At 71.7% G+C, this 55,832-nt stretch carries 52 protein-coding genes and 2 pseudogenes (2 of these 54 cut by a window edge); 28 read left to right on the top strand and 26 right to left on the bottom strand.

What is annotated here, in order from left to right; all coding sequences use genetic code 11:
• The 4 genes in view from DK419_RS09345 to DK419_RS09360 are tightly spaced (at most 51 nt apart) and all read right to left on the bottom strand, a layout consistent with a single transcriptional unit that may run on beyond the window.
• Positions 1-419: the start of a glycosyltransferase family 61 protein gene (locus DK419_RS09345; RefSeq protein ID WP_109958839.1), read on the bottom strand. It extends 748 nt beyond the left edge of the window; only the first 419 of its 1,167 coding nucleotides appear in the window; its start codon is at positions 417-419; its stop codon lies off the left edge, out of view.
• 34 nt (positions 420-453) lie between these two features.
• A complete protein-coding gene (locus tag DK419_RS09350; protein WP_109958840.1) occupies positions 454-1,968 on the bottom strand; it encodes a sensor histidine kinase in 1,515 nt (504 codons plus the stop codon).
• Entirely contained in the window at positions 1,965-2,642 is a 678-nt protein-coding gene (locus DK419_RS09355) for a response regulator transcription factor (RefSeq protein WP_109958841.1), read from the bottom strand. The genes DK419_RS09350 and DK419_RS09355 overlap by 4 nt, the downstream gene beginning before the upstream one ends.
• A 51-nt stretch (positions 2,643-2,693) precedes the next feature.
• Positions 2,694-3,071 (bottom strand): PepSY domain-containing protein, encoded by a 378-nt coding sequence (locus tag DK419_RS09360; RefSeq protein WP_109958842.1) that lies wholly within the window; start codon positions 3,069-3,071, stop codon positions 2,694-2,696.
• 225 nt (positions 3,072-3,296) lie between these two features.
• Here DK419_RS09360 and DK419_RS29395 point away from each other — a divergent pair, with 225 nt between their 5' ends.
• The 8 genes from DK419_RS29395 to DK419_RS09400 all read left to right on the top strand — a co-directional run bounded on the left by DK419_RS29395 (position 3,297) and on the right by DK419_RS09400 (position 10,596).
• Entirely contained in the window at positions 3,297-3,725 is a 429-nt protein-coding gene (locus DK419_RS29395) for a hypothetical protein (RefSeq protein WP_245442887.1), read from the top strand.
• A 103-nt stretch (positions 3,726-3,828) separates the two neighbouring features.
• The gene (locus DK419_RS09370) at positions 3,829-4,446 is read left to right on the top strand and encodes an HAD family hydrolase (RefSeq protein WP_109958843.1); all 618 of its coding nucleotides are present in this window, start codon (positions 3,829-3,831) and stop codon (positions 4,444-4,446) included.
• A gap of 91 nt (positions 4,447-4,537) precedes the next feature.
• Positions 4,538-5,281, top strand: a complete 744-nt coding sequence (locus DK419_RS09375) for a S1 family peptidase (RefSeq protein ID WP_109958844.1) — start codon at positions 4,538-4,540, stop codon at positions 5,279-5,281.
• Positions 5,282-5,403: 122 nt separating this feature from the next.
• Complete coding sequence (locus DK419_RS09380) at positions 5,404-6,273, top strand: S1 family peptidase (RefSeq protein ID WP_109958845.1); 870 nt, start codon at positions 5,404-5,406, stop codon at positions 6,271-6,273.
• Positions 6,274-6,351: 78 nt separating this feature from the next.
• Positions 6,352-6,741 carry a DoxX family protein gene (locus tag DK419_RS09385; RefSeq protein WP_109958846.1) on the top strand — a complete coding sequence of 130 codons (390 nt, stop codon included), beginning with the start codon at positions 6,352-6,354 and terminating at the stop codon, positions 6,739-6,741.
• A 106-nt stretch (positions 6,742-6,847) separates the two neighbouring features.
• Positions 6,848-7,846 (top strand): sensor histidine kinase, encoded by a 999-nt coding sequence (locus tag DK419_RS09390; RefSeq protein ID WP_109958847.1) that lies wholly within the window; start codon positions 6,848-6,850, stop codon positions 7,844-7,846.
• A gap of 102 nt (positions 7,847-7,948) precedes the next feature.
• Positions 7,949-8,377, top strand: coding sequence for a SufE family protein (locus DK419_RS09395; protein ID WP_109962215.1), 429 nt, complete (start codon positions 7,949-7,951; stop codon positions 8,375-8,377).
• An 86-nt stretch (positions 8,378-8,463) separates the two neighbouring features.
• Positions 8,464-10,596 (top strand): S9 family peptidase, encoded by a 2,133-nt coding sequence (locus DK419_RS09400; RefSeq protein ID WP_109958848.1) that lies wholly within the window; start codon positions 8,464-8,466, stop codon positions 10,594-10,596.
• A gap of 65 nt (positions 10,597-10,661) precedes the next feature.
• Here the strand turns inward: DK419_RS09400 and DK419_RS09405 are convergent, their stop codons facing one another.
• On the bottom strand, positions 10,662-11,324 hold the full coding sequence (locus DK419_RS09405; RefSeq protein WP_109958849.1) for an HdeD family acid-resistance protein: 663 nt from the start codon (positions 11,322-11,324) through the stop codon (positions 10,662-10,664).
• A gap of 300 nt (positions 11,325-11,624) precedes the next feature.
• On the opposite strand from DK419_RS09405, the gene DK419_RS09410 reads away from it, so the two are divergent.
• From DK419_RS09410 to DK419_RS09420, 3 genes are all read left to right on the top strand, one after another.
• Positions 11,625-12,875, top strand: coding sequence for an HlyD family secretion protein (locus DK419_RS09410; RefSeq protein ID WP_109958850.1), 1,251 nt, complete (start codon positions 11,625-11,627; stop codon positions 12,873-12,875).
• A 16-nt stretch (positions 12,876-12,891) separates the two neighbouring features.
• Positions 12,892-14,487 carry a DHA2 family efflux MFS transporter permease subunit gene (locus tag DK419_RS09415; protein ID WP_425352643.1) on the top strand — a complete coding sequence of 532 codons (1,596 nt, stop codon included), beginning with the start codon at positions 12,892-12,894 and terminating at the stop codon, positions 14,485-14,487.
• Between the two features lie 328 nt (positions 14,488-14,815).
• Positions 14,816-16,246: a phosphohexomutase domain-containing protein gene (locus tag DK419_RS09420; RefSeq protein WP_109958851.1), complete on the top strand. Its 1,431-nt coding sequence runs from the start codon at positions 14,816-14,818 to the stop codon at positions 16,244-16,246.
• A 119-nt stretch (positions 16,247-16,365) separates the two neighbouring features.
• On the opposite strand, the gene DK419_RS09425 is transcribed toward DK419_RS09420, so the two are convergent.
• The 4 genes from DK419_RS09425 to DK419_RS09440 are packed head-to-tail and all read right to left on the bottom strand — an operon-like array spanning position 16,366 to position 19,598.
• On the bottom strand, positions 16,366-17,247 hold the full coding sequence (locus tag DK419_RS09425; RefSeq protein ID WP_109958852.1) for a methyltransferase: 882 nt from the start codon (positions 17,245-17,247) through the stop codon (positions 16,366-16,368).
• Positions 17,244-18,284: a glycosyltransferase family 4 protein gene (locus tag DK419_RS09430; RefSeq protein ID WP_109958853.1), complete on the bottom strand. Its 1,041-nt coding sequence runs from the start codon at positions 18,282-18,284 to the stop codon at positions 17,244-17,246. Before DK419_RS09430 ends, DK419_RS09425 begins: the two co-directional genes overlap by 4 nt.
• Positions 18,284-18,685 (bottom strand): 6-pyruvoyl trahydropterin synthase family protein, encoded by a 402-nt coding sequence (locus DK419_RS09435; RefSeq protein WP_109958854.1) that lies wholly within the window; start codon positions 18,683-18,685, stop codon positions 18,284-18,286. Before DK419_RS09435 ends, DK419_RS09430 begins: the two co-directional genes overlap by 1 nt.
• Positions 18,686-18,695: 10 nt before the next feature.
• On the bottom strand, positions 18,696-19,598 hold the full coding sequence (locus DK419_RS09440) for a zinc-dependent alcohol dehydrogenase (protein ID WP_425352664.1): 903 nt from the start codon (positions 19,596-19,598) through the stop codon (positions 18,696-18,698).
• 72 nt (positions 19,599-19,670) lie between these two features.
• Here DK419_RS09440 and mdoH point away from each other — a divergent pair, with 72 nt between their 5' ends.
• Positions 19,671-21,503, top strand: a complete 1,833-nt coding sequence (mdoH, locus tag DK419_RS09445; RefSeq protein WP_109958855.1) for a glucans biosynthesis glucosyltransferase MdoH — start codon at positions 19,671-19,673, stop codon at positions 21,501-21,503.
• A gap of 250 nt (positions 21,504-21,753) precedes the next feature.
• Here mdoH and DK419_RS09450 read toward each other — a convergent pair whose 3' ends face one another.
• The 3 genes from DK419_RS09450 to DK419_RS09460 all read right to left on the bottom strand — a co-directional run bounded on the left by DK419_RS09450 (position 21,754) and on the right by DK419_RS09460 (position 24,525).
• Positions 21,754-22,029, bottom strand: coding sequence for a hypothetical protein (locus tag DK419_RS09450; protein WP_162561181.1), 276 nt, complete (start codon positions 22,027-22,029; stop codon positions 21,754-21,756).
• Between the two features lie 363 nt (positions 22,030-22,392).
• Positions 22,393-23,508 carry a D-alanine--D-alanine ligase family protein gene (locus DK419_RS09455; RefSeq protein WP_109958857.1) on the bottom strand — a complete coding sequence of 372 codons (1,116 nt, stop codon included), beginning with the start codon at positions 23,506-23,508 and terminating at the stop codon, positions 22,393-22,395.
• Positions 23,509-23,607: 99 nt separating this feature from the next.
• Positions 23,608-24,525, bottom strand: coding sequence for a LysR family transcriptional regulator (locus tag DK419_RS09460; protein WP_109958858.1), 918 nt, complete (start codon positions 24,523-24,525; stop codon positions 23,608-23,610).
• 183 nt (positions 24,526-24,708) lie between these two features.
• Between DK419_RS09460 and DK419_RS09465 the strand changes: the two genes are divergently transcribed.
• From DK419_RS09465 to DK419_RS09480, 4 genes are all read left to right on the top strand, one after another.
• Positions 24,709-26,043: a dicarboxylate/amino acid:cation symporter gene (locus DK419_RS09465; RefSeq protein ID WP_109958859.1), complete on the top strand. Its 1,335-nt coding sequence runs from the start codon at positions 24,709-24,711 to the stop codon at positions 26,041-26,043.
• Between the two features lie 19 nt (positions 26,044-26,062).
• On the top strand, positions 26,063-27,322 hold the full coding sequence (locus DK419_RS09470) for an allantoate amidohydrolase (protein WP_208642300.1): 1,260 nt from the start codon (positions 26,063-26,065) through the stop codon (positions 27,320-27,322).
• Positions 27,323-27,361: 39 nt separating this feature from the next.
• Complete coding sequence (locus tag DK419_RS09475; RefSeq protein WP_048450618.1) at positions 27,362-27,775, top strand: DUF3830 family protein; 414 nt, start codon at positions 27,362-27,364, stop codon at positions 27,773-27,775.
• 170 nt (positions 27,776-27,945) lie between these two features.
• Entirely contained in the window at positions 27,946-30,780 is a 2,835-nt protein-coding gene (locus tag DK419_RS09480; protein ID WP_109958861.1) for an ATP-binding protein, read from the top strand.
• A gap of 104 nt (positions 30,781-30,884) precedes the next feature.
• Here DK419_RS09480 and DK419_RS09485 read toward each other — a convergent pair whose 3' ends face one another.
• The gene (locus tag DK419_RS09485) at positions 30,885-31,766 is read right to left on the bottom strand and encodes a beta-keto acid cleavage family enzyme (protein ID WP_109958862.1); all 882 of its coding nucleotides are present in this window, start codon (positions 31,764-31,766) and stop codon (positions 30,885-30,887) included.
• A gap of 126 nt (positions 31,767-31,892) precedes the next feature.
• On the opposite strand from DK419_RS09485, the pseudogene DK419_RS29400 reads away from it, so the two are divergent.
• A pseudogene (locus tag DK419_RS29400) lies at positions 31,893-32,027 on the top strand (acetamidase/formamidase family protein); the annotation flags it as partial.
• A gap of 209 nt (positions 32,028-32,236) precedes the next feature.
• Here DK419_RS29400 and DK419_RS09495 read toward each other — a convergent pair.
• Positions 32,237-33,265, bottom strand: coding sequence for a BAR domain-containing protein (locus tag DK419_RS09495; RefSeq protein ID WP_162561182.1), 1,029 nt, complete (start codon positions 33,263-33,265; stop codon positions 32,237-32,239).
• Between the two features lie 378 nt (positions 33,266-33,643).
• Here DK419_RS09495 and DK419_RS09500 point away from each other — a divergent pair, with 378 nt between their 5' ends.
• The gene (locus DK419_RS09500) at positions 33,644-34,270 is read left to right on the top strand and encodes a flavin reductase family protein (RefSeq protein ID WP_109958864.1); all 627 of its coding nucleotides are present in this window, start codon (positions 33,644-33,646) and stop codon (positions 34,268-34,270) included.
• A 98-nt stretch (positions 34,271-34,368) separates the two neighbouring features.
• On the opposite strand, the gene DK419_RS09505 is transcribed toward DK419_RS09500, so the two are convergent.
• Positions 34,369-35,040: an RraA family protein gene (locus DK419_RS09505; protein WP_109958865.1), complete on the bottom strand. Its 672-nt coding sequence runs from the start codon at positions 35,038-35,040 to the stop codon at positions 34,369-34,371.
• Positions 35,041-35,178: 138 nt separating this feature from the next.
• On the opposite strand from DK419_RS09505, the gene DK419_RS09510 reads away from it, so the two are divergent.
• Both DK419_RS09510 and DK419_RS09515 read left to right on the top strand, forming a co-directional pair.
• Positions 35,179-35,997: an SDR family NAD(P)-dependent oxidoreductase gene (locus tag DK419_RS09510; protein ID WP_109958866.1), complete on the top strand. Its 819-nt coding sequence runs from the start codon at positions 35,179-35,181 to the stop codon at positions 35,995-35,997.
• Positions 35,994-36,773, top strand: a complete 780-nt coding sequence (locus DK419_RS09515; protein ID WP_109958867.1) for a 2-keto-4-pentenoate hydratase — start codon at positions 35,994-35,996, stop codon at positions 36,771-36,773. The genes DK419_RS09510 and DK419_RS09515 overlap by 4 nt, the downstream gene beginning before the upstream one ends.
• A gap of 133 nt (positions 36,774-36,906) precedes the next feature.
• Here the strand turns inward: DK419_RS09515 and DK419_RS09520 are convergent, their stop codons facing one another.
• Positions 36,907-39,288: a methyl-accepting chemotaxis protein gene (locus DK419_RS09520; RefSeq protein ID WP_162561183.1), complete on the bottom strand. Its 2,382-nt coding sequence runs from the start codon at positions 39,286-39,288 to the stop codon at positions 36,907-36,909.
• A gap of 133 nt (positions 39,289-39,421) precedes the next feature.
• A complete protein-coding gene (locus DK419_RS09525) occupies positions 39,422-40,483 on the bottom strand; it encodes an SDR family oxidoreductase (RefSeq protein ID WP_109958869.1) in 1,062 nt (353 codons plus the stop codon).
• A 182-nt stretch (positions 40,484-40,665) separates the two neighbouring features.
• Between DK419_RS09525 and DK419_RS09530 the strand changes: the two genes are divergently transcribed.
• From DK419_RS09530 to DK419_RS09540, 3 genes are all read left to right on the top strand, one after another.
• A complete protein-coding gene (locus tag DK419_RS09530) occupies positions 40,666-40,929 on the top strand; it encodes a hypothetical protein (RefSeq protein ID WP_109958870.1) in 264 nt (87 codons plus the stop codon).
• Between the two features lie 10 nt (positions 40,930-40,939).
• Positions 40,940-41,605 (top strand): nucleotidyl transferase AbiEii/AbiGii toxin family protein, encoded by a 666-nt coding sequence (locus tag DK419_RS09535; RefSeq protein ID WP_109958871.1) that lies wholly within the window; start codon positions 40,940-40,942, stop codon positions 41,603-41,605.
• A gap of 167 nt (positions 41,606-41,772) precedes the next feature.
• Positions 41,773-43,704 (top strand): potassium transporter Kup, encoded by a 1,932-nt coding sequence (locus DK419_RS09540; protein WP_425352644.1) that lies wholly within the window; start codon positions 41,773-41,775, stop codon positions 43,702-43,704.
• 138 nt (positions 43,705-43,842) lie between these two features.
• Here DK419_RS09540 and DK419_RS09545 read toward each other — a convergent pair whose 3' ends face one another.
• Together DK419_RS09545 and DK419_RS09550 are read right to left on the bottom strand one after the other, a co-directional pair.
• Positions 43,843-44,283, bottom strand: a complete 441-nt coding sequence (locus DK419_RS09545) for a bleomycin resistance protein (RefSeq protein WP_109958872.1) — start codon at positions 44,281-44,283, stop codon at positions 43,843-43,845.
• Between the two features lie 22 nt (positions 44,284-44,305).
• On the bottom strand, positions 44,306-44,746 hold the full coding sequence (locus DK419_RS09550) for a bleomycin resistance protein (RefSeq protein WP_109958873.1): 441 nt from the start codon (positions 44,744-44,746) through the stop codon (positions 44,306-44,308).
• 116 nt (positions 44,747-44,862) lie between these two features.
• Between DK419_RS09550 and DK419_RS09555 the strand changes: the two genes are divergently transcribed.
• Both DK419_RS09555 and DK419_RS09560 read left to right on the top strand, forming a co-directional pair.
• Entirely contained in the window at positions 44,863-46,218 is a 1,356-nt protein-coding gene (locus tag DK419_RS09555; protein WP_109958874.1) for an NAD(P)H-dependent oxidoreductase, read from the top strand.
• A 196-nt stretch (positions 46,219-46,414) separates the two neighbouring features.
• Positions 46,415-47,737, top strand: a complete 1,323-nt coding sequence (locus DK419_RS09560; protein WP_109958875.1) for an MFS transporter — start codon at positions 46,415-46,417, stop codon at positions 47,735-47,737.
• Positions 47,738-48,064: 327 nt separating this feature from the next.
• On the opposite strand, the gene DK419_RS09565 is transcribed toward DK419_RS09560, so the two are convergent.
• The 4 genes from DK419_RS09565 to hydA form a co-directional block, all read right to left on the bottom strand.
• Positions 48,065-48,454, bottom strand: coding sequence for a helix-turn-helix domain-containing protein (locus tag DK419_RS09565; RefSeq protein ID WP_109958876.1), 390 nt, complete (start codon positions 48,452-48,454; stop codon positions 48,065-48,067).
• Between the two features lie 78 nt (positions 48,455-48,532).
• Entirely contained in the window at positions 48,533-48,934 is a 402-nt protein-coding gene (locus DK419_RS09570) for a type II toxin-antitoxin system RelE/ParE family toxin (protein ID WP_109958877.1), read from the bottom strand.
• 408 nt (positions 48,935-49,342) lie between these two features.
• Positions 49,343-49,753 (bottom strand): carboxymuconolactone decarboxylase family protein, encoded by a 411-nt coding sequence (locus DK419_RS09575; protein WP_109958878.1) that lies wholly within the window; start codon positions 49,751-49,753, stop codon positions 49,343-49,345.
• A gap of 58 nt (positions 49,754-49,811) precedes the next feature.
• A complete protein-coding gene (hydA, locus tag DK419_RS09580; protein WP_109958879.1) occupies positions 49,812-51,308 on the bottom strand; it encodes a dihydropyrimidinase in 1,497 nt (498 codons plus the stop codon).
• Positions 51,309-51,604: 296 nt separating this feature from the next.
• Here hydA and DK419_RS09585 point away from each other — a divergent pair, with 296 nt between their 5' ends.
• The 3 genes and pseudogenes from DK419_RS09585 (at position 51,605) to DK419_RS09595 (ending at position 53,488) form a co-directional block, all read left to right on the top strand.
• Complete coding sequence (locus DK419_RS09585) at positions 51,605-52,588, top strand: MBL fold metallo-hydrolase (RefSeq protein WP_109958880.1); 984 nt, start codon at positions 51,605-51,607, stop codon at positions 52,586-52,588.
• A 356-nt stretch (positions 52,589-52,944) separates the two neighbouring features.
• Positions 52,945-53,040: pseudogene (locus DK419_RS29980) on the top strand (hypothetical protein); the annotation flags it as partial.
• Between the two features lie 223 nt (positions 53,041-53,263).
• Positions 53,264-53,488: a ketohydroxyglutarate aldolase gene (locus DK419_RS09595; RefSeq protein WP_109958881.1), complete on the top strand. Its 225-nt coding sequence runs from the start codon at positions 53,264-53,266 to the stop codon at positions 53,486-53,488.
• Between the two features lie 107 nt (positions 53,489-53,595).
• Here the strand turns inward: DK419_RS09595 and DK419_RS09600 are convergent, their stop codons facing one another.
• The 3 genes from DK419_RS09600 to DK419_RS09610 all read right to left on the bottom strand — a co-directional run.
• The gene (locus tag DK419_RS09600) at positions 53,596-54,249 is read right to left on the bottom strand and encodes a class II aldolase/adducin family protein (protein ID WP_109958882.1); all 654 of its coding nucleotides are present in this window, start codon (positions 54,247-54,249) and stop codon (positions 53,596-53,598) included.
• On the bottom strand, positions 54,242-55,597 hold the full coding sequence (locus tag DK419_RS09605; RefSeq protein ID WP_109958883.1) for an NTP/NDP exchange transporter: 1,356 nt from the start codon (positions 55,595-55,597) through the stop codon (positions 54,242-54,244). Before DK419_RS09605 ends, DK419_RS09600 begins: the two co-directional genes overlap by 8 nt.
• Positions 55,598-55,700: 103 nt before the next feature.
• Positions 55,701-55,832, bottom strand: the 3' end of a protein-coding gene (locus DK419_RS09610; RefSeq protein ID WP_109958884.1) for a tripartite tricarboxylate transporter permease. It continues 1,416 nt past the right edge of the window; the window shows 132 of its 1,548 coding nt (coding positions 1,417-1,548); the start codon falls outside the window, past its right edge; it ends in the stop codon at positions 55,701-55,703.

A 55,832-nucleotide genomic window follows, 5' to 3' on the forward strand; every position in this document is an offset into this window, starting at 1 on the left:
ATGAACGGGGTGGCCTGCCAGTTCGCGCCGAGCCCCGGCCCGTGGCAGAGCAGGGTCGGGCGCAGGGCCCCCTCGTCGAAATCGAGGAGCGGCCAGAACCGCGCCAGGGTGTTGATGACGAAGTGGCCGTAATGCGGGTGGATCGCCCCGAGATAGAGGTAGGTCCCCTCCGGCGCCTCCTCGGTCACCGGGCCCTGGCCCTCCGGCCAGGCGGTCGTCTGCCAGGTCGGGGTGCGGTCGCCGCTGTGGTGGTCGAGGGATTCGGGCACCATCCGGCGCGCGGCGTCGAAGATCACCGGCACCTTGTCGAGGTGGGGCAGGTGCGTGAGGTAGTGGGCGTCCTCGACCAGGCGCAGGGCCGGCCGGCCCGCCCGCACCTCGGCACGGCCGTAGAACGCTTCGCTCCGCTGCAGGATCATGCCCGGCTTTGCTTCCCGTCGCCCCGGCGCCGCCTCACGCCTGCGCCGCCGGGCTCGCGTCTCCCGGCACCTCGATCACTGCCCTTAAGCCGCCGAGTGCGGCCGCGTCGAGGCGCAGGCGCCCGCGATACAGGGCGGCGAGGTCGGAGACGATGGAGAGGCCGAGCCCTGAGCCGGGCTTGGTCTCGTCGAGGCGCCGGCCGCGCTCGAGCACAGCGACCCGGGCTTCGGGCGGCAGGCCCGGCCCGTCATCCTCCACCGTGACGATGAGGTGCGGGTACTCGCCCTGCCCGATCACCTCGGCGCGGATCGAGACGCGGGAATGAGCCCACTTGGCGGCGTTGTCGACGAGGTTGCCGATCATCTCCTCGAAGTCCTGGCGCTCGCCGCGGAAGCGCAGGCCCGGGGTGACGCTGGTCTCGAAGGTCAGGTCCTTGTCGTAGAAGATCTTGCCGAAGGTGCGGACCAGCGCCGCCACCACCGGCTCGACGTCCGTGAAGGTGCCGAGCGCACCCGCGAGCGCGGCGGCCCGGGCGCGGTCGAGGTGGTAGTTCACCTGGTCTCGCATCACCGCGGCCTGCTCGCGCACCTTGACGGCGAGTTCGCTGTTGGCGTCCCCCGCCGAGGCCTCGTTGACGATGATGCTCAAGGGGGTCTTCAGCGCGTGGGCGAGGTTGCCGACCTGGGTGCGGGCCCGCTCCAGGATCTCGCGGTTGGTCTCGAGGAGCAGGTTCACCTCGCCGGCGAGCGGCGCGATGTCCCGGGGGTACTCGCCCGAGATGCGGTCGGCCTCGCCGCGGCGGATCGCGCCGAGCGCCGCCCTGAGCTTGATCAGCGGCGCGAGGCCGAAGCGGATCTGCAGGAGCGTGGTGAGGCCGAGCGACAGGCCGAGCAGCGCGAAGGTGGTGGTGAGCGCGAGGGTGAACCGCCGCATGTCGGCGTCGATCTCGTCGGAGGGGCCGGCGACCCGCACGACGTAGCGGCCCTCCTCGCCGAGATCGACGGTGCGTTCGATGATGCGCAGCGGCCGGTCGTCCTGCGCCTTGCCGTAGCCCTTGCGCAACTGCCCGGCCCCGGCCTCGCCGACCGCGTCGTCGGGGGGCTGGAGCGGCACGCCGACGAGGGAGCGCGAGGTGCGCAGGTCCCGCGGCCGGGCGTTCGGACGGCCGACCTGCCAGTACCAGCCCGACAGGGGCAGGTCGAAGCGCGGGTCGCCGAGCGCCCCGAAGCCCCGCGCCTCGGAATCGGAGGGCGAGACGAGGTTGGTGGCGAGATCGTTGGCGTAGACGAGGAGCCGGCTGTCGAAGGCCCGCTCGGTGGTCTCGCGGTAGAGGGTGGACAGGATCAGCCCGGCGATCAGCAGGATCAGGGCGCTGGCGATCAGCGCCGAGACCGCGAGGCGCACCGCGATCGAGCGCTTGCGCCACGGCCGCCAGCCGAGCGGCCAGGCGCGCGCCGGAGCCGCGGGGGTGCCGGTGCCGACGAGGCCCGTATCGGCCGGTCCGGTCGGCCTCGGCGTCTCGGCCGCGGCCCGGCCGGGGCCGGTCACGGCTGCGATCCGCCGGCGCCCGCGTCGATCAGGTAGCCGAGGCCGCGCACGGTCTGGATCAGGTCGACCGCGAGCTTCTTGCGCAGGCGCCCGACGAAGACCTCGATGGTGTTCGAGTCACGGTCGAAATCCTGGTCGTAGAGGTGCTCGGTCAGTTCCGCGCGGGAGACCACCCGGCCGGTATGGTGCATCAGGTAGGAGAGCAGCCGGTACTCGTGCGAGGTGAGCTTGACCGGGCTGCCGTCGACGAAGACGCGGCCGGAGCGGGTGTCGAGGACGACGGGGCCGACGCTGATCTGGCTGGTGGCGTGGCCGGCGGCGCGGCGCAGGAGCGCCCGCACCCGGGCCAGGAGCTCCTCCATGTGGAAGGGCTTCGTCACGTAGTCGTCCGCGCCGGCGTCGAAGCCGTTGACCTTGTCGCTCCAGCGGTCGCGGGCGGTGAGGATGATGACCGGCGTCTTTACCTGCGCCCGGCGCCAGCCCGACAGCACCGACACGCCGTCGGCCTTCGGCAGGCCCATGTCGAGGATGATGCAGTCGTAGGGCTCGGTCTCGCCCAGGAAGGCGCCCTCCTCGCCGTCGAACGCCTTATCGACGGCGTAGCCCGCCTCCTCCAGGGCGCTCACGACCTGGCGGTTGAGATCCCGGTCATCCTCGACCACGAGCAGACGCACGACCCGAACCCCTTCACTGTCAGCCGCGGACCCGTTCCCCGGATCCTCGTATCACCATTGACCGGCGACCTGTCCCGACCGGGCATCCACCATCACGTGCACGAACTGGCCGTCCTTGCGCAAGGCCGTCAGCATGTAGACCAGCGCCTCGTCCCGGCGGCACAGGTTGGCCCGCACGATGTCGGCCCGCGGCACGGCGGCGCGCGCCGCACGGATCGCCGCCACCGGCTCGACCACCCGCTTCTCCGCCACCGCCTCGCGCAGGTCGCCGGAGGAGAGGCAGGTCTGGGTCGTCTCGGCGGCCTTGATCGGCCGGGCCGTCACCGCCCCGGTGGCGGTCTCGTCCCGCTCCTCCGCGGCCGCGAGCCAGCCCGTCGCGCCGGCGAGGCCGACGAGGGCGGGAAGCAGGAGGAGAACGAGCTGGCGCATGCCGGGGACCATCGTCGCCGGGCACTGAATGCACCCTGAATGCGAAAAGTGCCGGGATTTCAGGCGGGGGCCCGGTCACATCCTCGTGTGCCGCACGGGACCGGCTCGCGGGCCGGCTGTGGCGCGGCCGGCGCGGGCGAACCGATCCGGCGGCTTGGCCGTTATGGTTAAGGCCGCGCTAACCGTGCCGGCCGACCTTGTCGGGCGCCAGCCAGGGAGAGGCACGTGAGGGAGAGACTGTTGCGCCCCGGCGCGTTCCCGTTCCTCGCCGCCGCATGGTGCGTCGCCGGCGCGGCCTTCGCCCAGGATGCCGCCCCCGCGGCGACGCAGGCGGCCGCCCTCGCCGAGATGGGGAGCGCCCCCCTGCTGCTGCGCATCCGCCCGCGGGACGAGGCGCCGGAGGACGGTTCGGGCGGCGATGCCGGCGAGGCCGCCCGGGAGGCGGAGGCGAGCCGCCTCGCCGCCGTCGCCCGCGCCGCTGCGGCCCGGGAGGCGTTCGAGGCGCGGATCACCGCGCGGGCGAACCGGGCGATCGCCTCGGTCTGCACCGGGTGCCTCGGGCCGGTGCCGCCCTCGGCGGCGCTGGCGCCGCCGGATGTCGGGATAGCGCCGCCGCGGCCGGTTCCGGCTTCGGTCGCCATGAGGGAGCCGTGATCGGCGAGGTTGGCCGGCGGTTCGAACCTGTCCTCGATTGTCGCCGACGTCCGGGCGGACCTGCCCCGTTCCGGTCGGCTCGGAGCAGGGGGCATCGGCGCGCATGGCCGCTGACATCGAACTCGTGTTGTTCGACCTCGACAACGTCCTGTACCACTACGACCGCCGCCGGCGCGTCGCATATCTGTCGGGGATCTCCGGCATCCCGGCCGACGCCATCCACGCCGCGATCTGGAACAGCGGCCTGGAGTTTCAGGGGGATAGCGGGGCCCTCTCGCCGCAGGCCTATCTCCAGGCGTTCGGCGAGCGGATCGGCTATCCGGTCAGCCTGACGGAATGGCTGGAAGCGCGCCGCGCCGCGATGGCGCCCGACACGGAGGTCCTCGCCCTGGTCGAGCGGTTGCGGGCCACGACGGCCGTTGCCATCCTGACGAACAACTCGGAATTGCTGACCGGGCATATCGATGTGTTATGCCCGGAGCTTCGGCCACTGTTCGGGGATCGGATCTACGCATCCGCCTCGTTCCACACGGCGAACCCCGATGCCGCCTGCTACCAGCACTGCCTCGCAGGTCTCGGGGTAAGGCCGTCGGCGGTGCTGTTCACCGACGATCTGCCCGAGAACGTCTCAGGCGCGCGGGAGGCGGGGCTCCACGCCCACCACTTCACGTCGGTCGACGCCTTGCGTCGGGATCTCGCGGGGCGGGGCCTGGACGTGTAGGGTGCGGGTGGCATCGCAGCTCTCAACCCTGGACCTCGCACGTCCGATCGGGCAGTGCAGGGCCATTCAGCCCCGCTGCCTCGAGAGCGACGTGATCCGCCCGACCATCCCGTTCCTCGCCGCTCTCCTGACCCTCGCCACCCCCGCCCGGGCCGTCGTCGGCGGGAGCGAGGCACCCGACGCCGCGCTCGCCCGCTCCAGCGTGATGGTTCTGTCCTCCCGCGGCGGGGTCTGCACCGGCATCGTGCTCGCCCGCGACGTGGTGCTCACCGCGGCGCACTGCGCCGCCCCCGGGGCCGAGCACCGGGTGCATTACCGCGACGAGTCCGGCGCGCCTGTGATGCTCGGGCTCGCCGCCCGGGCGGTGCATCCGGGCTACGATGCGGGAGCCATCAAGGGGCGCCGCCGCTCGATCGACCTCGCGCTCCTGCGCACCGAGACGGCGCTCCCGGCCCGCTTCGTCCCGGCCGCCCTGACCGAGGCCCCGGTCGCCGCCGGGACGCCCCTGACGCTCGGCGGCTACGGCGTGGCGCGGCCCGGCGACCATCGCAGCACCGGCACCTTCCGTACCGCGAGCCTGCCGCTGGTCGAGCCCTACGGCCCGAGCCGCATCCTGGTCTGGCTCAAGGGAGCGGCGGGCTCCGGCGCCTGCGAGGGCGATTCGGGCGGGCCGGTCGCCGGGGCGGGCGGGAGCGTCCTGGCGGTGACCACCTGGGCGAGCGGATCGGGCAAGGCGGCCTGCGGGGGAATCTCGCAGGGCGTGCTCGTCGGGCCGCAGCGGGCCTGGATCGCCCGCACGACCGCGGAATGGGGCGCCCCGGCCCGCTGGGAGTGAGACCCCTCCGGTCCCTGGGCTCACGGCTTCGTTCCCGGCGCGACCCTGTGCCGGTGCGGAACCACACCCGCGGCGCGAGACTTCACTTGTCGAGCGTGGCCGCACGCTTCTAGGGTGGTCTCATGCGCGTCTCTCCGTCCCGCCTCCGTTCCGCCCTGGCCGCCCTCGCGGTGGCCGCGCCTCTCGGCCTGTGGAGCGAGGCCGCCGGCGCCGTGGTGCGCGGCGAGGTCACCCGCGATCCCGACGGCCTGCGCAGCTCGGTGGTGCGGATCGAGAGCACCACCGGCGAGATGTGCTCCGGCTCGCTCATCGCCCCCGACCTGGTGCTGACCGCGGCCCATTGCGTGATGCGCAAGGCCGGCTACTGGGTCGTGGTCGTCGATCGCAGCTTCCGCCAGCGCCGCCTGCGGGCGATCGCGGCGTCGATGCACCCGGATTTCGTGCCCGGCACCACGCCCGAGACCCAGCCCGGCACCGACCTCGCGATCCTGAAGCTCGACGCGCGCCTCGGGCCCGATTTCCGCCCCCTCGATCTCCGCTACGGCGGCGAGATCCCGCAGGGCGACAACGTCGCCATCGCCGGCTACGGCGTGGTGGCGGAGAACCGGCGCGGCACCGCCCGGGTGCTGCGCCAGGCCCGCCTCGTCTCGCTCGGCGAGCTCCAGGTCGCCAACACCGTCACGGTGGTGGCCGACCGCAACACGCTGGCCGAGACGGCCGGTGCCGGTGCGTGCCTCGGGGATTCCGGCGGACCGATCCTGCGCGGCGGTCCCGGCGGCTACCAGCTCGTCGGCGTGGTGAGCTGGTCGAGCGGCGCCGCCCAGCAGGGCCGGGTCCGCACCGCCTGCGGCGGCTTCACCGCCGTGACGCCGATCGGCCTGCACAGCAGCTGGATCAACGCCCGCGCCGCCGAGCTCGCCCGCTTCGAGCCCGGCGAGGCGATGCCGGCGGGCGCCCGTCCCCATCCGGCGGACTGGACCGGGGGACGGTGACGGCCGGGGCCGCCGGCAGAGCTTGACTGTTTCGCGGCCAGGCCGTCCAACCGGGCTCCGTCCAACCCGGAGACCCCGATGAGCCAAGCCGTCTTCAGCCTCGCCCGCATCCTCGTCGTGGTGCTGTTCTGCGTCTCCGGCGCCCAGAAGCTGATGAACCCGGCCGGCGTCGTCGGCGCGATCTCGGCCAAGGGGCTGCCCTACCCGCAGGTGCTGGCCTACCTCACCATCGCGGCGGAGCTCGGCCTCGGCCTCCTCATCGCGTTCGGCTTCTACGCCCGGGCGGCCTCCGTGCTGCTCGCCGCCTTCACCCTCGCGACGATCGTGGTCTTCCACAATTTCTGGTCGATGACCGGCGACGCCGTCCGGACGAACCAGATCCAGGCCATGAAGAACCTCTCGATCATCGGCGGCCTGCTGATGATCGCCGCTGCCGGCCCCGGCCGCTTCGCCCTCAACCGGCGCTGAACGCGGGACTTTTTCGTCCGGCGGCCGCCGGAACGGCGCCCCTCCCGGCACGTTGACCGGCTCCTGAGGGAGCGCCATCGGCGACGGGCGGGAGCGGGTGAGGGTCATGGCCGCGGACACAGCATCGCCGGACGCGGCCTTCCGCAGCTTCGCCGAGGGCGCCGGGCTGATGATCTGGCGCGCCGACCGCCAGGCCCGCCTCGTCTACGTCAATCCGGCCTGGACGGCGTTCCGCGGCCGCGCGGCGAACGACGAGCTGGGTCACGGCTGGAAGGACGGGCTGCACCCGGAGGACCGGCCCGGGCACGAGGCCGCCCTGGCGGCGGCCTATGCCCGGCGGGCGCCGCACAGCGCCGAGTACCGCCTGCGGCGCCACGACGGCGTGTTCCGGTGGGTTCACGGCCACGCCTACCCGCTGCACGAGGGCGAGGATTTCGCGGGCTTTGCCGGCTCCTGCTTCGACATCACCGAGCGCAAGGAGGCCGAGGACCGGGCCGCCCGGGCGCTGGCCGAGCAGGAGGCCCTGCTCGCCGAGGTCTACCACCGGGTGCGCAACAACCTGCAGGTCACGGTCAGCCTGATCGGCCTCTACGGGCGGGCCGCGGCGGCGCCCTGCCGCCCGGCCTTCGACGCGCTCGGCCAGCGGGTGCGGGCGATCGCCCTGGTGCAGCAGCACCTGCACGAGGCGCCGCAGATCGCCAGCGTCGACCTCGCCGACTATCTGACGCGCCTCGCCGAGGGCCTGAGCCAGCTGCGCCGCGCCGGGCGGATCGCCGTCGCGGTCGAGGCCGGGCGCACGGTGCTGCTCGAGCCGCGCATCGTCAACGCGCTCGGCATGATCCTGGCCGAGATCGTCGCCGAGTGCCTCGACAGCACCGGGGAGGGCACCTCCTGCGTCACCCGGGTCGAGGTGCCGGCGGGCGGGCCCGACGAGCCGGTGCGGGTGCGGATCACCTCCGGCGGCGTCGCCGGCGAGCCGGCGGCCGGGGTGCCCCGGCTCGGACCCCGCCTGATCGCCGCCTATGCGGGCCAGGCCGAGATCGCGGTGTCGGGCACCGGCACCCCCGACGCGCCGCTCGACCTGACGCTGCCGGCGAGGGGCTGAGGGCGAGGGGCTGAGAACGAGGGCGAGCCCCGCGCGGTGGCGGGCGGCGCCCGGCCCGCCTATATGCCGGGTCCCACCTCCCTTCAGTCCTCCTCGGGTCCCATGCTGCCGCCCATCGACGAGATCGTCTCCAACTTCGAGTTCCTGGACGATTGGGACGATCGCCACCAGTACCTGATGGAGCTCGGCCGCAAGCTGCCGCCCCTGCCCGCGGAGGCCCACAGCGAGGCCAACCGGGTGCGCGGCTGCGTCAGCCAGGTCTGGCTCGAGACAAAGGTCGACCGCTCCGGGCCCGAGCCGCGGCTGCATTTCCTCGGCGACAGCGACGCCCACATCACCAAGGGCGTGGTGGCGGTGCTGATCGCGTTCTTCGACGGCCGCACCGCCTCGGACGCCGCCCGGGCCGACGCCCTCGGGCTGTTCCAGGCGCTCGGCCTCTCCGAGCACCTGACGGCGCAGCGCTCGAACGGCGCCCGCGCGATGATGGACCGCATCCGGGCCGATGCCGAGGGGGTCGCGAAGGCGGCGTAACATCGTCCTCACCCTCGCGCCCGCCCTTGCGGCGGCCGCCCCGGGACGGCACATCCCCTGCCTGACGCCACATCCCGGGGAGCCGCATGACCCTTCGCCTGAGCCCGCCCGCCGCCGCGCCGACGGCGCAGAGCCGGCCCGTCACCGTCACGGTCCACGGCCGCGCGGTGACCGACCCCTATGCCTGGCTCAAGGCGGAGAACTGGAAGGACGTGCTGAAGGACCCCTCCGCCCTGCCGGCGGAGATCCGCACCCTTCTGGACGCCGAGAACGCCTACGCGGACGCCGCGCTCGCCGGCACCACGGCCCTGCGCGAGACGCTGGTGGCCGAGATGCGCGGGCGCATCCGCGAGGATGACGGCAGCGTGCCGGACCTCGACGGGCCCTTCGCCTACTACACCCGCTACCGCGAGGGCGGGCAGCACCCGCTGGTCTGCCGCCGCCCGGCCGACAGGATCGCCCCCGGCCTCGTCGGGGACCTCGCCGGGGATGGCGAGCAGATCCTCGTCGACGGCGACCGGGAAGGGGAGGGGCATGCCTTCTTCAGCCTGGAGGACGCCTCCCACTCCGACGACCACGCGCTGATCGCCTGGAGCGCCGACACCAAGGGCTCCGAGCTCTACACCATCCGGGTCCGCGACCTCGCCACGGGCCGGGATCTCGAGGACCAGGTGCTCGCCACCACCGGCGACGTCGTGTGGAGCGCCGACGGCCGTGCGTTCTGGTACGTCGCGGTCGACGAGAACCACCGCCCCGCGACCGTGATGCTGCACCGCCTCGGCACGCCGCAGAGCGACGACGTGACGGTCTACGAGGAGAGCGACGCGGGCTTCTTCGTCGGCATCGGCGAGACCCAGTCCGGCGCCTACCTGGTGGTGACGGCGAACGACCACGAGACCTCCGAGGTCCATCTCGCCGACCGCGCCAAGCCCAACGGGCCCCTGCGCGTCGTGGCGCCGCGCGAGCCGAAGCTGATCTACTCGGTCGAGCATCGCGGCGACGAATTGTTCGTGCTCACCAACGCCGACGGCGCCGAGGACTTCAAGATCGCGGTGGCGCCGGTCTCGGACCCGGCCCGGGCGAACTGGCGCGACCTGATCCCGCACCGCTCAGGGGTGATGATCCGCTTCCAGCACGTGCTCGCCCGCCACCTCGTGCGGCTGGAACTCGAGAATGCCCGCCCGCGCCTGATCGTGCGCGACGCCGAGAGCGGCGCCGAGCACAGCGTCGCCTTCGCCGAGGAGGCCTACTCGCTCGGCCTGTCGCCGGGCCACGCCTTCGACACCGATCTCGTCCGCTTCACCTACTCGTCGATGACGACGCCGGCGGAGACCTACGACTACCACGCCGAGACCCGCGAGCGGACCCTGCGCAAGCGCCAGGACGTGCCGAGCGGCCACGACCCGGCGGCCTACGTCACGCGGCGCCTGTTCGCGACCGCACCGGACGGGGAAGAGGTCCCGGTCTCGCTGCTGCACCGGCGCGATACGCCGCTGGACGGCACCGCGCCGCTCCTCCTCTACGGCTACGGCTCCTACGGCTCCCTGATGTCGGCGGCCTTCCGCACCAACCCGCTGTCGCTGGTCGATCGCGGCTTCGTCTACGCCATCGCGCATGTCCGCGGCGGCACCGAGAAGGGATGGCGCTGGTACCTCGACGGCAAGCGCGAGAAGAAGCCCAACACCTTCTCGGACTTCGTCGCCTGCGCCCGCGCGCTGATCGAGGCCCGCTACACCGGGGCGGGCCGCATCGTGGCCCACGGCGGCAGCGCCGGCGGCATGCTGATGGGGGCGGTGGCGAACCTCGCGCCGGAGCTGTTCGCCGGCATCGTCGCCGACGTGCCCTTCGTCGACGTGCTCAACACCATGCTGGACGGCGAGCTGCCGCTCACCCCGCCCGAATGGCCCGAATGGGGCAATCCGGGCGCCGACCTCCAGGCCTTCGAGACGATCCTGTCCTACTCGCCCTACGACAACGTGGCGGCGAAGGCCTACCCGGCGATCCTGGCGCTCGGCGGCCTCACCGATCCGCGGGTGACCTACTGGGAGCCGGCGAAGTGGGTCGCGCGTCTGCGCGCCACCATGACCGGCGGCGGCCCGGTGCTCCTGCGCACCAACATGGAGGCCGGGCACGGCGGCGCGGCGGGCCGGTTCGACCGCCTGGAGGAGGTGGCGCTGATCTACGCCTTCGCGCTCGCGGCGGTGGGGGCGGAGGCTTAAGCTCCGGCATCGGAACGCAAAAAACCCTCCCCCGCAGAGGGGGGAGGGTTCAGGCGGCGGCGCCCTCACACCGGCCGCATCGTACCGCCGCCCGTTGCACCCGTCCCGACATGCCGGCTGCGCAGCCGGAAGGCCAGGATCAGCATGAAGGCCCCGAAGGCGATGGCGTAGCCGCCCATCCAGTAGGTCAGGACGAGAAGCGACAGCACCGGGCTCGCGATCAGGGCGACGGCGAACAGCACCGACAGCGCCCCGCCGATCGCCAGCCACCAGCGGCCGTGATCGAGATGGAGCCGGAAGGCGGCGGCGATCATCAGGGCGCCGGTCACGAGCGCCCAGGCGGCGATGAGGTAGATGAAAGCGACGAGGGTGCTGCCCGGCATCAGGAAGGCGAGCACGCCGACCAGGATGTTGAGGATGCCGGCGGCCAGCAGGTAGCCCCAGCGCTCGTGCCGCTCCGCCGCCCGGATCGCGGCCACGATCTCGGTGATGCCGTCGACCAGCATGTAGGCCGAGAAGAAGATCACCAGGGTCAGCAGCGTGGCGCCCGGTGCGATCAGCGCCACGATCCCGAACAGGATCGCGAAGGCGCCGCGGAGCGCGATCAGCCACCAGTTGCGGGCCAATACCGCGCTCATCGCGTTGAGGCGGGCGAGCGGATCGGCCGCATTGCCGTAAGGGGATGCGCCGCCATGCGGCGTATTCGGAAGGGGAGAAGCGGTACTCATGCGATCATCCTCCGGGACGAGGGCCGCCAAGGTCAGGCCTTGCTTGGGGTGAACGTGGAGAGAGCGCGGCTGTTCCGTTAGCTTTCGGTAACCTTACGTCTTCGATAAGCTTCCCTCATGGTCCTCGCCCCGTTCGGGCCGGTCGCGGCGCGCACCACGTCTCCACGGTCCCGGTTCATCCCGGCCCCGGGCCGGCTTTTTTGCCGCAATGCGGAACCGGCGCCTCTGCCGCAGCGTCTTCCAAGCCGAGGCGGGCGCCTTGCCCGGCCCGGATGCGGGCCGTCGCGTGGAATTCACGACATGCTGGACGATCAGTCGCGGGCGGAGGCCCCGGTGGGACGGGACGCGCCGGCGCCCGTCGTGACGCGAGCGGATGCCGCGCGCGACGAGAACACGCGGGCGCTGCAAGAAAACACCCGCGCCTTGCGCGAGCACGTCCCGCAGGACGAGGTGGCGGACAAGGATTCGGGCTCGGACGAGAAAGACACGGACGGCGAGGGCGACGAGGGCAAGCGGAAGAAGCCGGGCCTGATCAAGCGCCACCCGCTGTGGTTCGTCCTCGGTGCGGTCCTGCTCCTCCTCGCAGCGGCCGGCGGCTACTGGTACTGGCTGACCTCCATCCACCCCTACGAGAGCACCGACGACGCCTTCGTCGATGCGCGCCAGTTCGCGGTCTCGCCCAAGGTATCGGGCTACGTCACCGCCGTGCCGGTGACCGACAACCAGCACGTCGAGGCCGGCGCCGTGCTGCTCCAGATCGACACGCGCGACTACGAGGTGGCGCTCCAGCAGGCGCGGGCGCAGATCCAGTCGGCCGAGGCCCAGATCCAGGGCTTCGACGCCCAGATCCAGGCGCAGCAGGGATCGATCCAGGAGGCCAAGGCCCAGGTCGAGCAGGCCAAGGCGGCGCTGCAATTCGCCAAGCAGGATGCCGCCCGCTACCAGGATCTCGCCCAGCGCGGCGCCGGCTCGGTGCAGCAATCGCAGCAATCGACCTCGAACCTGCAGCAGCAGCAGGCCAACGTCGACCGCGCCAACGCCGCCGTGACGGTGGCGCAGCGCCAGATCGGCTCGCTCCAGGCGCAGAAGGCCGGTGCCGAGGCGAGCCTCGCCCAGGCCCGGGCCCAGGAGGCGCAGGCCAGGCTCAACCTGTCCTACACGACCGTGACGACGGCGCAGGCCGGCCGCGTGGTGCGCCTCACCGGCGCGGTCGGGCAGTTCGCGCAGGCCGGCCAGGCGCTCAGCATGTTCGTGCCCGACGACATCTGGGTCACGGCGAACTTCAAGGAGACCCAGATCACCGACATGCGCCCGGGCCAGGCGGTCGATGTCGAGATCGACGCCTATCCCGACCACAAGATCACCGGCCGGGTCGATTCGGTGCAGCCGGGCTCGGGCACCGCCTTCAGCCTGCTGCCGGCCGAGAACGCCACCGGCAACTACGTCAAGGTGGTGCAGCGCGTGCCGGTGAAGATCACGGTCGAGAACTGGCCGAAGGACGTCTCGATCGGCCCCGGCATGTCGGTCGTGCCGACGGTGCGCGTGCGCTGAGACGGGAGTCCCTGCCGTGAGCGGTCAGAACCCCGCCGACAGCGCCGCCGGCGACCACAATCCCTGGATCATCGCCATGGTGGTGGCGCTCGCCACCTTCATGGAGGTGCTCGACACCACCATCGCCAACGTCGCCCTGCGCTACATCGCGGGCGGCCTCGCCGTCGGCCCGGACGAGGCGGCCTGGGTGGTGACGAGCTACCTCGTCGCCAACGCGATCGTGCTCACCGCCTCGAGCTTCCTCGCCAAGCGCTACGGCCGCAAGGCCTTCTTCATGGCGGCGATCGCGCTGTTCACCGTCTCCTCGGTCCTGTGCGGCCTCGCCTGGAGCCTCGAATCGCTGCTGTTCTTCCGGATCCTGCAGGGGCTCGGGGGCGGCGGCATGGCGCCGCTGGCGCAGTCGATCCTGGCGGATTCCTTCCCGCCGGAGAAGCGCGGCCAGGCCTTCGCCCTCTACGGCGTCGCCATCGTGGTCGCGCCGGTGGTCGGGCCGACGCTCGGCGGCTGGCTCTCCGACCAGTATTCCTGGCACTGGTGCTTCCTCATCAACGCGCCCGTCGGCGTCATTGCCCTGTTCCTGATCTGGTGGCTGGTGCAGGATCCGAAATCGGCGGTCGAGGAGAGGAAGCGCCTGCGCCGGGAGGGCGTGCGCTTCGACATCGTCGGCTTCGTCCTGGTCGCGACCTTCCTCGGCTCGCTCGAGGTCGTCCTCGACGAGGGCCAGCGCAAGGACTGGTTCGGCTCGAACCTGATCGTGATCTTCGCCTGCCTGACCGTCGTGTCGTTCGTGGCGATGATCCCGTGGGAGCTGAACCACAAGAACCCGGTCATCGACCTGCGGCTGCTGGCCAAGCGCCAGTTCGGCTCGTGCTTCCTGGTGATGCTCGCCACCGGCGCGATCCTGATCGCCACGACCCAGTTCCTGCCGCAGCTGCTCCAGGACTATTTCGGCTACACCGCCACCTGGGCCGGCCTCGCGCTGTCGCCGGGCGGCATCGTCACCTGCCTGATGATGTTCGTGATCGGCCGCGTCTCGTCCTACGTCCAACCGAAGTACCTCATCGCGACGGGCGCCACCATCATCGCCTTCGCGATGTATGACCTGACCAACCTCTACGGCGACCTCAACTTCGGCTTCTTCGTCTGGTCGCGCGTCTATATCGGCATCGGCCTGCCGATGATCTTCCTGTCGATCACCGCGGCCTCCTACGAGGGGATCTCGAAGGACCAGACCGACCAGGCCTCGGCGCTGATCAACGTCGCCCGCAACGTCGGCGGCTCGATGGGCGTGTCGCTCGCCCAGAACATCCTGGCCTATCGCCAGCAGTTCCATACCAGCCGGCTCGTCGAGCACATCGTGCCCTCGGAGCCGGCCTACAAGGAGACCCTGCGCGCGGCGACGCAGTTCTTCTCGACCCGCGGCGCCAGCACGGTCGACGCCCAGAACCAGGCCGTCGCCTGGATCGGCCGGCAGGTCCAGACCCAGTCGGCGTTCCTCGCCTATATCGATGTGTTCTGGGCGCTCGCCGTGGTCTCGGCCTGCGCGGTGCCGCTGGCGATGATCCTCAAGAACGTGAAGCGCGGCGGCGAGGCGCCGGCGGGCGGGCATTGAGGGCCCAACGAGCCGGAGCGCCTGCGACCTCATCCTGAGCGACCATCGGAGCGACCGAACCCCGAAAGGCCCGGCGATTGCCTGGCCGTACGGGATCGACGACAACGGCGGCACCGTGGGACGGCCCGGCGTGGACGGCGACTGCCGGCCCGCGTGTCATGGCCGCGCCGGCCTGCTGCTCTCGATTGGGCCGGACGACTGGCGGACTCTGAGTTTCCATGGCGGCAGCCGCATGCCGGATCGGGAGTTGACTGCTATTTCGCGTGCGGTCATATCCGCGCAAGTTCATGCTCGGCGCTCTGCTGGACCGATTGAGAGTAAGATTCTGATGAGCGGCTTGAAATTCGGGACTTCTGGCCTTCGCGGTCTGGTGGTCGATCTTGTGGGATGGCCGAGCTATTCCTATTCCAAGGCTTTCTTCGACTCGGTCGGTGCTGCCAGCTCTCGGAGCGGCAAGATCCTGATCGGGCGTGATCTGCGCGACAGCAGCCCGGAGATCGCCGCCGCGGTCGCCACCGCCGCCGGTGCGGCCGGCTTCGAGGCCGTCGATTGCGGCTCCCTGCCGACCCCGGCCCTCGCGCTCGAGGCGATGCGGACCGGGAGCTGCGCCGTCATGGTCACCGGCAGCCACATCCCGCAGGATCGCAACGGCCTGAAGTTCTATCGTCCCGACGGCGAGATCACCAAGGCCGACGAGGCGGCGATCCTCGCCGCGCTCGGCGACGGAGCGACACCAGGCACCCTGCCGCCGCCGGTGACCGCCACGCCCGAGCCGGCCGCGCTCGACCGCTATGCCCGGCGCTACCGCGACGCGTTCGCGTCCGACATCCTGAGCGGCCTGACGGTCGCGGTCTATCAGCAGAGCTCGGTCGCCCGCGACCTCCTCGCCGAGCTGCTGGCCGCGTTCGGCGCGCGCGTCGTGCCGATCGGCCGGTCCGAGACCTTCGTGCCGATCGACACCGAGGCCCACCGGCCCGAGGACATCGCGTTCATCCGCGACGCGATGGCCGATGGCGGCTTCGACGCCCTCGTGACGACCGACGGCGACGCCGACCGGCCCCTGATCGCCGATGCCGCGGGCAGGATCGTGCGCGGCGACATCCTCGGGCTGATCACCGCCCGGTACCTCGGTGCCGACGCGGTCGTCGTCCCTGTCACGGCCGGCTCGGCCATCGAGCGCGCCGGCGGGTTCCGGACGGTGCTGCGCACCAAGGTCGGCTCGCCCTTCGTCATCGCCGGCATGGCGCAGGCGGCCGGGGACGGCGCCGGCCTCGTCGTCGGCTTCGAGGCCAATGGCGGATTCCTGCTCGGGTCGGACGTCGCCCTCGGCGGCAGGAGGCTCCCGGCCCTGCCGACGCGCGATGCCGTGCTGCCGATCCTGGCGGCCCTCGCCGCGACGCGGCAGGCCGGGACGTCGCTCGCCGACCTCGTGACCTCGCTCGGCGCCGGCGAGACCGCGAGCGACCGGCTGCCCGACGTCGCCGCGGAGCGGAGCGGCGCCCTCCTGCGCCGGCTCGGCGAGGACGCGTTTCGCCGGGACTTCCTTCGCCCGGTCGGCGTTCCCCAGGCCGTCGACGGGCGGGACGGGGTCAGGATCGCGCTCGACGGCGATCGGACGATCCATTTCCGCGCCTCCGGCAATGCCCCGGAATTGCGGTGCTACGCGGAGGCGACGACGCTCGCGGCGGCGGAGGACCTCGTCCGCTGGGGCCTGGCGGCCGCAGCCTCGGCGATGGGAGAAGGGGCGGCGCAGCCCTGAGGGCCCGTCCGCGAGGCTCGGGCGGACCGGGCTCGCATGCCGGCATGCCGGCCCCGGACCGCCGCGGCCCGCTCGGCAAGGCTTCTGGGCAAGGCTTCTCGGCAAGGCTCTTCGGGCGGTCAGGCCGTTCGCTTCGAGCCCGGGAGCGGCAGGGTCGGGGGCAGCGCCAGGAGATCGCGATGCCCGATCGTCGCGGCCGTGCCCGGCCTCCGCCGGGCCGCGGCCCAGGCCGCCGCGTCCTCCGCCGGGACGCGGCCGGCTTCCCCGGCCGCCCGCGCCGTGCCCTCCGCGAGTTCGCCGAGCAGCGCGGCTTCGTCCGGCCCGAGGCGCCAGGGGCTGGCCGCCGTCTCGACCGCGTAGCCGTGGCGGCGGAAGGCCGAGGCCAGGATGTCGGTCGCGCGCGGGCCGGCGGCGGGCCCGAACCCCTTGTCGCCGGCCTGATGGGCCAGGAAGGCGGCGTGGATCGCCGCGTCGGCCGGGTGGGGCGGGGTCCAGGTCTCGCGCCCGTCGTAGGTCAGCGCGGTGTAGAACGCGGCGCCGATCCCCGCGACGTCCCGGGCGAGCGCGGCGATCCAGTCCTCCCCGGCAAGATCGAACAGGGCCGCGGCGGTGACGAGGTCCGTCGCGTCCGTCAGGGCCGCCGCCGGACCGGCCGCGAGGTCGAGGGCGCGAAACCGCACCGCGATCCGGGCGCCGTCCCGGTGCAGGGTCAGGCCCTCCTCCGTCTCCTCCGCCGTCCCGGCCCAGGCCGCGAAGCGCGCCCGGGCGGCGGCGAGCAGGGCGGGATCGTGGTCGACGAGCACCCAGTCCTGCGCCGGTCCCAGATGAGGCGCCAGCGCCCGCAGGTTCGAGCCGGTGCCGCAGCCGAGATCGACCGCCCGCACCGGGCCCGACCGGGCTCGGGCGAGCGCGGCGGCGAGGGTCGCGACGAGGCTCGCGTCGCGCGCCGCGTGGTCGGCGGGCTCGCGCAGGGCGAGCCAGTCGGGGCTGAAGCCGCTCATGACGTCCTCAAGGCCGCGGCGACGGCCGCGGCGGTCGCGGGCCAGTCCGGCAGGCGCTGCCCCGCCGCCCAGGACGCGGCGGCGGCCTCGGCGCGGCACTCGGGATCGGCGATCAGGTCGCGCAGGGCGGCGGCGAGCGCGGCTGCGTCGCCGGGCGGCACCGCGCGGCCCGCCCCCGCCGGCACCGTCTCGGCGGCCGCGCCCCCGGTGGTGGCGACGAGCGGCAGGCCGCGGGCCAGGGCTTCCGTCAGGGCCATGCCGTAGCCCTCGAACAGCGAGGCCGAGACCGCGAGGTCGGCCTGCGCGTAGAGCCGCTCCAGGGCGTCCGCCGTCACCGCCCCGGCGAGCGCGACCCGCTCCCCGAGGCCCGCCGCCGTGATCCGGCCGCGCAGGGCGGCCACCGCGTCCGGCGCCCGCGCGAGGCTGCCCGCGATCGTGAGCGACCAATCGAGATCGGTGAGGGCAGAGAGCGCCCGCACCAGCACGTCGTAGCCCTTGCGGGGCGACACGGTGCCCACCGCGAGGAGGCGGACGTGGGGGCCGGGCCGCGGCACGACCCGCGGGGCGGGGGGCGTGCCGGGCTCGGCGACGGCGATCCGCTCCGGCGGCACGCCGAACTCGGACGCCAGCATCCGGGCGGTGAAGCGGCTCGTGGCGATCACGCGGGCCGCCAGCCCGAGCGCCGCGCGCTCGCCCGCGACCAGCGCCGCCGCCCGCGCCGGCGACAGGCCCGTCTCGTACCCGAGGGGATGATGCACCAGAGCCGAGACCGGTCGCCCGGCCGCGCGGACGATCTCGGGTGGCAGCGCCCCGTAGGCGAGGCCGTCGACGAGGAGGGCGGCGTCGCGCGGCACCGCGGCGAGGCGCGCGGCGGTGCCGGCGAGGTCGTCGGGGGTGGGGTCCGGAAAGCCGCTCGGCAGGGCGAGGTGGGTGGCGGCAATCCCCAGCGCCGGCAGGTGGCCCAGGAGCGCGCGGTCATAGGCGTAGCCCCCGGTCGGGGCCGAGAGGTCGCCCGGGACGGCGAGGACGAGGCGCATCAGGCGAGCGGCGCCTCGAACCAGGCCCGGGCCAGGTGGGATTCGTGCAGGGTGACCCGGATGCGGCTCACGCCCTCGCCGCCGGGCCCGAGATCGCCGGCGCGGGTCGCCGCGGCCATTGCCGCGTGGATGTGGCCGCACAGGAACTCGGTCGTGGTGTTCGTGCCCGAGAACTCCGGCAGGTCGTCGAGGTTGCGGTAGTTGAGCGGCGCCAGCACGGCTTTCAGCGCCTCGCCCGCCCGGCCGATATCGACCACGACCCCGTCCGGGGTCAGGGTCTCGCGGAAGAACGCCACGTCGACCACGAAGGTCGCCCCGTGCAAGCCTTGCGCGGGACCGAACAGGTCGCCCTTGAAGCTGTGGGCGATCATCACGTGGTCGCGGACCTCGACGGCGTACATGGGGCTCCTTTCAGTAGCGGATCACGGTGCACAGGCCCGGCGCGCCGGGCTCGAGGAGCCGCGGCAGGGCGGCGGGCAGGTCGTCGAAGGCGACCTCCTCGGTGAGGAGGGCGTCGAGACGGGGATCGCGCAGGAGGTCGAGGGCCTTGGCGAGGCGCCGGCGATGGCTCCAGCGCGGGCGGCGCGAGGCCGCCACCGCCCCGACCTGGCTCGCGACGAGGCGCAGGCGCCGGGCGTGGAAGGCGAGGCCGAGCGGGGCGGCGACCGGCGCGTCGCCGTACCAGCTCAGCTCGACGATTCCCGCCTCCTCGCCGGCGAGCGACAGGGCGAGGGAGAGGCCCGCCTCGCTCGCGCTGGCGTGGACGACGATGTCGGCGTCGGGCGTCGCCGCCTCCGGCAGCGCGAAGGCGAGGTCCAAGCCCTGCGCCGTCCCGGCCCGGGCCGGGTCGCGGTCGATCACCTGGACCTCCGCCTCCGGCAGGCCGGCGCAGAGATGGGCGACGAGGAGCCCGACCACGCCGCCGCCGACCACCGCGATCCGGTCCCCGGGCCCGGCGCCCGAATCCCACACGGCGTTGAGCGCCGTCTCCATGTTGGCGGCGAGCACGGCGCGGCGCGGCGGCAGGCCCTCCGGCAGCGGGCAGAGGGCCGCCGGGGCGGCATTGAAGGCCTCCTGATGCGGCTGGAGCGCGAAGACGGGCGTGCCGTCCTCGGTCTCGGCCACCGCGCAGTAGCCGTACTTGACCGGGAAGGAGAACTCACCGCCCTGCGCCGGCGCCCGCATCCGGTCGGCCACCGCGTCCGGCACGCGGCCGTGGAAGACCAGCCGCTCGGTGCCGCGGCTCAGGGCCGTCCACAGGGTCCGCAGCCGGACCTCGCCCTCGCCGGGCGCGGGCAGGCGCTCTTGCCGCAGCTCCGCTTGCCCGGCCGCGCTATACCAGAGCGCCCGCACGGCCTCCGCCGTGCCGCTCCCGGATGCCTGACGATGCCGCACACCGACTCCTCGGTCGTCCCCCTCGCGGAGGGGCCCGCCCGCGCTCCTCTCACGACGCCGACGGGCCTGCAAGCCTGCCCGACCCTGCGGCGCCGCCGCCTCCTGGTGCTCGGGCTCAACCTCGCGACCATCTCGGGGTTCGCGGCGGCCCTGTGGGGCGTGCTGGCGCAGGACGGCGTCGACGGGATCGACCTCGCGCTCCTCGCCTGCGGCCTCGCCACCCTGCCCTGGACGGTGCTGGGATTCTGGAACGCCGCGATCGGCTTTCAGCTGATGCGGGCCGGCCGCGCCGGCCTGATGGCGGCCGCGCCGCAGGCCGCAGCAGGGGAGGGGCAGGGGCAGGGGGAGGGGGAAGCGGACGCGCCGCTCCACCTGACCACCGCCGTGGTGATGACCCTGCGCAACGAGGACCCGGCCCGGGCGCTGTCGCGCCTCGCCCTGGTGCGCGAGAGCCTGGTGCGCACCGGCCACGGCGGCGCCTTCCGCTACCACGTGCTGAGCGACAGCGACGACCCCCGGGTGATCCCGCTCGAGGAGGCCTGGGTCGCGACCTGGCGCGCCGGCCTGCCCGCCGAGGAGGCCGACCGGATCCATTACCGCCGCCGGGCCGAGAATGCCGGCTACAAGGCCGGCAACCTGCAGGATTTCTGCGCCGGCAGCGACGCCGACCTGATGCTCCCCCTCGACGCCGACAGCCTGATGACCGGGCCGGCGATCCTGCGCCTCGTGCGGATCATGCAGGCGCATCCGCGCCTCGGCATCCTGCAGAGCCTGGCGGTGGGGGCGCCGGCCGCGGGCGCCTTTCCCCGCCTGTTCCAGTTCGGCATGCGCCACGGCATGCTGCCCTACACGCTCGGCGCCGCCTGGTGGGGGGCGGAATGCGGCCCGTTCTGGGGCCACAACGCGGTCGTGCGCATCGCCCCCTTCGCCGCCCATTGCCGGCTGCCCTCCCTGCGCGGCGGCGGTGCGGTGCTCTCCCACGACCAGGTCGAGGCGGTGCTGATGCGCCGGGCCGGCTACGAGGTCAGGGTACTGCCGATCGAGGAGGGCAGCTTCGAGGACAACCCGCCGACGCTCCTCGACCACCTCGTCCGCGATGCCCGCTGGTGCCGCGGCAACATGCAGTACCTGCGTCTGCCCCCGATGCCGGGTCTCCTGCCGATGAGCCGGTTCCAGCTCGCCTGGGCGGTCCTGATGTTCCTCAACCCGCCGGCCCTGACGCTCGCCCTGCTGCTCCTGCCGTGGCGGGCCGCGACGCAAGCCGGCCCGGCGACGGGCGCGGCCGCGCTCTACCTCCTGTGGCTCCTGCTCTCGCTGGCGCCGAAGCTCGCCGGCTACGCCGCCGTGCTGGCGGACGGGCGGGCGCGGGCGGCCCATGGCGGGGGCTTGCGCTTCCTCGCCGGGATGCTGGCCGAGGTCGCGGCCTCGTTCCTGCTGCTCGGCGCGTCGTCGGTGCGGCTCACCGCGGTGCTGGCCGGTCTCCTCGTCGGCCGCGCCGGGTCCTGGGCGGCACAGGACCGCGACGCGCGGGGCCTGCGCTGGCGCGAGGCTCTGCGCGCCTTGGGCGGCGTCACGCTGTTCGGGATCCTCGTCTGCGGGGCGCTCACCGTCGTCTCGCCGGCGCTCCTGGCCTGGAGCCTGCCGCTGACGCTCGGCAGCCTGCTCGCCGTCCCCTTCGCGGTCCTCACCGCGGCCCCGGGCGTCGGCCGTGCCATGGTGCGGTCCGGCCTCTGCGCGACGCGGGAGGAGATCGCGCCGCCCTGGGAGATCGCGCGGCTGCGCGGTGGTGGCGCGGACGTGCGAACCCCGCGAGGGCTGCCCTGATACCGCAGCACCTTGGAACGGACCCGTTCCAAGGTGCTGGCTAAGCCCGAATGGGCGTCGGCGCTGATGCGCCGGACGCCTTGGCATCGACGTGTCGATGCCAAGGCGCGAGGGTATGAGGGGCGAGGTCGTTTGCGCTTGGTGACGATGACGGGCGGGGCCGGCAGAGCCGCTCGGTGCAGCCATGCCGGCCGTTCCCGCTCGCACCGCGGTCTACCGCCGGAGCCGATGACGCCTCCTGCGGTGGTGCTCAGCGCGGGCGGAACCCGGGGTTGATGTTGCCGGGATTCAGGACCGCGCCGGTCCTGCCCAGGTTCTTGGCGGTCGCGGCGTCCTGGCCGACCAGCGGGTTGGTCTTCCCGACCTGAGTGGGAGGAGCGTAGGTCGCGCCGGGCCGCACGGCGCCGGGGCCCGCGGCATAGCCCGGCCGCGCGTAGCAGGCCGCACCCTGGCAGGCGGCGGCGGGCGTGGCCGCGAACACGCTCATCGTGGCCAGCACGGCGGCGCCCAGCATCAATCCACGCATCGTGATGATCTCCCTCTCGCGTCGAGAGCGAGGGTGGGTCGCAGCCGAGACAGTACGAGAGCGCGCCGCGACGGCGCTCGATTGCGGGCGCCGCCGATTGTGCTCGTTCGGCACGATCCTGGGACTGGTGCGTTGCGGTTCCGATGCCCCTCGCCGGATCCATCGATCCTGACACAACTTAGAAACATCTTGCGGGTGCGCGCCTATCGTCACTTGTGACGATGCTGGGCCCTGCCGACACTCTTTCTCAAGAATATCGTGAGGTGACGGACAGTCCTGCCTGCCCGCCCCGCCCGCCGATCCCATCGACGCCGCGCCGCGATGCCCGGTCTTCCGCCGGGACGGGCGCCGCGGCGGTCTCCCTCAATCCGCGAAGTCCCGCTTCAGCCCCCGGCGCGTCCGGTGCCGGTCGAGCGCCAGATCCACGAGGCGGGTCAGCAGCTCCGGATACGAGACCCCGGAGGCCTCCATCATCTTCGGGTACATGCTGATCGAGGTGAAGCCCGGCAGGGTGTTGACCTCGTTGAGGTAGAACTCCCCGCTCTGCCGGTCGAGGAAGAAGTCGACGCGGGCGAGCCCGCTGCATTCGAGCGCCTCGAAGGCCCTGAGCGCGAGCGCCCGCACCCGCTCCATCCGGTCCGGGTCGATCCTCGCCGGCAGGTCGACGGTCGCGCCCTCGGGGTCGAGGTACTTGGCGGCGTAGGAGTAGAAGTCGTGATGGGCCTGCGGATTCAGCTCGCTCGCGACGCTGACGAAGGGCGGGTCGCCGTCGAGCACCGCCAGCTCGATCTCGCGGGCGTCGATGCCCTGCTCGACCAGCACCTTGACGTCGTACCGGAAGGCGTCGGCCAGCGCCGCGGGGAGATCGGCCCAGGCCTTGACCTTATGGATGCCGACGCTCGATCCCATGTTGCAGGGCTTGACGAAGACCGGGAGCGCCAGGGTCGCGGCGATCTCGTCGAGGGAGACCGCGCCGCGCTCGTAGGCCCGCCGGGTGAAGGCGCGGTAGGGGGCGATCGGAATGCCGGCGAGGCCGGCGAGCCGCTTGGTGACGTCCTTGTCCATGCCGACCGCCGAGGCCATCACGCCCGAGCCGACATAGGCGGTCTCGGTCAGCTCCAGCAGGCCCTGCAAGGTCCCGTCCTCGCAGAGCGGCCCGTGCAGGACCGGGAACACCACGTCGATCTCCGAGCGCTCCGCTCCGGCCTCGAGGCCGACGATGGCGGCGCGCCCGTCCGGCCCTTGCGCCAGGCGCACCTCGGGGCTCTCCGGCGGGATCGCCAGCGACTCGTCGCCGGTCTGCGCGATCCGGCGCAGGTCGTGGCGCTGCCAGCGCCCGCCCTTGTCGATGCTGACCGGAATCACCTCGAAGCGGGTGCGGTCGAGGTGGCGCACCACCGAGGCGGCGGAGCGCAGCGAGACCTCGTGCTCGCCGGATCTGCCGCCGTACAGGACGGCGACGCGGGTCTTCTCGGTCATGCGCGTAACCCTCGGATTCCCCTGGCAACCCTGATCCCGCGGCACGCCCGTGCCCCGCGCGGGGACCCTGCTTATCGCCCGGGGAAGATTTCAGAAACCCTACGAGGCGGAGCCGGTCGACCTCGATGAGGGGGAGCCGGATGGGCCGAGCTCGTCCCGCATCAGGGCGAGGAAGTTCTCGGTCACGGCGCTCGCCGGCGTCCGGTAGAGGGCGCAGACGTCGGCGACCGGGGCCGGCCCGGCGAGGGGGCGGTAGGCGATGTCGGGCCGCGGCAGGGCGCCGATCGAGGCGGGCACCAGGGCGACGCCGAGGCCCGCCGCCACGAGGTTCACCAGCGAGGCCGATTCGACCACCTGCTGCACCAGGCGCGGCGCGAAGCCGGCGGCGAGGCAGGCGTCGCGCAGATAGGCGGCGAAGCGCGAATCGCGCAGGCGCAGCGACACGAAGGCCTCCCCGGCGAGGTCGCCCAGGGCGATCTCGGCGCGGGCCGCGAGGCGGTGTCCGGCCGGCAGGGCGACGCCGACCGCCTCGGGCCAGGCGCGCAGGGTCCGCAAGGACGGATCGTCCGGCGGGTGGCGCAGGAAGCCGAGATCGGTGCGGTGGGCGTGCAGCGCCGCCGGCTGCTCGCCCAGCGGCATCTCGTGCAGGCGCACCAGCACGCCGGGATAGAGCTCGCCGAAGCGGCGGATCAGCCGCCCGAGGGGGCCGGCGAGGATCGAGCCGGTGAGCCCGATGTCGAGGGTGCCGGTGCGCCCGGCCCCGACGGCCCGTGCCTCGGCGCAGGCCTCCTCCATCTCCGCCAGGACGGCCCGCGCCCGGGCCAGGAAGGCGCTGCCGGCCGGGGTCAGGGCGACGCTGCGGCTGGTGCGCCAGAGGAGCGGCGTGCCGAGCTCCGCCTCGAGGTCGCGGATCTGCTGGCTCAGCGGCGGCTGCGACACGCCGAGCCGCTCCGCCGCCGCGGTGAAGCTCAGGGATTCCGCCACCGCCACGAAGTAGCGCAGGTGCCGCAGCTCCACGGGCGACCGACTCCGGGAAGGGGCGTGTCCGGACCGTATCCAGACGAAGGACGACTGGACCATACGCAACGGAATATTGGACGTCCAGGCGGGGCAGCCCCATCCGTGACGCTCCGGACCGGGCATGGAAGAGGGTGTGAACGCCCCCGCACGGGACCGGCATCTCCCGGGAAGGACCGTCCGATGCCCCGCTTCCTCCGCTCGCTGTTCGGCCAGGTCGTGGCCGCGCTGATCCTCGGCGTGGTGCTGGGGATCGTCCGGCCGGACTTCGCGGTGGCGTTGAAGCCGCTCGGCGACGGCTTCATCAAGCTCATCAAGATGGCGATCGCCCCCCTGGTGTTCGGGGTCGTGGTGCACGGCATCGTCGGGGCCGGCGACCTGCGCAAAGTCGGCCGCGTCGGCCTGAAGGCCCTGATCTACTTCGAGGCGGTGACGACGATCGCCCTCGTGCTCGGCCTCGTCCTCGCCGACCTGGTCCGCCCGGGGGAGGGGATGGGGATCGACCCCGCCACTCTCGATGCCAAGGCGCTGGCCGGCTACACGGCGAATGTCGGCCAGGTCACCGACACCACCGCGTTCCTGCTCAAGCTCATCCCGACCACGATCTTCGACGCCTTCACCCGCGGCGACATCCTGCAGGTCCTGATCATCGCGGTCCTGTTCGGCGCCGGCCTGTCGCTGCTCGGCGAGAGCGGCCGGCCGCTCGCCGCCTCGATCGAGCGGATCACCGCGGTCCTCTTCAAGGTGATCGGCCTCATCGTCCGGCTGGCGCCGCTCGGCGTGCTCGGGGCGGTGGCGTTCACGGTCGGGCGCTACGGCGCCGGCTCGCTGCTCCAGCTCGGCAAGCTGGTGGTGACGTTCTACGTCGGCGTCGCGCTGTTCGTTCTCGTGGTGCTCGGCGGCATCCTGCGGCTTTCCGGCTTCAGCCTGTTCAAGCTCCTCGCCTACCTGCGCGAGGAACTGCTGGTGGTGGCCGGCACCGCCTCCTCGGACAGCGTGCTGCCGCAGGTGATGCGCAAGCTCGAGGCTCTCGGCATCCGCGATTCCACCGTCGGCCTCGTCATCCCGACCGGCTACTCGTTCAACCTCGACGCCTTCTCGCTCTACCTCACCCTCGCGACGGTGTTCATCGCCCAGGCCACCGGCACCGCCCTGTCGTTCCACGACCTCGCGCTGATCCTCGGCATCTCGCTCCTCACCTCGAAGGGCGCGCACGGCGTCCCGGGCTCGGCGATCGTGGTGCTCGCCGCCACGCTCTCGGCGGTGCCGGCGATCCCCGTGATCGGCCTCGTCCTGGTGCTGTCGGTCGACTGGTTCATCGGCATCGCCCGGGCGCTCGGCAACCTCGTCGGCAATTGCGTGGCGACCGTGGTGGTGGCCGCCTGGGAGGGCGACATCGACCGCGAGCGCGCCCGCCGGGTCCTCGACGGCGAGGTCCCGGCCTCGACCGACGCCGTGCTGGCGGCGCCCGCCGAAGCTGGACAGGCGAGCGCCCCGGCCATACCCCATGGGCACTGATCGGACACGGGGGACCGCCATGCAGCACACCGACACGGCCCTCGGCGCGGGCGTGATGGCCCGCCTGGACGAGCTCGCGCGCGCCAGCGCCGATCCCGACGGGCTCACCCGCCTCTACCTCACCCCCGCCCACGCGGCCGCCGCCCGGCAGGTGACGGCCTGGATGGAGGAGGCGGGCATGAGCGTCCGGCGCGACGCCGCCGCCACCGTGATCGGCCGCTACGAGGCGGCGATCCCCGGCGCCCCGACCCTGCTCCTCGGCTCGCACATCGACACGGTGCGCAATGCCGGCCGCTACGACGGCAATCTCGGCGTCGTGGTGGCGATCGCGGCGGTCGAGGCCCTGCACCGGACGGCCGAGCGCCTGCCCTTCGCGATCGAGGTGCTGGCCTTCGGCGACGAGGAGGGCGTGCGCTTCCCCGTCACCCTCACGGGCTCGCGGGCGCTCGCCGGGCTGGTCGGGCCCGGCTTCCTCGAGGCCCGCGACGCCGACGGGGTGAGCCTGGCGCAGGCGCTGACCGAGTTCGGCTGCGACCCTGCGGGCGTGAGCGCCCTTGCCCGCGATCCCGCCGCGACGCTCGGCTACCTCGAGGTCCATATCGAGCAGGGGCCGGTTCTGGAGGATGCGGGTCTGCCGGTCGGCATCGTGACGGCGATCGCCGGGGCGAGCCGCCTCGTCGTCACGGTCGAGGGCCGGGCGGGACACGCCGGCACGGTGCCGATGACCCTGCGCCGCGACGCCCTGGCGGCCTCGGCCGAGATGGTGCTGGCGGTCGAGGCCGAGGCGCTGGGAACGCCGGACCTCGTCGCCACGGTGGGCCAGATCGAGGTGCCGCGGGGCGCCGTCAACGTCATCCCGGCCCGCACCCGGTTCAGCCTCGACCTGCGCAGCCCGAGCGACGCCGTGCGCCACGCCGCCCTCGCGCGGCTGCGCGCCACCTGGGAGGCGATCGCCGCCCGCCGCGGCGTGACGGTCGAGGCGCAGGCGAGCTACGACGAGCCCGCCGCCGCCTGCGCGCCCGGGCTGATGGACGCGCTCGCCGAGGGCGTCGCGCGCCTCGGGCTCGCTCCCTTGCGCCTGCCGAGCGGGGCCGGGCACGACGGCCTCGCGCTCGCCGGCCTGTGCCCGATCGCCATGCTGTTCGTGCGCTGCGCCGGCGGCCTGAGCCATTCCCCGGCCGAATCGGTCACGCAGGCCGACGTCGACGTGGCGACGCGCCTGCTCGTCGACGTGCTGCGCCACCTGCGGCCGGATTCCTTGGCCCGGTCCTCGCTTTAGCGGCCGGGCGCCGATCCACCACCCACCAGGAGATCCCCCGTGAAGGAACTGAAGATCAAGGCCGGCCCGTTCGACCTCGTCGGCCGGCTCGAGCTCGAGAAGGCGCCCCAGACCTGCGCCGCCTTCCTCAAGGCGCTGCCCTTCGTGAGCGAGGTCATCCACGTGCGCTGGAGCGGCGAGGGCGTGTGGATGCCCCTCGGCGACCTCGATTTCGGCGTCGGCTACGAGAACCACACCAGCTACCCGGCGCCTGGCCAGATGATCCTGTATCCGGGCGGCATCAGCGAGACCGAGATCCTGCTCGCCTATGGCGGCGTGCACTTCGCGAGCAAGGTCGGGCAGCTCGCCGGCAACCACTTCCTGACCATCACCACCGGCATCGAGCACGTCTACGACCTCGGCCGCATGACGCTGCTCAAGGGCGCCCAGCCGATCCGCTTCGAGGCCATGTAGTCGCCTCGCCCCGCGACGGCCGACCGTGCGGGCGCCGGCCCGCCGCTCCGCTTGTTCTGACAAGATTCCCTTGCGGCGGGACCGCCCGCCCCGTACCCCTGATGCGCCGCCCGTCCGGATGCCCTTTTCTCGGCACCCGGACGGAGCGCGGGGCGCGGGGCGCTTGAGAGATGAACCTGAGACGGTCCTACCGCAGCCTCGTCGGCGGCATCTGGGCGGGCGTGCTGACGACCTGCCTCGGGCTCGCCACGGTGACGGTCTGGACCGACACCCGCGACTACGAGCGCACGATCCGCGACGCGCAGAGCACCGCCGAGGCGGTGGTGCAGGCGCTCGGCCAGGAGGCGAACCGCCTCGTCTCCTCCGTCGACATGCTGCTCAGCGCCGCCGCCGCGCGGGTCGACGCGCACACCTTCGGGGCGAGCCCGAACTACACCCGCCAGCTCCTCTCCGGCCTGATGGCCCACATCCCGGCGGTGATGGCCGTGCGGGTGCTCGACGGCACGACCGCCGGCGTGCTGTTCGGGCAGGGCGGGGCCGGGGCCGAGGGCCGCGCGAGCGACGCCGAGCTGGTGCGCTCCGCCCTGGACGTCGGCCAGTCCGAGCTCGCGATCGGCTGGCCGACCCGGGTCGGGCCGGCCGATTCCTGGTTCGTCAGCGTCGCCCGCCTGGTGATGCCGCGCCCGGGCGAGACGCCGCTGGTGGCGGTGGCCGACCTCTCGCTCACCGAGCTGCAGCGGCTCTACGGCCGGCTCGACCTCGGGCCCAACGGCGCCATCGGGCTCCTGCGCAGCGACGGCGTGATCCTGGTGCGCCACCCCTACGTCCCGGACAAGGTCGGCCGCAGCGTCGCCGGCGGCTCGCTGATGCGGGCGGCCGCCGGCGCGGTCGGCGGCACCTTCGGCGGCAACCCCTCGCCGATCGACGGCGTGCCGCGCTACGGCAGCTTCCAGCGCGTCTCCGGCGCGCCGCTCCTCGTCACCACCGGGGTCTCGAAGGACGAGACGCTGGCCGCCTGGCGCGAGGGCGTGCAGCAGGACGCCGCGGTGGTGCTCGGGATCAGCGCGGTCCTGGTCGGCCTCGGCTTCGGGCTGACCCGGGCCCTGATGCGCCACCGCGACCTCGAGGAGGAGGCGCGGCGCGCCGCCGGCATGCTCTCCGTCGGCGAGGCGCGCTACCGGCTGCTCGCCGAGAACACCAGCGAGCTGATCGTGCTCGCCCACGACGACGGCCGGCGCAGCTACGTCTCGCCGGCGGTGCGGCGCCTCCTCGGCTACACGCCGGAGGAGGCCGCCGCGATGCGCCTGCGCGACTGCGTCCACCGCGAGGACCTCGCGCTCCTGGTGACCCAGGCCCGCCGCCTCGCCGCCGGCGAGGCGCAGGTGAGCGTGGTCTGCCGCGCCCGCCACCGCACCGGGGCCTGGGTCTGGGTCGAGGGGGCGTTCCGGCGCATCCCGGGCGCGGCGCCCGGCGAGCCCGCCATCATCGCGACCTTCCGCGACGTCGGCGAGCGCCAGCGCCACGCACGCGCCCTCGAGGAGGCGCGGATCACCGCCGAGCGGGCGAGCCAGGCCAAGACCGACTTCCTGGCCTCGATGTCCCACGAGATCCGCACGCCGTTGAACGGCGTCATCGGCTACGCCGACCTGCTGCTGGCCGACCGCACCCTGCCGGGCCGCCACCGGCGCTACGTCGACCGGATCGCCTCGGCGGGCGGGGCGCTGCTGACCGTCGTCGACGACATCCTCGACTTCTCGCGCATCGAGGCCGGCGGCATCGCGCTCGCCGAGGTGCCGTTCGCCCCCGCGGCGCTGATCGACAACGCCGCCTCGATCGTGCGCGGCCTGTCGGAGCCCAAGGGCCTCGCCCTCGACGTCGCCCTCGAGCCCACCGTGCCGGACTGGGTCCGGGGCGATCCCGACCGGCTGCGCCAGATCCTGCTCAACCTCCTCAACAACGCGGTCAAGTTCACTCCCGCCGGCCGGGTCGCGGTGCGGGTCGATGCCGAGGGCGGGACGCTGCGCTTCCGCGTGACCGACACCGGCATCGGCATCGCCCCCGAGCAGCACGGCCGCCTGTTCCAGCGCTTCAGCCAGGTCGACGGCTCGATCCGGCGGCAATACGGCGGCAGCGGCCTGGGGCTCGCCATCTGCAAGGGCCTCGTCGAGCTGATGGGCGGCACGATCGGCGTCGAGAGCCGGGACGGCGCCGGCTCGACCTTCTGGTTCCGGGTGCCGCTCCCGGCCTGCCCGGCCCCGGCGGCGGAGGCCGCGGAGGGCCGGCCGGAGCCGGTGCGCCCGGCCCGCCTCCTCCTCGTCGAGGACGTGCCGATCAACCAGGACCTCGCCCGGGCGGTGCTCGAATCCGAGGGCCACGGCGTCGACGTCGCCGGCGACGGCGCGGCGGCGATCGAGGCGGTGCGGGCGCGGGCCTACGACCTCGTGCTGATGGACGTGCAGATGCCCGGCATGGACGGGATCACCGCCACGAAGGTGATCCGGGCGCTGCCCGCTCCGGTCGGCACGGTGCCGATCGTCGCGATGACCGCCAACGTGCTGCCGGCCCAACTCGAGACCTTCCGGGCCGCCGGGATGGACGGCCATGTCGGCAAGCCGTTCAAGCGCGCCGAGCTCGCCGCGGCGATCGCGCAGTACCGCGCCGATGGCGGCGGGGCCGCCCCGGTTCCCGTCCTGATCGACGTCGAGGCGTTCGCGGCGGCCCGCAGCCTGATGGGCCGGGAACGGATCGACGCCCTGCTCGGGCTCCTCGCGGCGGAGCTCGAGCAGCGTTTCCGCGCCCGCAGCGGCGACCGCGCCGGCCTCGCCCACGACGCCCACGCGATGATCTCGGCCGCCGGGCTCCTCGGCTTCACCGGCCTGTCCGACCTCTGCCGCGAGATCGAGCAGGCCTGCCTCGCCGGCGACGACCTGCCCGACCTCCAGCGCCGGATCGAGGCGGCGCGGGCGGCGGCGCTCGCGCAGATCGAGACGCTGCGGGCGGCGTGACCACCCGCCGTTCTCGATCGCCCTCCCGCCCCCCTTCCCCGGAAAGGGGGCGGCGAAACGGACGGAGATCCGGGAAAGGGGAAGAGGGAGAGAAGCGAGCGGCTTCAGCCCGCCCCGTCCCGCCCCGCCAGATCCCGCCGCACCGCCTCCGCCCCTACCACCGCCCCGCCCGCCGCCTCGATCGCCCGGCGCGCCGCCGCGACCCAGGCCCGGTTGCCCTGCGCGGAGCCCCACGGCGCATCCTCGAGGCCCACGCGCACGTGGCCCCCGCGGGAGACCGCCGCCGGGACCAGCGGCAGGATGTCGACGCCGAGGCCCGCCACCATCCAGGGCGCGCCCGGCGCGCACTCGGCGAGCAGCGTCAGATGCGCGTCGAGATAGGCCTCCCGCGGCGGGAATCCCCAGGCGAACTCGTCCGAGAACATGAAGCGGTAGACCGGCACCGGCGGGCGCGGCTCCAGGGCCGCCAGCGCCGCGCCGAGGCGGGTGAAGCCCGGCTCGTAGACGGCGTAGCCCGGCCGGATCCGATGGGTGCGGGCGATGCGCAGGCCCTCGCGGATGTCGGGCATCGGATTCTGGTAGATGAAGCCGCTGTCCTCGCCCGACACCTCGTCGTAGCGCAGGAAGGTGGTCGAGCCCGGGTCGCACACCGCCCACTCAATCAGGCCGCGCCGGGCGAGTTCCTCGGTGTGGGCGTAGCGGACCGAAGCGCTCGCGGCGTAGCCTGAGCCGGCGAGCGGGATCGTCGGGTAGACGATCGCGTCGCACTTGGCGCGGATGCCCTCGATGATGCGGGCATAGGTCTCCCAGGCATCGTTCTGGCGCCCGGTCCGCGGGTCGTAGGCGTGGACGTGGACGATCGCCGCGCCTTCCGCGACCGCGGCGAGCCCGTCGGCCACGACCTCGGCGACGGTGATCGGGATGCCGGGCTGGCGCTCGCGCCCCCACGGCCCGTTCAGGGCCGCCTCGATCCAGATCGCCGTCATCGCGCGCCTCCCGTCGGTCTCCGGCGCATCATGCGCCGGGCGGGCGCCGCTGTCTGCCGCCCGGGCCGGCTCTCGGCCGGTCTGCATTCCCGCCGGGCCGACGACGTGCCGGCCCTCGGTGCCTCCGCCGGCACCGGGCTCACCCGCAACCAGGCTTCCATGCCGCGCTCGCTCGCCGGGAGCCTGCGCATCACCCGGACGGTGGATGGCAACAGGGGCGTGCACATGCTCCTGTCGAAAGCGACTTTGCCGATATACTAAGCATATACTGGCGCGTCAGCCTCTGGTTGCCGTCATGTTAATTTGCTTTAATGATTTGCCGATGCGCCGTTTTGTCGGGTACGAGGCAGGAGATCGTCGGGTTTATCTGCTTGACGATTGGTTTCGGCATCCCCATATTCGTCAATGACGGTGAGTCGTCGCCGACGATTATAGGAGGGTCTTGTGCGGAATCTTGACAAGATTGGAGTTTAGCCAGGGTTTGTCGCGGCCTGCAAATCGGCGAGCGCAACAAATTCGGCCGACTTGACGAGTTCAGCCAAATCCTTGTCGTCCCGCATCTGCTCAATCTCGGATGCGGGATTTTTTGCATGAGTCAGGCACGATTTCACGTCCGCGAGGGCTTGCTGGCGCTCGGCGCTCTGGCTGCTCGACAAGAACTTCATCTCATAGTAACAAGCTCTGTTATAGTAGGCGGCCGAGAAATTCTTGTCTCTCGAAATTTCATTTGCGAAATATTTATTCAAGAGATTGTCGAGTGTGGAGATGGCCGCATCGAACGTTATCTTGTGCCGCTGGAGCCTCGCGATGTTGATCCAGATGGCGCTGGAAGCTTTGTTGCTGGCCGCCAGTTCCTGTGCGCGATTGAGTAGGTCCTTCCAGATCTGAGGTTCGGTGCCGGCGGCGCAGGCCTCGATGAGCTGGGCATTGAGCGTCAGGGTATCGAATTCCTCCTTTATGGTTTTGTAGTTATGTTCCGCGGAGGATTTGGCGCTTTCGGCCTGCTGAATCGCCTTCCTGGCGTCTTCGGCGGCGGCCTGGGCGATGGAATCGACCTCTTCGACCTTGTCCCCGACCTGGGACACGCGGGTGTCCACCTCGGAGAGCTGCTTCTCGAGGTTCCCCACCATGCGCGGCAGCAGACTGCGCGCGCCGAACCCCGCGATCACGCTGACCGAGATCGATCGCAGATACTCATTCAACGTATTGAAATTGTTGAGCCCTCCGATGGCGGTGATAAAGAACAGGAACGCGATCGACCCGGCCGCCCCGATGAGTGAGCTCTGGACGATCGACGGGTACACGAACCAGTCGCGCCCGTCCCTGTGGGCGGCCGCAATCGTCGATTTCTCGTTATTGATGAAGTGCCCGATGAGTCCGCCGAAGCATCCACATATCGAGCTGGAAAAAAGCACTTTCACCAGAGCGTAGTTTATAAATTCCTCTAACATTGTTAGATCTCTGATCTGTCGGCCGTGGATCGCGATCTGGATTGGCACACGAAAAATTCCGCATCAAGGGAATTTTCGATGATGGATTGCTCGAGCTTGTCGTATGCCGCGGACACGATTTCGTTTAACTGCTGCGCGTAATCTGTTCGCGGGTAGGAATTGAAATATAAACTTCAGATACCGAATATTGATGCTTGTTGTAGCATTTTATATCTGGAAAGAATGTATAGCACCAAAATAATCTTTGTCTGACTTTGCGGGAAGATTGCGCTGAGCGATCTCTTCGGTGGTCCGGCTCGCACCTCGCTTGTGTCACGAGGCGTCGATCGCCTATCGAAGGGAGCGAGGCGGGCCGCGCCGCCCGGCCGGTCGCGCCACCGTCCCTGCCGGGCGCCCGTCCTGCCCATCACCGCACGGAGCTGCCGGATGGACCTCCGCTTCGACGACCTGCCCGCCGGCGACCGCTACCGCCTGCTCACCGCCCTCGTGACCCCGCGGCCGATCGCCCTCGTGACCACCCGGTCCGCGAGCGGCACCGACAACGCCGCGCCGATCAGCTTCTTCCAGGTCCTCGCCGAGGAGCCGCCGATCGTGGCCTTGAGCTTCAACCTGCGCTCCGACGGCAGCCTGAAGGACACGCCTCGCAACATCGCCGAGACGGGAGAGTTCGTGGTCAACCTCGTCGACGAGGCGCTCGTGCCGGCGATGACGGTCTGCGCCGCCGAGTTCCCGCACGGCGAGAGCGAGATCGCGGCGGCGGGGCTGACGCTGCTTCCCTGCAGCGGCGTGGCGCCCGGCCGGATCGCCGGGGCGCCCGCGAGCCTCGGCTGCCGCACCCACACGGTGATCGACCTCTCGCCCGAGCGCCGGATCGTGCTCGGGCAGGTGGTGTCGCTGCAGGCCAAGCCCGACCTCTTCACCCCGGACGGGCGCCACCTGCGCGAGGGCGCCTTCCTGCCGGTGGGCCGGCTCTACGGCGACCTCTACGCCCGCACCGGGGACCGCTTCGCGGTGCCCCGGGTCACGGTCGAGGAGGCCAGAAAGGGACGCTAGAGCATTTTCCGACGAAGTGGATACCGGTTCGCCGCAGAAAATGCGGCAAAATTAAAGACCTGGAGAGCTTCGCGATTGCAGCGCGATCGTGAAGTGCTCTAGCCCCTGATCGCGTCCGGCACCCCGAAGACGGCCAGCGTGGTCTCGCCGGCCGACAGCCGCTTCTCCCAGCCGATCTCGGCCTGGGCCCGCTCCTCGGCCTTGGCGATCAGGCCTTCCGCCGCCTCGCGCGGGATCACCACGACGCCGTCGTCGTCGCCGAGGATGAGGTCGCCGGGACGGACCGAGGCGCCGCCGATCGTGACGGGCGCGTTGACGGTGCCGCCGTCCTTCGAGGCCGGGCCCCGCGCCGTGACGTGGCGGGTGAACACCGCGAAGTCGTCCCAGCCGCCGAGGATGCCGGTGTCGCGCACGGCCGCATCGGCGAGAAGGCCGGCGATGCCCTTGCGGCGCGCGGCGGTCGAGAGCAGGTCGCCGATCATCGCGACGTCGCTGCGCCCGCCCCCGTCGATCACCACCACGTCGCCGGCCTCGGCCACCGCGATGGCGTGGTGCACGGCGCCGTAATCCTTCGGGTCGCACAAGGCCGTCACGGCGCTGCCGAGGAGCGACGGCCCCCCGGCGATGCGCCGGAGCGGCCGGATCGCCGGATCGACCTGGGTGCGGCCCTCGAGGAGATCGACCACCACCGCGACCGGCACGGCGGAAAAGCGCTTGATCAGGTCGGCGGACAGGCGGGGCGGGGTCTCGGCGACGATCCGGGTCGGCATGGCGTCTCTCTCCTCGAAGGGCCGTCTTCGCTTTGCGGCCGGCCGCCGAACTCTATAGGCTGCGCCGCAACGCGCCGACAGGCGCGACGGCAAGAATGGCCCCGGGGATCGCCCGGCGGGGCCGCAGGGAGGACCGACATGGCGGAGGGCGGGAGCGCCCCGGGCTCGCGGCGGCTCGAGGGCAAGGTGGCGCTGCTGTTCGGCGCCGGCTCGGCGGGGCCGGGCTGGGGCAACGGCAAGGCCGCGGCGGTGACCTTCGCGCGGCACGGCGCCCGGGTGGTCTGCGTCGACCTGCGGCGCGAGGCGGCGGAGGAGACCGCCGAGATCATCCGCCGCGAGGACGGCGCCGCGACGGCGGCCTCCTGCGACGCCACCGATTCGGGGGCGGTCGCCGCCCTCGTCGCCGAGGTGATGGCGGCGCAGGGGCGCATCGACGTCCTGCACAACAACGTCGGCTACGCGCAGATGGGCGGTCCGGTCGAGCTGAGCGAGGCCGACTGGCACCGCACCCTCGACCTCAACCTCACCACCTGCTTCCTCACCTGCAAGCACGTGCTGCCGCACATGCTGGCGCGGCGCGCAGGCAGCATCGTCAACATCTCGTCGGCGGCGGCGATCCGCTACACCGGCTATCCGTACGCCGCGTACTACGCCGCCAAGGCCGCGGTGAACAACTTCACGCTCGGCCTCGCCCTGCAATACGCGCGTGACGGGATCCGCGCGAACGCGATCATGCCCGGGCTGATGAACACGCCGCTGATCCACCAGCAGATCTCCGGCCAGTACCAGGATCCGGCCGAGATGGTGCGGGCCCGCGACGCCGCCTGCCCGATGGGCCGGATGGGCACCGCCTGGGACGTCGCCAACGCCGCCCTGTTCCTCGCCTCCGACGAGGCGGCCTACATCACCGGCGTGGCGCTGCCCGTCGATGGCGGCCTGACCGGGAGGGTCGCGTGACGCTCCAGGCCGCCTCCGACCTCCTCTGGCGGCACTGGCGCGAGGGCCGGCTGCTCGCCGCCCTGCCGCCGGACCTGGCGCCGCCCGACCGCGCGACCGCCTACCGGATCCAGGCGCTGCTGGAGCCGCGCAGCGCGCGCGCCCTCTACGGCTGGAAGATCGCCGCCACGAGTCTCGCCGGCCAGCGCCATATCGGCGCCGACGGGCCGCTCGCCGGGCGGCTTCTCGCCGAGCAGGTGCTGGACGCCGGCGAGCCAGTCCCGCTGGTCGGCAACCAGATGCGGGTGGCCGAGCCCGAGGTGGCGTTCCGGATCGGCCGCGACCTGCCGCCCCGCCCGGAACCCTACGCCGTCGACGAGGTGATGGCGGCGGTGGACGCGGCCCACCCGGCGATCGAGTTCCCGGATTCGCGGCTGGCCGCCTTCGAGAGGGCAGGGGAGGCGGCGCTCATCGCCGACAATGCCTGCGCCCACCTCTTCGTCCTCGGGGCCCCGGCGCCGGAGGGCTGGCGCGCCGTCGATCTCGCCGCCATGCCGACCCGGATCGCCGCGGAAGGGCGCGAGCCCCACCAGGGCCGCGGCGGCAACGCCCTCGACGATCCCCGCCTCGCGCTGACCTGGCTCGCCAACGCGCTCTCGGGGCAGGGGATCACCCTGCGGGCCGGCGAGGTCGTCACCACCGGCACCACCACGGTGCCGCTGCCGGTCGAGCCGGGGGACGTGGTGCGGGCGGAACTGGAGGGATTGGGTGAGCTGACGGTGCGGGTCGGGGCGTAGCCGAACCATCTGTTTTCCGCCTCACGCGTAGTGAGGTGCCTGAACCGCCGCGGGTCATCTGTTTTTATAAGCAGGAGGGGAATGCGACGCTGGTCGCATTCCCCTTCTTCCATGTCGGTGCTTGAGGCCGGCGTCAGGCCGCCTTCACCCCCTCCAGGAACACCGCCACCTCGCGCTCCAGCTCGCCGGCATAGCGCCCGAGCCGGTCGGCGGCGCCGAGCACGTCCGCCGCGGCGGCGCCCGTGCTGCCGGCCTCGCGCTGCACCGCGACGATGCCGGTCGTCACGGCCTGCGTGCCCTGCGCCGCGTGCTGGACGTTGCGGGCGATCTCCTGGGTCGCCGAGCCCTGCTGGTCGACGGCGCCGGCGACGCCCACGGCGATCTCGGACATCCGCTCGATCACCCCGGAGATCTCCCGGATCGCCTGCACGACGCCGCCGGTGGTCTCCTGGATGTGGCCGATCTGCTGGGCGATCTCGGCGGTGGCGCGGCTCGTCTGGCTCGCCAGCTCCTTGACCTCGGCGGCCACCACCGCGAAGCCGCGGCCCGCCTCGCCGGCCCGCGCCGCCTCGATCGTGGCGTTCAAGGCCAAGAGGTTGGTCTGCCCGGCGATCGACGAGATCAGGTTCACGATGTCGCCGATCTGGTCGGCGGACTTCACCAGCCGCTGCACCGTCTCGTCGGTCCGGCGCGCCTGGTCGACCGCGTCGCGGGCGATGTCCGACGATTGGGCCACCTGGGCGGCGATGCCGCCGATCGAGACCGAGAGCTCCTCGCTCGCCGCCGCCACCATCTGGACGTTGGCGAGCGTCTGCTCGGCGGCGCCCGCCACCTCGGTCGAGCGGCCGTTGGTGGTCTCGGCGGCCTGCGTCATGGTGCGGGCGGTCGCCTCCATGCCGGTCGCGGCCTCGGCCAGAGTCGCGGTCATCGCCACCACGTTGGCCTCGAAGGTGCGGGTCACCGCCTCGAGGCGCGCGGCCCGCTCGGCCTTGGCGGCGGTCTCCGCGGCGCTCGCCCGGTCGGCCGCGTCCTTGGCGAGCAGCGCCTCGCGGAACACCCGCACGGTGCCCGCCATGGCGCCGATCTCGTCGCGGCGTCCTTGCGCCGGGACCTCGGTGGCGAGGTCGCCGCCGGCGAGCGACCGCATGGCGCCCGACAGCTGGTCGATCGGCCGTGTGATGCCGCGCCCGATGAGGAGGGCGAGGGCGCCGCCGATGGCGCAGGCGAGGCCCACGCCGCCGGCGAGCAGCCACAGGGCCCGGTCGCGCTCGGCGGCGAGCTGGGTCAGCTCGGCGGCGCCGATCCCCTGCGCCGCCGCGAGCAGCTCGGCCGAGCGGCGGTCGAGGTCGGCGAAGATCGTGGCCTGCGCCTCGTTGGCCTTGACGATCTCCGGGATGCTGTCCTTGAACCCGCGCACCTTGTTGTTCAGGTCGCGCAGCACGGTCTGGGACGCCGCGTCGATGTCGCCGTAGAGGATCGTCTCGGCCTGGTCGATCAGCGTGTTGGCGGCGGCGTCGACGGCCTGGGCGGCGTCGGCGTCGCGGGCCAGGATCAGGCGCTGCTCCTGCCTCTCGGCCTCCTTGGCGGCGGAGGTCGCCTTGCCGCTGGCGATGAGCAGGCTCGTGCCCGAGGCGACCTTGTCCTGCTGCTGGCGCAGCACCACCTGGGCGGCGGTCTGGGCGTTGTTCTGCGCCTGCTCGACCTGGCGCAGGCCGACGATCAGGCTGCCGAACAGCGGCGCGAGTTCCTCCCCGCGCTCCGTCCTGCCGCCCGCCCCGAACGGCTCGTCGAGCTTGGCGCGGTACTCGTCGAGGGCGTTCAGCGCGGGCTCGACGGTCTCGACCGTGGTCATGGCGCCGAGGCGGCGCAGCAGCACGGCGACGGAATTCACCTTCGACTGGATCTCCAGCTTGCCGTCGTCGCCGTCGCCGGCCAGGAAGCCGACCTGCAGCACCTGCATCTCCAGCGCCGAGCGGATCGCGAAGGCCACGACCACGGCCGTGTTGGTGGCCGACTTCTGGTCGGCCAGCGCCTTCTCGAGGGCCTTGCCGGCCTCGGCGAGCTGCCGCTCCTGCGCCGTGCCGATGCCGGTCACGGTGCTCTGCAATTCGGCGATGAGGGCGGCGTGGCGGTCCTGGAGCAGGCGCGTCGTCGCCTTCTGGGTCCCGAAGGCCTGCACCGCCGCCTCGAACCCGTCCAGCGCCCCGGCGATGCCGGCCGCGGAGGCCGCCGCCTTCGGATCGTCGCTGAGGCGGCCCGAGAAGGTCCCGGCGCTGGCGCGCACCCGCCCGATCGCCGCCCGCAGGGCGTCGTCCCGGCCCGCATCGTCGCTCTTGAGGGCGCGGTCGGTGGCGAGCGCGAGATCGCCGATCTCGCCCGCCAGCATCTGCGCCGCGTTGGCCGTATCGACCCGCCGGGCGAAGCCCGTCAGGCTGTGCCACCCGATCGCTGCAACCGCGACCGTCAGCAGGAGGATGAGACCGAACCCCCCGAATACGCGCGCCCTGATGGACATTCTCTCGTATCTCCTCACCATGAAGCAGGATAACGGTGAGGTCTGAAGCAATTCCTACTATATTGCCGCAACCCGGGGTTGAGGTGGCATGTTCTGCTTGTGAGCGCCCGGCGAGCGGCCGGGCGCCGGGTCGTCAGGGGATCAGCCGGTCGGCGCGCAGGCGCGCGAACAGGTCGAGGAAGGCGTCGTCGGTGGGCTGGTAGTCGAGGAAGCCGAGGCGGCGGCTCTTGCCCATGTCGGTGACGACCTCGATCGGCCGGCCGAGATCGGCGTCGGTGTGCCAGGGCGAGGCGAGGCGGTCGAGGTCCGGCTCGGCGAGGCCGTGCCGCTTCGCGATCTCGGCCCAGAGCGGGGCGTCCCCGGCCATCTGCTCCTCCAGGGGCCTGATCGTGCCGTCGAAGGGCGCCGGCTCGATCCCGAACCAGGACGCGAGGCGGCCCCACATCCAGCTCCAGCGGAAGACGTCGCCGTTCACCACGTTGAAGTCCTGGTTGGCTCCTTGCGGCGCCGTCGAGGCCCAGAGCAGGTGGCGGGCGAGCAGCCGCGCGTCGGTCATGTCGGTGAGCCCGTTCCACTGCATGGCGGAACCCGGGAAGCGGAACGGGCGGCCGGTCTCGCGGCAGAGCGTGGCGTAGACCGCGAGCGTGGTGCCCATGTTCATCGCGTTGCCGACCGCCTTGCCGATGATCGTGTGCGGGCGATGCACGCTCCACGAGAACCCGTCGCGCTTGGCCGCGGCGAAGACCTCGTCCTCCTGGGCGTAGTAGAAGTTCTCGACCGGCAGCCGTCCCTGCTCCTCGCGGAACGGCGTCTGGGGCACCGTGCCCTTCCCGTAGGCCTCGAACGGGCCGAGATAGTGCTTCAGGCCCGTCACCAGGGCGACGTGGCGCACGCTGCCGCCCGGCCGCAGGGCGTCGAGCAGGTTGCGCACCATCGCGCCGTTGACCCGGATCATCTCGGCCTCGGTCGGCCGGCGCATCCAGGTCGAGAGCACCACCCGGGTCGGCCGGTGCGGCGCCAGCGCGGCCTCGAGACCCTCCGGATCCTGCAGGTCGGCGGCCACGGGCTCGACCCCGTCTTGCGCCGGCGGGTTGCGGGCGAGCCCCAGCACCCGCCAGCCGGCCTCGTTCATCACCGAAGCCGCGGCGCTGCCGACGATGCCGCTCGCGCCGACGATCAGAACGGTTTCCGTCATGTCCCGGGTCCTCTGTTCGCTCCTAGGTGGCGGGACAACGCCCGGGGGGTGGGAGGGTCCCACGGGCGATGCTGCGTGGCGGTCGCCGCTCGTTTCGCCGTGCAGCGCGCCCGTTCTTGTTCGGGTCGTCGAAGGCGCTTATGTCGAGAGACGTTCGGAACTCTGTGAGTCGAGAGGCGATCATGACCGATGTCGCCATGAGAGTGCTGTCGACGGTGAATGCTCCTTACGGAGCGAACCTCACCGTACGGCAACTCGCCGACAGGATCGCCGATCCGGCCAGCGTCATCGCGAACGATGCCTCGGTCTTCGCTTTCTTCTCGGAGGTGCGGGAGGATCTCCAGCACGAGTTCATCGATGCCATGAGCGTCGATCGAAGCAAAGTGCAGGCGATCGCTGCCCAATTCGCGTCCAAGGCCGGGTATCCGCTCCCGCTCGCCGGCTGAGATCGTATCCGTGGCGCGAGCCAGCCAATGGTCCTGGTTGTTCGATCGGGCACTCGACATCATCGAGCAGGCCAAGTCGGCGACATACGACTTCGATTGGACCTTCGGAGGCGGGACGGCCCTGATGCTGCCGATCGACCATCGCGAGAGCCACGACATCGATCTCTTCCTGGACGATCCGCAACTGCTGCCCTTCCTCAATCCGGCGACCCAGGGCCATCGATTGAGCCGGCAACCCGACGGCTACGAGAGCGACGGCACGCGTGTTGCCAAGCTGATTTTCGACGGCATCGGAGAGATCGACTTCATCTGCTGCGGACCCGTCACCGACATTCCGGCGCGGCAGCGTGAGATTTCCGGTCGGCTCGTGCACCTCGAAAAGCCGGCCGAGATCATTGCCAAGAAGATTTTTTACAGGGGCGCCCGGCTCCAGCCTCGCGACATGTTCGACCTTGCGGCCGTCGTCGATCACGGCGGTGTCGATGATCTGGCCGACATCTTGAAGGCCTGCGGGGTGGACCGTTGTGCCCAGGCTCTGGCCGCCGTCGACGCGATGGACCCGGTATTCGCATCCGATCTCATGGAGAAACTGATGCTCAGGGGACACAATCGACATTTGCCGGCCATTGCCCAATCGACCACCCGGGCCGTTCTTCGTGTCGCTCTCGGCTTATGATTCCGCTGCTCGCCTCCCGGCTCCGCATTGCAAACGGACTTCGCCCCGACGAAGCGGCATAGCTTCTTCGCCTAGGCCGCCGGCGCGGCGGAGCCCGAGGCCCGGATCCGCGTTCCTGCTTGCGGCAGCGGGGCCCGGGCGCCCGGGCGTGCCGGCGGAGGCGACCCGTGGGCCAGCTCATCGGCACGGAAGAGGAAACCTCGTCGACGACACCGGCGCCGGAGCCGCCGCGGCGCCTGAAGCCCGCCCTGCTGCTCGGCGCCCTCGGGGTCGTCTACGGCGATATCGGCACCAGCCCGCTCTACGCCTTCAAGGAGGCGGTGCGCGCCGCCGGGCATGGCCAGGCCGAGCCCGCCGCGGTGATCGGCGCCGTGTCGCTGATCCTGTGGGCGCTCATCGTCGTGGTGTCGCTCAAGTACGCGGTGCTGATCCTGCGGGCCGACAATCACGGCGAGGGCGGCATCGTGGCGATGCTGGCGCTGCTCGGCGCCCGCCACGCCGAGCCGCGGAGCTGGGCCGGCCTCCTCCTCGTCGTCGGGCTGATCGGCGCCGCCCTCCTCTACGGCGACGGGGCGATCACGCCGGCGATCTCGGTGCTCAGCGCCGTCGAGGGCCTGAAGGTCGAGGCGCCCGGCCTCGCCCGCGCGGTCGTCCCGATCACGCTGGTGATCCTCGTCGGGCTGTTCCTGATCCAGAGCAAGGGCGCGGCCTTCATCGGGCGGATCTTCGGGCCGGTGATGCTGGTGTGGTTCGTGATCCTGGCCCTGCTGGGCCTGGGCGGCATCCTGCAATCGCCGCAGATCCTGACGGCGCTCAACCCGCTCAGGGCGATCGACTTCCTCACCCATGCGGGCTGGGGCGTCAGCTTCGCGATGCTGGGCGCCGCCTTCCTGGCCGTCACCGGCGGCGAGGCGATGTACGCCGATCTCGGCCATTTCGGCGCCCGGCCGATCCGGCTCGCCTGGTTCGGCCTGGTGCTGCCGGCCCTCGTCATCAACTATTTCGGACAGGGAGCCGTGCTCCTCGCCGAGCCCGACGCGATCGAGAACCCGTTCTACCGCCTGAGCCCCGACTGGGCGCATTACCCGCTGATCGGGCTCGCCACGCTCGCCACCGTCATCGCCTCGCAGGCGATCATCTCGGGGGTGTTCTCGCTCACCCAGCAGGCGGTCCAGCTCGGCTTCCTGCCCTATATCCGGATCATCCACACGGCGAAGGACGAGCGCGGCCAGATCTACGTGCCGATCGTCAACTGGCTGCTCGCCGCCGCGACCCTGAGCGCCGTCCTGATCTTCGAGTCGTCGGACGCGCTCGCCGGCGCCTACGGCATCGCGGTCTCGCTGCTCATGGCGATCACGACCCTGCTCGCCGCCCTGATCGCCCGGCGCTGGGGCTACAACCTCCTCCTCGTCCTCCTGGTCAACGGGCTGTTCCTGACGATCGACCTCGTGTTCCTGGCGGCCAACAGCGTGAAGGTGTTCGAGGGCGGCTGGTATCCCCTGGTGCTCACCGCGATCGTCGCCGTGACGATGCTGACCTGGCTCCAGGGCACGCGGCTGATCGAGGCCCACCGGGTCGGCGCCCGCCAGGACGAGGCGGACTTCCTGGCGCGTTTACGCGACGACCCGCCGATCCGGCTGCCGGGGGCGGGGGCCTTCCTGTCGGCGGCCACCAAGGGCATCCCGCTCCACATGAGCCGGCTCGTGGAGCGCAGCCACGCGCTGCCGTCCCGCTGCACCATCGTCACCGCCCTCTACGAGGAACTGCCGGTGGTGCCGGAAGCCGAGCGGGCCGAGGTGACCCGGATCGCCCCCGACCTGTACCGGGTGACGCTCCGCTACGGCTTCATGGAGGAGGCCTCGATTCCGGAGGGGCTCGCCTGCGCGGTGGCGCATCGCGGGTTGCCGGCCGACTTCGTCGAGGACGTCACGGTCTTCGTCGGCCACGAGACGGTCATCCCGAAGCGCAACCACCGCGGCATGGCGGCGTGGCGCGAGACCCTGTTCGCCTTCATGATGCGCAACGGCGAGCGCACCGGCGCCTTCTTCTGCGTGCCGACCCGGCAGGTGGTGGAGGTGGGGACGGAGATCGAGATCTGAGGGGTCTCCTCTCCTCACGGGCCCGATGTTCCCGATCCACCATGTCGTCCCGGGTTCCCGCCTCCGGCGAAGCCCCAGGACGACGAGGGGGGGGACGATCGCCCCCTGTTTCCGTGCTTCGGGCGAAGCCCGGTTCGTCTACCCTGCGCCCAGCGGCCGCTCCCCCAGCTTCGCCCCGAGGCGCACGAGGTAGCCGTCCGGATCCTGCACCAGGAACTGGCGCTGCCCGACCTCGATGGTGCCGGTCCGGTACCACGCATCCTCGACGGCCATGACGAGCGGCCAGCCGGCCTGGTCCAGCCGCGCCAGCACCGGCTCCACCGCCGGAACCTCGATCTGGAGGTTGATGCCGCGACCGAGAGGCCGGTCCATCGGGCCGGTCAGCCAGCGCGAGGCCGCGGGATCGTACTGGTCCAGCATCACCTGCGCCCCGTCGAGGTCGAGATAGGCGAATCGGGTCTCCGGCCGGTCGTAGGCGATCCGGAAGCCGATCAGGCCGACCCAGAAATGCAGGCTCGCGGCGAGATCGGCGACCACGAGTTCGGGGACCAGTTTCGCGCGCGTCAGTGAGTTCGTCATGGCAGCCCCGCAGGGTTCGGTCTCACGTCATTCCCGGACCCGCCGGCCGTCGCCCCAGGCTCGCGGCAGGCCGCAGCAGGTAGCCGTCCGGATCCTGCACCAGGAACTGGCGCTGCCCCACCTCGACGTCGCCGGCCCGGTACCACTTGTCCTCGACCGCCATGAAGAGGGGCCAGCCCGCCGCCTCCAGCCGGCCCAGGACCGGCTCCACCGCCGGGACCCCGATCTCGAAGTTGATGCCGCGCCCCGGCGGCGCCTCGAGCGGGCCGGTGAGCCATTGCCGCGAGGCGGGGTTGCGGGTCTCCAGCATCACCTGCGCCCCGTCGAGGTCGAGATAGGCGAAGCCGTCCTCCGGCCGGTCGTAGGCGATCCGGAAGCCGATCAGGTCGACCCAGAAGTGCAGGCTTGCCCGCAAGTCGGTGATCAGGAGTTCCGGGGTCAGCCGCGCGAACGTGAACGTCATGCCTCGACCCCATCCCTGCCCGGCCGTCCGGGCCGGTTGACCTGATGCTGCCGATCCCCGACGGTTCACGCAACGGCGCCCGGACGAGCGCCGAACGATCGATACGGGGAGGGAAGATGAGCCTGTACCACAAGCTCGCGGCGCGGGCCGAGGCCGGCAATCCGGTGCGGATCGGGGTGATCGGGGCCGGCAAGTTCGGCTCGATGTTCCTGTCGCAGGCGCCGCGCACGCCGGGGCTGCACGTCGTCGGTATCGCCGATCTCGACCCGCAGCGGGCGCGCGCCGCGCTCGCCCGGGTCGGCTGGCCGGCGGAGCGCTACGAGGCCGGGAGCGTCGCGGAGGCGATGCGCCAGGGCACGACCTTCCTCACCGACGATGCGGACGGGCTGATCGCCGCGGACGGGATCGAGGTGATCGTCGAGGCGACGGGGCACCCGGGCGCCGGCATCCGCCACGCGCTCGCCTGCTGCCGCCACCGGCGCCACATCGTGATGGTCAACGTCGAGGCCGATGCGCTGGCAGGCCCCCTCATCGCCCGCAAGGCGGCGGAGGCCGGGATCGTCTATTCCTTCGCCTACGGCGACCAGCCGGCGCTCATCGCCGAGATCGTCGACTGGGCCCGCACGGCCGGCTTCCGGGTGGTCTGCGCCGGCAAGGGCACGAAGTACCTGCCGGTCTACCACGCCTCGACCCCCGACACGGTCTGGGGCCATTACGGCTTCACCGAGGCGCAGGTGGCCGGCGGCGACTTCAACCCGCAGATGTTCAACTCCTTCCTCGACGGCACCAAGTCGGCGCTGGAGATGGCGGCCGTCGCCAATGCCTGCGACCTGACCCCGCCGCCCGCCGGCCTCGCCTTCCCGGCGTGCGGCGTCGACGACCTGCCGACCCTGCTGAAGCCCCGATCCGCCGGCGGCATCCTGCCGGTGGACGGCACGGTCGAGGTGGTGTCGTCGCTCGAGCGCGACGGCCGCCCGGTCTTCCGCGACCTGCGCTGGGGCGTCTACGCCACCTTCGAGGCGCCCTCCGACTACGTCCGCAAGTGCTTCTCGGAATACGGCCTGAAGACCGACCCGAGCGGCCGGTACAGCGCGATGTACAAGCCCTATCACCTGATCGGGCTCGAGCTCGGGCTCTCCGTCGCGAGCATCGCGGTCCGGGGCGAACCCACCGGCACGACGCGGGGCTTCTCCGGCGACGTGGTGGCGACGGCCAAGCGCGACCTTGAGGCCGGCGAGCGCCTCGACGGGGAGGGCGGCTACACCGTCTACGGCCGGCTGATGCCGGCGCGCGACTCGCTTCAAGCGGGCGGCCTGCCGATCGGGCTCGCCCACGGCCTCACCCTCACCCGGCCCGTCGCCGCCGGGGAGCCGGTGTCGTGGGACGACGTGTCGTTCGCGGCCGACGACCCGGCGATCCGGTTCCGACGGGAGATGGAGGAGGTGTTCCGGGGCGAGGCAGGCAAGGCCTGAGCCGGTCGCGCCCCGGCGTCATTCCTCCCGGGAATGGCTTCGTTCCCGAACGGTCTTGGACACGGGGATGCCCCGTGTCCAGGATCGACGGACGAACCACGGGCGGGAGGATGGCCGGGGCCCGCCGAGCCCCGCCCGACGCCGCATCGGGGCGCCGCTCCCGTGCGAGGCCTGCGAGGCGGCCGGAGGAGCGACCATGACCCCCACCACTGTTCTCGACGAGGCGCGGGCCGAGTCATCCTCCGCCGTGCCGGACGAGGCGGCGCGCCGGCGCGGCGTCGTCGCGGCCGTGATCGGCAACACCCTCGAATTCTACGACTTCACCACCTACGCCTTCTTCGCCGTCACGATCGGGCAGACCTTCTTCCCGGCCGGCGACGCCTGGATCAGCCTGCTCGCCTCGGTCGCCACCTTCGGCATCGGCTTCGTCACCCGGCCGATCGGCGGCGTGGTCATCGGCGCCTATGCCGACCGGGCCGGCCGCAAGCCCGCCATGATGCTGACCATCGGCCTGATGGCGGTCGGCATGCTGATGCTGGCGCTGACCCCGGGCTACGCCACGATCGGGATGGCCGCGCCGATCCTCGTGGTGATCGGGCGGCTGATCCAGGGCTTCGCGCTCGGCGGCGAGGTCGGGCCCTCGACCGCCTACCTCATCGAGAGCGCGCCCGAAGGCAAGCGCGGCCTCTATGCCAGCTGGCAGATCGCCAGCCAGGGCCTCGCGACGCTCTGCGCCGGCACCATCGGCGTCCTGCTGTCGCTTGGCTTGAGCCCTGAGCAGATGCAGGCCTGGGGCTGGCGGATCCCGTTTCTCCTCGGGCTGCTCATCATCCCGGTCGGGGTCTACATCCGCCGCGCGATGCCCGAGACCGCCGGCGAGAGCACCGGCCACGCGGAGGCCACGGCCGGCGCGGTGCTTCGCCGGCTGCTGCGCGACCACGGCCGCACGCTGGCGCTGGTCGTGCCGATCCTGCTCTGCGGCACGGTCTCGACCTATGTCGGCAACTACATGACCACCTACGCGATCACGACGCTGAAGCTGCCGGCGGGCCTGTCGATCGCCGCGACGGCGGTGGTCGGCGCCTGCGTCCTGGTCTTCGCGGTGCTGGCCGGCCGGCTCGCCGACGCCTACGGCCGGCGCCTCGTGATGATCGTGCCGCGGGTGCTGCTGATCCTCGTCGCCTACCCGGCCTTCGTGCTGATGACGCGGGACCCCGGCCCCGCCACGCTCCTGAGCATGTCGGCCCTGATCGCGGCGCTCGGCGCGATGAGCGGGGCGGCGAGCCTGGTGGCGATTCCCGAGCTTCTGCCGCGCAGCGTGCGCAGCGCCGGCCTCTCGGTGGTCTACGCCTTCGTCATCACGGTGTTCGGCGGCACGACGCAGCTGGTGGTGACCTGGCTGATCGGCGTCAGCGGCGACCCGCTCGCGCCCGCCTGGTACGTCATCGCGACGAGCCTCGTCGGCGTCGCCGCGATGCTCGCCACCCCCGAGACGAAGGAGGCGGCGCTCGCCGCGTAGGCGGGCGCGCGGCGGCCGGGGCCGGGATCCGGTTGATGTGCGATGGGAGGGGCCGAAAGCGGCCCGTCCGGATGTCGGAAAATAGGTGTTTTCCGACACTCAAGATCGCCGGCAGGCCCCTGACAGAGGTTTTATGGCGGGATGCTCTCAACTTCTTGCAGAAGCTGAGGAGGACCGCTTGCAAGCCCCTCGGTCAAGCAGACGTTCGACGTTCAGATGCCCCAGAACCCCACACTAATAGGGGAACTCTACTCAAAGAGAAACGCCGCCGGCCTTTCGGCCGACGGCGCTCTCTGCCAAAAACAGGAAAGGATTATACTTGTTCAATCAGACAGGCTCAAGCACGCGCAGTTTTAATTTACCGCGCTGCTTAGGCTCATTACGTCTGACTGTGATTTCAACATCGCCCCCTAATGCGCGTGTGAAGCCAAGCAGACGCTCAAGCGAGTAGCCGCCTGTGCGACCGCGCAGGAGTTTGGATACGTCTGGTTGGCTGACACCCATAAGGCGCGCGGCCGCCGTTTGCGACAATCCTCTACGCTCAATCTCATCGATAATCCCTATGACGAGGTCGGCCTTGAGGCTCTCCTCGGTAGGATCTTCAAAGCCAAGATCAGCATAGACGTTGCCGCTGCTACAAGTGGCCACGTCATCTGTGTTCGCCGCACCGGTCGCGATATCCGCGGAGCCGGCAGAATGAGCAAGATGATAAGCCATAGTCTGTTTACCTAGTATGTGTGGGGTGCCCCTCTCCCAATCTGGAGACGGGCGCAACTCGGGTACTCAACATCGGCCTTAGCCGGTGTCCTTCTTCGCAAAATGTTCGGCGTAGTGCCTCTTCGCCTCGGCCAATCGATCCTTGATCAGGTCGATGTCCTTGCGCGGCGTGGCGACACCATTTGTCGACTTCTTCTGAAAAGCGTGGAGGACGTAGACCACACCCGCAAACTTGGCCGCATAGGCCGTCCGGTAGGTGTTTCCGTCATCGTTTTCGACGATCTCCAGAACCGCTGCGCCCTTGAGGTCCTTTTCGCTCTTCAGGGGCTTAGCTGAAATCGGCTTGCGTCCCTTCTGAGCGAGGCGGAGGGCGAAACCAACCTCCCGCTTCACCTCGGGCGGGAAGTCCGACACCGCCTGTTTCGTCCGGCCGAGCCAGACGAGTTCGCTATCGGGCGGCTGCGAAGGTGGATCACTCATGTTGTACCTTTCTTGTTATGGCGGAACCACCATAACTCAGAGAGGTTCCATAGGCAATGGTAAATCTGCCATAGCCGGTCGCGATCATGGGTGCCACGTTCAAGGCGGTGGACGGTAGGCAAGACCTCCTGTTTCAGCTGCAGCGCCAAGATCTGCTCTCACCCGTGCGGTCATTCCGCGCCTCAGGCTCGGCTGCACGGAAAACATGTGTTCGACGACAGGATGTCGGCCAGCCGGACAGCCGCACTATCTCCGCCGTGAGACTTGCGCGACAAACCCTGTCGGATTGATGCCAGATACGGAAACCTGGCTTCGAAGGTTTCCCGCACAGGCCGGTCGGGTCCATGCGGGCGTCGACCGCCGATCTCCACCATCTTCGGCTGCTCACGCGGTCGGCCCGGCGACGTTTCAACCCTCTACCGCGAATTCCCGGTCCACCGGCACCTGCATCCCGGTGACGAGCGCGTTGGTCGTGTTCGCCATGCCGATCACCGCCAGCAGCTCGCCGTACTGCGCCTCGGTCATGCCCTTCGCCCGGGCCGCCGCGGTGTGGGAGTGGATGCAGTAGCTACAGCCGTTGGCGGTCGAGACCGCGATGTAGATCAGCTCCTTCGTCAGCGGGTCGAGGGCGCCGTCGACGGCCATCACCTGCTTCAGGTCGGCCCAGGTCCGCTCCAGCACCGTCGGCTGGTTGGCGAGCGCGCGCCAGAAATTGTTGATGAAGTCCGAGCGGCGCGCCGCCCGGATGTCGTCGAACACCGCCTTGACGCGGGGATCGGCATCCGCCTCCGCGTCGCTCCACAGTCTCACGGTCGCCATGCGGGTCCTCCCTCGAGAGGCCGCATGGTCGGTCAGCCCGTGTCTCGCGTCGAGGGCGTCAACGCCGCGCCGCCGCGTCGAAGCCGTCCGGCACCCGGCCCGACGGCGTGGCGAGCGCGTAAGCGCCGCGGGCGAGGAAGCGGCCGGAGCCGGGCTCGGCCAGGACCTGGCCGTCGCGCACCGCGACCTCGCCGCGCCGGATCGTCATCGTGGGCAGGCCCTTGAGGCGCATCCCCTCCCAGGGTGTGTAGTCGATGGCGTGGTGCAGGTCGGCGTTGGTGAGGACCCGCTCGGCATCCGGATTCCACAGCACCAGGTCGGCGTCGGCGCCCGGCGCCAGCGTCCCTTTTCGGCCGGCGAGGCCGAACAGGCGGGCGGCGTTGGTCGAGGTCAGGCGCACGAAGGTCGGCAGGTCGATGCGCCCGGCCGAGACGCCCTCGGAGAACAGCACCGGCAGGCGGGTCTCGATCCCCGGGACCCCGTTCGGGATCGCGTTGAAGGCCGGCATCCCGTCGGGCCGGGCGCCCGCGCCGCCCTGGCCGTAGCCGCTGCTGCCCGGATCGCGCTTGGCGGTGGAAAACGAGAAGCCGCAATGGTCGGAGGAGACGACGTCGAGGGTGCCCTCGCGGATCCGGGCCCAGATCCGCTCGGACTCGCCGGGCGCCCGGAGGGCGGGCGAGCACACCACCTTGGCGCCCTCGAAATCGGGTTTGGCGAGATCATCGGTCGAGAGAGTCAGGTATTGCGGGCAGGTCTCGCCCCAGACCTTGATGCCCCGCGCCCGCGCCCGGGCGATCTCTTCCGCCGCCTCGTCGCAGGAGACGTGGAAGACCTGGATCGGCTGGTCGACGAGCTCGGCGAGCGCGATGGCGCGGTGCGTCGCCTCGCGCTCGACCACCGGCGGGCGGGCCCAGGCGTGCTGGAGCGGGTCGGTGAGCCCGGCCTCGAGGAGCGCGCGGATGCGCCAGCCGATGGCGTCGTAGTTCTCGCAATGCACCGTCACGAAGGCGCCGAGGCGCCGGGCGGTCGCCAGCACCTCGAGGAACTGGCCGTCGGTGAGGCGCAAGGGGTCGTAGGTGAGGAAGACCTTGAGGCTGCGGATGCCGCGGGCGACCAGCGCCGGCACCTCGCGCTCCAGCACGTCGGGCGTCGGGTCGGTGATGATCTGGTGGAAGCTGTAATCGGCGCGCGAGGCGCGGGCGCTCGCCTCGTACCCGGTCGCCGTCGCGGCGATCGGGTGGCCCTTCCACTGCGGCACGAAGCAGATGAACGAGGTGGTGCCGCCGGCGAGCGCCGCGGCCGAGCCGCTGGCGAAGCTCTCCTCCTGCACGCCGCCGCCCTCGGAGGGCTCCTCGATGTGGCAATGCGGATCGAGACCGCCGGGCGTCACGACGAGGCCCCGGGCGTCGATCTCGTCCCGCCCGCGCCGCAAGCCCCGGCCGAGCGCCGCGATCACCCCGTCGCGCACCCCGAGATCGGCCTCGAACACCTCGGCCGGGCCGGCGAGCGTTCCCCCGCGCACCACCAGGTCGTAGTCGAAATCGTGGCTCGGCATCGCAGGTCCTCCCTGGCCTGGGGGTGTAGGAAGTGCCTCGAAACGCTGTCAATTCCGGCACTGCCCGCGACACGCCCGGATGCCGGCGCCGTGGGCAGGCGGCCCGCAATTTGGGCGGCGGCCTTCGCGCCGTGCCCGCCCGGACGGCAGTTGACCCAACGGACGGTTTGACAACGTTTCCGGGCCGGCGGACAAAGACAGCACCGCAGAGGTTCCGGCCGCGCTCGCGCCGGGGGACGCCCCGCTTCGAGCGCGCGCATAAAGGCGCCCGCGGTCCAAGCGTGGAGGAACCCTCGATGACGATTCGGTTGGATGCCCCGAACCGGCGCGGACTGATGCTCGGCGCCGCGGCGGCCGCGGTCACGGCCGGGCTGCCCGGCGTGGCGAACGCCACGGCGCCGATGCTGCGCAGCCAGAGCCCCTACTTCTACCGCTTCACCCTCGGCGACGCCGAGGCCACGATGGTCTCCGACGGCACCCTGCCGCTCGGCGACCCCCACGCCAACTTCCTCGGCCTCAGCCCGGCCGAGATGGACGCGCAGCTCAACGCCAACTTCCTGCCGCTCTCGAACGCGGTGCTGGAGCAGAACATCCTGATCCTCAACACCGGCAGCAAGCTGGTGCTGTTCGACACCGGCATGGGCGCGCTCAAGCTGTTCGGGCCGACCACCGGCAAGCTGCTCACCACGATGCGCCAGGCCGGCATCGACCCGAAGGACATCGACGCCGTGGTGATGAGCCACGCCCATGTCGACCATTGCGGCGGCTGCGTCGCCGACGACGGCACGCCGCACTTCCCCAACGCCCAGTTCTACATCTCGCAGGCCGATTTCGACTACTGGACCGATCCCGCCAAGGTGCCGGCGGCGTTCGGCGCCTTCCTCGACACCGCGCGCAAGAACCTGCTGCCGATCCGCGACCGGCTGGTCTTCGTCAAGGACGGCCAGGAGTTCCTGCCCGGCATCCAGGCCCTGGCGGCGCCCGGCCACAGCATCGGCCACACGATGTTCATGATCACCTCGGGCAAGGACAGCCTCTGCTACCTCGGCGACCTGACGCACCACCCGGTGCTGCTGATGGAGAAGCCGCTGACCGAGTTCGCCTACGACACCGACCCGAAGCAATCGGCCCAGACCCGGCTCAAGATGCTGACCATGCTGGCCAAGAACCGCATCCCGGTGCTGGCCTACCACTTCGCCTGGCCGGGCATCGGCCACGTGGCGGAGAACGGGCAGGGCGGGTTCCGGTACTATCCGCAACCGATGAAGATGGAGCTGTAGCGGCCGGGCACCGGGGGCGGTCCGGAGGCGCGGAACGGCACCTCCGGCCTCGCCCCCATCCCGGCTCGCCCGGGCATTTCGAGGCTCGCCACGTCCTTGCGGAGCCGGTCGCGCGCAGTCGCGCGATTGTCTCTCCATCAGTAATTCTCGCGCATATCACAGACTTTCTGTTTTATTATATTGGTATTTACAATTATTCGCTTATTTGCCGGTAAAAAGACAATGTACATGCTACTCCATGCAGCCTGGAAGACATTTTTCCAAATCGATGACACTTACCAGACAGATCGTTCTCCGGCATAGATCGAAGTCGGCGCGGATCCAGGCGAGACATCAACTCGCGCAATGCGATCGACATCGCCGGGCCGGGCGTCGACTGCCGGTCCGCCTGGCCGGTCCCGACCCGGTACATGGTCGAGAGCGGAACCAGCATGGCGACCCCGCACGTCGCCGGCATCGCCGCCCTCCTCGCCGAGGCGGAAGGCGGCTCCCGCGGCGCGCGCCTCTACATGCGGCTGCTGCAATCCCGCGGCAATCGCCGCCAGCCCTCCGACGACGGTGGGTCGGCCTCCCCCAGGCGCCGGTCTGACCCGACCGCTGCGACGAGGGCACGGCTTGGCTTCGCCTTCGTCGGCGCACTACCTATATCCTGCTCGAGGAGCGTGAGAGTCCGTCATGGACGAGGTCAAGGTCAGCGTATCGATCCCCGATTCCGACCGGTTCGAGAGCACCGTCAAGGCGGCGAGCCGTGCCGGCCTGAAGGTGCGCGACAAGCTCGACATCCTCGGCGTCGCGACCGGCTCGATCAAGAGCAGCGCGCTCGCGAAGCTGCGCGACGTGCCGGGGGTCGACAGCGTCGAGGTGCAGCGCGAGGTCGGCATCCCGACCCGCGTCCGCTGACGCATCGTCCGACGAAGCGGGCACCGGTTCGTCGAAGACGATGCGGCAAGATCCGAAAACCCGGAGCACTGCCCGATCGCACCGCGATCGGGCAGTGCTCCGGGCGCTCACCCCGCCTTGGGCCGCGGCCCGTAGGACTTGAACCGCTCCATCGCCTCCGCCACCTCGGCCTCGCTCAGGATGTGCGGCCGGCCGACCTGGAGCGCCACGGCGTATTGCCGGCACAGGGTCTCGAGCTCGACCGCGAGCCACAGGGCCTTGGGCAGCGTCGGCCCGGTGGCGATCATGCCGTGGTTGGCGAGCAGGCAGCAGGTGCGGTCCTGGAGCGCCTCGAGCGCCCGCTGCGACAGCTCCTCCGTCCCGAACAGCGCGTAGCCGCCGCAGCGCACGGTCGGCCCGCCGGCCGCCGCGATCATGTAGTGGGCCGCCGGGATGTCCTTCCGGCACATCGCGAAGGCGGTGCAGTAGGTCGGGTGGGCGTGGACGATCGCCGACACGTCGGGCCGGGCCCGCAGGATGTCGCGGTGGAAGCGCCACTCGGAGGAGGGCGCGAGCGCGTGGTCGGCCCGGCCGTCCATCGTCATCGGCACGATGTCGTCGGGCGTCATCTCCTCGTAGGGGAGGCCCGAGGGGGTGATCAGAAGGCCCTCGCCGAACCGGACCGAGACGTTGCCGGCGGTGCCCTGGTTCAGGCCCTGCGCCGCCATGCTGCGGCAGGTCTCGACGATCGCCTCGCGCAAGGCCGCCTCGGTCTCAGCCATTCCTCGCCTCCCCCGGGGCCTCTGCCCGCTCGCGAGCCCTCGCCTCAGCCATAGATTCTTGCCGGCGCCCGAGCCAGAGCCCGTTGACGAGCCAGGCGAGCGACAGGGGCACCGCCGCGATCGAGAGCGCGGCGGCGCTCATCCCGAGCCAGGCCACGAGCCCGTAGGACCAGGCGCCGACCTGGTCGCCGAGGCGGTACACCACCGTGTCGATGAAGGCCTTGGCCTTGTAGCGATCCTCCCGCGGCAGCACGGTGAACAGCACCTCGCGCACCGGCCGGGCGATGGCGAAGTTGCCGGCCCGGCGCAGCACGCCGAACACCACCACGCTGGCGATGGTCGGTGCCGCCGCGAGCAGCCCGAAGCCCAGCGCGCTGATCAGCGGCAGGATCGCCAGGGTGAGGCCGACGCCGAGGCGGCGCACGATCCGCCCGGTGAGGAAGAGCTGCACGCCCAGCGTCAGCACGTTCACCGCGAGGTCGACGGAGGCGAAGAACGCCGTCTGCGAGCCCCGATCGGGGAAGCTGCGCTTCGCGATGCCGGCCTGCTCGAAGTACAGGAAGGTCGAGGTGATCGAGAACAGGAGCAGGAACAGGCTGATGCCGAGCAGGTAGGGCGAGCGGAGCGCCCGGCTGATCCCGGCGAACGGGCTGCCGCCGATCGCCTGCGTGGCCGCCCCCGGCTCGCGCGACAGGGCGTCGGAGATCCGCGCCAGCCCCCGCATGCTGATGACCGCCCCTTCGAGGAGGGCGGCCGCCGCGAGCAGCAGGAAGGGGGTGGGCACGTCCCGCGCCAGGACGGCGGTGAAGGCCGAGCCGGTGATGGCGCCGAGCGTCGCGCCCGCCGCGATGAAGCCGAACAGCCGCTTGCCCTGCTCGGTGTCGAACACGTCGACGATGGTGGCCCAGAAGATCGAGACCACGAACAGGTTGAAGATCGACAGCCAGACGAAGAACACCCGGCCGATCCACACCGCCTCCTCCGGCCCGCTGCGGTAGAGGACGACGGCGAAGACCAGGATGTTGGCGGCGAAGAAGCGGTAGGTGATCGGGATGAAGCGGGCCCGCGGCAGCTTCCGCACAAGCCAGCCGAACGGCACGTTGAGCACCAGCATGCCCACCAGCGTGGCGGTGAACAGCCAGGGCAGGTTCTCGAGCCCGCCGGCCAGCCCCATCTGGTCGCGGATCGGCCGCATCACGTAGTAGGACGAGAGCAGCGCGAAGATGTAGAGCCAGGCCCAGCCGAGCGCCGGCACCTCCTCCGGCCGCACGTCGGTGAGGCGCCTGAGCCAGGCCGGGACCCGCAGCCCGGCGCCCCGCGCGGCCGGCATCGCCTCGCTCTCGCTCATCCGCCACCCCTCGCACTCGCCACCGGAACGTGCCCCGTGCTTGGCGGAGGCGCGCATCGCCCGCAAGGCGCGCGAGGGCCCCCGCCCGATCACCGTCCCGCGATCATTCCTCGACGAAGACCTCGTCGCGGCCCCGTCGGATCGACGGCAGCAGGGCGACGGCGAGCAGCACCCCGGCCACCAGCAGGAGGCCCGCCGAGATCGGGCGCTCGATGAAGGTGCTCATCTCCCCGCG

The organism is Methylobacterium terrae (assembly GCF_003173755.1).
Lineage (GTDB): Bacteria > Pseudomonadota > Alphaproteobacteria > Rhizobiales > Beijerinckiaceae > Methylobacterium > Methylobacterium terrae.

Bases quoted from the DNA above. Each gene is read 5' to 3' on its own strand.
- DK419_RS09560 (WP_109958875.1), top strand. From the start codon at position 46,415: ATGACCCCCACCACTGTTCTCGACGAGGCGCGGGCCGAGTCATCCTCC.
- DK419_RS09480 (WP_109958861.1), top strand. From the start codon at position 27,946: ATGAACCTGAGACGGTCCTACCGCAGCCTCGTCGGCGGCATCTGGGCG.
- DK419_RS09455 (WP_109958857.1), bottom strand. From the start codon at position 23,508: ATGACCGAGAAGACCCGCGTCGCCGTCCTGTACGGCGGCAGATCCGGC.
- DK419_RS09545 (WP_109958872.1), bottom strand. From the start codon at position 44,283: ATGACGAACTCACTGACGCGCGCGAAACTGGTCCCCGAACTCGTGGTC.
- DK419_RS09470 (WP_208642300.1), top strand. From the start codon at position 26,063: ATGCAGCACACCGACACGGCCCTCGGCGCGGGCGTGATGGCCCGCCTG.
- DK419_RS09530 (WP_109958870.1), top strand. From the start codon at position 40,666: ATGACCGATGTCGCCATGAGAGTGCTGTCGACGGTGAATGCTCCTTAC.
- DK419_RS09520 (WP_162561183.1), bottom strand. From the start codon at position 39,288: ATGTCCATCAGGGCGCGCGTATTCGGGGGGTTCGGTCTCATCCTCCTG.
- DK419_RS09430 (WP_109958853.1), bottom strand. From the start codon at position 18,284: ATGCGCCTCGTCCTCGCCGTCCCGGGCGACCTCTCGGCCCCGACCGGG.
- DK419_RS09420 (WP_109958851.1), top strand. From the start codon at position 14,816: ATGAGCGGCTTGAAATTCGGGACTTCTGGCCTTCGCGGTCTGGTGGTC.
- DK419_RS09605 (WP_109958883.1), bottom strand. From the start codon at position 55,597: ATGAGCGAGAGCGAGGCGATGCCGGCCGCGCGGGGCGCCGGGCTGCGG.
- DK419_RS09400 (WP_109958848.1), top strand. From the start codon at position 8,464: ATGACCCTTCGCCTGAGCCCGCCCGCCGCCGCGCCGACGGCGCAGAGC.
- DK419_RS09435 (WP_109958854.1), bottom strand. From the start codon at position 18,685: ATGTACGCCGTCGAGGTCCGCGACCACGTGATGATCGCCCACAGCTTC.
- DK419_RS09380 (WP_109958845.1), top strand. From the start codon at position 5,404: ATGCGCGTCTCTCCGTCCCGCCTCCGTTCCGCCCTGGCCGCCCTCGCG.
- DK419_RS09565 (WP_109958876.1), bottom strand. From the start codon at position 48,454: ATGGCTTATCATCTTGCTCATTCTGCCGGCTCCGCGGATATCGCGACC.
- DK419_RS09585 (WP_109958880.1), top strand. From the start codon at position 51,605: ATGACGATTCGGTTGGATGCCCCGAACCGGCGCGGACTGATGCTCGGC.
- DK419_RS09450 (WP_162561181.1), bottom strand. From the start codon at position 22,029: ATGCGTGGATTGATGCTGGGCGCCGCCGTGCTGGCCACGATGAGCGTG.
- DK419_RS09500 (WP_109958864.1), top strand. From the start codon at position 33,644: ATGGACCTCCGCTTCGACGACCTGCCCGCCGGCGACCGCTACCGCCTG.
- DK419_RS09485 (WP_109958862.1), bottom strand. From the start codon at position 31,766: ATGACGGCGATCTGGATCGAGGCGGCCCTGAACGGGCCGTGGGGGCGC.
- DK419_RS09405 (WP_109958849.1), bottom strand. From the start codon at position 11,324: ATGAGTACCGCTTCTCCCCTTCCGAATACGCCGCATGGCGGCGCATCC.
- DK419_RS09550 (WP_109958873.1), bottom strand. From the start codon at position 44,746: ATGACGTTCACGTTCGCGCGGCTGACCCCGGAACTCCTGATCACCGAC.
- DK419_RS09395 (WP_109962215.1), top strand. From the start codon at position 7,949: ATGCTGCCGCCCATCGACGAGATCGTCTCCAACTTCGAGTTCCTGGAC.
- DK419_RS09555 (WP_109958874.1), top strand. From the start codon at position 44,863: ATGAGCCTGTACCACAAGCTCGCGGCGCGGGCCGAGGCCGGCAATCCG.
- hydA (WP_109958879.1), bottom strand. From the start codon at position 51,308: ATGCCGAGCCACGATTTCGACTACGACCTGGTGGTGCGCGGGGGAACG.
- DK419_RS09575 (WP_109958878.1), bottom strand. From the start codon at position 49,753: ATGGCGACCGTGAGACTGTGGAGCGACGCGGAGGCGGATGCCGATCCC.
- mdoH (WP_109958855.1), top strand. From the start codon at position 19,671: ATGCCGCACACCGACTCCTCGGTCGTCCCCCTCGCGGAGGGGCCCGCC.
- DK419_RS09465 (WP_109958859.1), top strand. From the start codon at position 24,709: ATGCCCCGCTTCCTCCGCTCGCTGTTCGGCCAGGTCGTGGCCGCGCTG.
- DK419_RS09510 (WP_109958866.1), top strand. From the start codon at position 35,179: ATGGCGGAGGGCGGGAGCGCCCCGGGCTCGCGGCGGCTCGAGGGCAAG.
- DK419_RS09370 (WP_109958843.1), top strand. From the start codon at position 3,829: ATGGCCGCTGACATCGAACTCGTGTTGTTCGACCTCGACAACGTCCTG.
- DK419_RS09410 (WP_109958850.1), top strand. From the start codon at position 11,625: ATGCTGGACGATCAGTCGCGGGCGGAGGCCCCGGTGGGACGGGACGCG.
- DK419_RS09505 (WP_109958865.1), bottom strand. From the start codon at position 35,040: ATGCCGACCCGGATCGTCGCCGAGACCCCGCCCCGCCTGTCCGCCGAC.
- DK419_RS09595 (WP_109958881.1), top strand. From the start codon at position 53,264: ATGGACGAGGTCAAGGTCAGCGTATCGATCCCCGATTCCGACCGGTTC.
- DK419_RS09360 (WP_109958842.1), bottom strand. From the start codon at position 3,071: ATGCGCCAGCTCGTTCTCCTCCTGCTTCCCGCCCTCGTCGGCCTCGCC.
- DK419_RS09390 (WP_109958847.1), top strand. From the start codon at position 6,848: ATGGCCGCGGACACAGCATCGCCGGACGCGGCCTTCCGCAGCTTCGCC.
- DK419_RS09600 (WP_109958882.1), bottom strand. From the start codon at position 54,249: ATGGCTGAGACCGAGGCGGCCTTGCGCGAGGCGATCGTCGAGACCTGC.
- DK419_RS09570 (WP_109958877.1), bottom strand. From the start codon at position 48,934: ATGAGTGATCCACCTTCGCAGCCGCCCGATAGCGAACTCGTCTGGCTC.
- DK419_RS09525 (WP_109958869.1), bottom strand. From the start codon at position 40,483: ATGACGGAAACCGTTCTGATCGTCGGCGCGAGCGGCATCGTCGGCAGC.
- DK419_RS09385 (WP_109958846.1), top strand. From the start codon at position 6,352: ATGAGCCAAGCCGTCTTCAGCCTCGCCCGCATCCTCGTCGTGGTGCTG.
- DK419_RS09425 (WP_109958852.1), bottom strand. From the start codon at position 17,247: ATGAGCGGCTTCAGCCCCGACTGGCTCGCCCTGCGCGAGCCCGCCGAC.